The organism is Micromonospora sp. WMMA1923, assembly GCF_049179195.1.
In the GTDB taxonomy this organism is placed as follows: Bacteria; Actinomycetota; Actinomycetes; order Mycobacteriales; family Micromonosporaceae; genus Micromonospora; species Micromonospora yangpuensis.
Map to the genome: position 1 here is coordinate 2,912,303 of NZ_JBMHLZ010000001.1, position 57,671 is coordinate 2,969,973.

Consider the following 57,671-nt stretch of genomic DNA (forward strand, 5'->3'; position numbering starts at 1 on the left):
CTGCCGGCGCAGCAGTGGTTCGGCGGGTTCCACGGCCAGCACCTGGAACTCGGTGACCCGGGGGTACGCGACGCGGCCCTGCACGCCGTCCAGGGCTGCGTACCGGACCGTCGGGTCCTGCCGGTGGCGGTGGCCCGGGTGGAGATCCACGCCCGCGCAGAGGGGCAGCTCACCCTCGACGCCCGGCAACGCGCACAGGACGGCGACGAGTACGTCTTCGACCTGACCGTGACCGATTCCAGCGGGTTCCCCGTCGAACAGTGGTACGGGCTGGTGCTGCGGGCGGTCGGTCCACTGGCCATGCCGGCCTGGCCGCTGCCGCTGCTCGGGCCGCTGCTGGTGCGCGAGTTGCGCCGCCGCCACGACGTGACCGTGGACCTGCTGACCGCACCGGGCGACCGCACCGACCGGCGTCGTAGCCGCGACCTGGCCGCCTGGCTGGCCGACGCCCCGGTCCGGCACGACCCGCAGGGGCGGCTACGGGTCGACGGTCCGCCGGAGAGACGCCGGCTGAGCGCCAGCCACCTGGACGGCCACGTCGTGGTCGCCGCAGCGCGGCACCCGGTCGGTGTCGACTGGGCGCTGCTCGACGACGCCGCGCAGCTGCCGACGGCGGCCGAACCGGTGACGGCGGCGGTCGCCGAGGCCGCCGCCGAGCAGCCGCAGGAGGCGGCGGCGCGCATCTGGACCTGCCGGGAGGCGCTGGCGAAGGTGGGGGAACCCGCCACCGCACCCCTGACGGTACGCGGCCCGGTCGGCGACGGCTGGGTGCTGCTCGGCAGCGGCAGCCACGCCCTGTACAGCCGGATCGTCGACACGGAGGCCGGTCGGGTGGCGTTCGCCCTGTCCCTCGACAGCCGGCCGGCACCCGCGGAGGTGAGCTGACCATGGCGGTCGCGTACGTCCACAGTCACCGGGTCACCTTCGACGAGACGAACCTGGTGGGCAACGTCTACTTCGCCCACTACCTGCACTGGCAGGGGCACTGCCGGGAACACTTCCTGGCCGAACACGCCCCCGGCGTGCTGGCCGCCCTGGACGACGGGTTGGCCCTGGTGACCCTGGAGTGCTCGGCCCGGTTCTACGCCGAGGGCCGGGCGATGGACCAGGTGGAGATTCGGATGGAGTTGGACCACCTGAACGGTCACCGGGTGGCGATGTGCTTCGACTACGTCCGGGTCGCGCCCGGCCCGGCGCAGCTGATCGCCCAGGGCAACCAGTCCATCGCCTGCATGCGCCGGGGCCCGGCGGGGTTGGAGCCGGTGCGGGTGCCGCAGGAGTTGCAGGCGGCGTTGACCCGGTACCAGGCGGTGCCGCGATGACGGTGGACGCCGCCGGGTGGGGGCCGGCCGCATCACCTCGGCGCAGGCAGCGCCCCCGTCAGGCGGCCGGTCAGGTTGATCAACCGCAGGCAGCGCGGCACCGCCGCAGCCGGCCCGACGACCCGTACCGCCTGGCTGACCACCGCCTCCAGCGGGTCGAGCCGCCCCAGGCCGAGGGCGAAGAAGGTGGTGGAGTCGGTGCTCACCCGCAGCGCCGGGTCGACCGCCGCGGTGGGCACCACGCTGACCGACCCGCCGACCACCGCCACATGGAAGAGCTCACCGTCGACATCGAACTCGTAGGTCTCGTCGGGAACGTCGGCGGGCACCTCGTCGATCATCGCCTCGACGGCGAGCACGGCCCAGCTGGGCCGGGTCACCCCACCGGCCGGTGCGGGCCGGTGGGCGCTGTAGGACAGGCCGAAGCGGGCCAGGCTCAGGATCGGCTCCCGCAGCCGTTGCCCCAGCTCGGTGAGCTCGTAGCCGGAGGTACGCCGGTCCGGGTCCAGGGAACGCACCAGCCCCGCGTCGATGAGGAATCCGAGCCGGTCGGCCAGCAGATTCGTGCCGATCCCCGGCAACGCCTCCAACAGTTCTCCGTAACGCCGCTGACGCAGCAGCAGCTCCCGCACGATCAGCAGGGTCCATCGTTCACCGACCACGTCCAGCGCGTAGGCCAGACCGCACTGCTGATCGTAGGTCCGGCGCTCTCTGGTCTGCTTCATCTGCCCGCCCCCGACCGACGCTGCTCTCGTTCTTTACTATCGCATAGCAGTGGTAGCGGGAGCGACGGGTCCGCACCGCGACCGGACGGACACCGTCGGGTCCAGTCAGAGCTGGTGTCCGGTCCCGCCGGACAGGGGCCGCGCGCGCCGGTCTCCGGCGGCGTGCCGCTCGGCGGCCTGCGTCGCCGCCATCCGGTGCACCAGCCGCAGCATCTGGTACCGCACGCCGCGGGGGCCGGTACGCCGGGCCAGCAGCGACTGGCTGGTCAACCGGTCCAGCAGGCCGGGTACGGCGTCGGTGGAGTCGGTGGCGGTGGCAGCCCAGCGGCGGCGGACCTCGTCGAGCGTGAACTCCCGTGGTCCCGTGCCCAGCAGGAGCAGCAGCCGGCGCTCCCTCGGACCGAGACAGTCGACGCTGCGTCGCAGCGCGAGGTACAGGGACCGGTGGTGCACCGGGTAGCCACGCCGGTGCGGGTGCAGTCGGTGCAGCGGGTCGGCGACCCGCCGCAGCAGCTCGGTGAGGCTGTCGGTGTAGAGGCAGGCGGCGGCGAGTTCGAGGGCCAGGGGCAGTCCGTCGAGCTGGTGACAGATCCACGCCACGGCGGCGGCGTTGGTGGCCCGCAGCTGGAAACCCGGACAGACCTGGGCGGCCCGCTGGACGAAGAACCGTACCCCGGCGTTGTCCTCGACGACCGACAGACCGTCGGCGGCGGGCAGTGGCAACGGGCCGATGCGCCGCACCGCCTCGCCCGGCAGGGCGAGCGGTTGTCTGGAGGTCACCAGCACGGAGACGGCCCGGCAGCCTCTCACCACGTCGTGCACCACGGCCGCGACGGTGTCGGCGAGATGCTCGACGTTGTCGAGCACCAGCAACCGGGGCCCGTCGCCGAGCACCTGCACCGGATCGGCCGACGCCGGTCCGCCGACGGTCTCCGCCAGGCAGGCCGAGAGGGCCGCCCGATTTGTCGTCTCGGCGAGTTCCAACACCACCACCCCGGCGGGGAAGGCGCCCTGTACGCGTTCGGCCACCGCGAGCCCGACGGCGGACTTGCCACACCCGGGGGGACCGACGACGGTGAGCAACCGGTTGGTGGCGAGCGAGTCGGCGATGGTGCCCACCTCAAGGCGCCGGCCGACCAGCGGACCCACCGTCGGGCCCGGCCCGAACCAGGGGGATCGGGCCAGGCCCGCGGCACCGGGCACCGGCGGTGCGCTCGTCGCGGGCTGCTCGTGCAGGAACGAGTCGTAGACGGTAGCCAGCTCGGGGCCAGGCTCGACCCCGAGTTCGGTACGCAGCCGGGCGCGCACCTGGTCGTAGTGGTGCAGGGCAGCGGCCCGCTGGCCGGTGTGGACGAGTGCCGAGAAGTACGCGGCCTGGACCGCCTCCTCCAACGGCTCGGCCGCCGCCATCCGTTCGGCGTGCGGCAGGACCACCGCCGCCTGCCCCAGTCGCAGCCCGATGGTGGTGTAGGCCAGGCCGGCGACCAACCAGTCCCGGCGCAGCGACTCAACCTCCCGACTGTCCGGCCACAGGCCGACGCCCAACTCGGTGAGCAGCGGATCTCGCCACAGCTGCATGGCCTGGCCGTAGCACTCGAAGGCCCGGGACTCGTCCTCGGCCTCGGCGAGGACCCGGGCCGTCGCGGCGAGCCGGCCGAAGCGGACGGCGTCCACCCGGTCCGCGTCGGCCTTGAGCCGGTAACCGCCGGAGACGGAGGCGATCACGTTCGTCCGGAACCGGGGCGGGGTGTCCGGCTCCAACGCACACCGCAGTCGGGCGATGTACGTACGGATCAGCTCCTCGACCCGGCGCGGTGGCCGACCGCCCCAGATCGCCGAGGACAACGCCTCCGAGCCGACCGGTTCCCCGGCGTGCAGGGCGAGGTAGGCGAAGACCGCACGTTGCCGGGGTGGGCCGAGGGCGATCTCCTGGTCGCCGTGGTAGGCGCGGACCGAACCGAGAACGGTGATGCGCAGCTTCCGGCTTGCATCTTCCATGCAACACCCCCAGTCCCGAGGCTAGACATCCGAAGAGTGAGCGTCCAGACACGCCCAGCCCACAGGACGGGCCACCGGTCCCGATCCCGCGCGGTACGCCACCGCTCTCCCGACGTCAGGAGGTCAAGCCGTGCGTCCACCACCCCGTGACCAGCCCGCTCCACCCCCCGTGACCAGCCCGGAAGGCACACCGGGGGCAGTGGCCCTGACCGTGCGCGCCGTCACCGTCGGGATCAGTTGCGCGGCGCGACTGCTGCCCGCGGTCGCCGCTGCCGGTGTCCTTCAGGTGGTGCGCGGCCGAGCCGCCGCGCGACGGCACTTCTACCGCCGGCTCGTCGGTCAGGCACAGCGGCTGGGCCCGGCCACCGTGAAGGTCGGTCAGCTGATGGGGACCCGACGGGACATCCTCCCGGCCGTGCTCTGTGACGAACTCGGCCGGCTGCACGACCGGGTCCGGCCGATGACCGACCGACAGTTCCGGACCGCGTTGACCCAGGCGTACGGCGCGCAGACCGACCAGGTCTTCGCCCGGCTGGACTCGACCGCGGTGGCCAGCGGCAGCATCGCCGGGGTGTACCGGGCGACGTTGCCGGACGGGCGGGACGTCGCCGTCAAGCTGCGTCGCCCGGACATCCGCCGACGGATGCTGCTCGACCTGACCCTGGTGCACCGGTTCGCCGTGCTCGCCGGCCGGTTGCCCCGGCTGCGCGGAGTGCCGTTGGCCGAGCTGGTCGGGTTCGTCTGCTCGGCGATCCAGGGTCAGCTCGACCTCGCCGCCGAGCAGGAGAACCTGCTCCGGCTGCGAGCCAACTTCGCGGACAACGAGTACGTCCACGTCCCGGAACCGGTGCCCGAGGCGTCCCGCCCCGGCGCGCTGGTGATGGAGTTCATCCCGGAGCTGGTCACCGGTCAGCTCGCCTCGATCGTCCCGCAGCGGCGCTCGCAGTTGGCCGAACGCACCCTCGGGGCCGTCTACCAGATGCTGTTCCTCGACGGTCTGGTCCACTGCGACCTGCACCCGGGGAACGTCTACTTCCGCGGTCCCAGGGTGGTCGTGCTCGACGCCGGCTTCACCGTCCGCCTTCCCCCGACCGTACGCCGGCAGTTCGGTGAGTTCTTCCTGGGCCTGGCCCTCGGGCGCGGCCGGCGCTGCGGGGAGGTGGTGGTGGAGAGCGCGGTCGAGGTGGCACCCGACGCCGACGTGGACGGATTCGTCGACCGCATCGCCGACCTGGTCGCCCGCAACGCCGGCATGCCGGCACGGGAGTTCGACCTGGCCGCCTTCGGCACCGAACTGTTCACCCTGCAACGGGACTTCGGGCTCTACGCCGCCTCGGAGTTCGTCTTTCCGCTGCTGTCCCTGCTGGTCATCGAAGGGACCATCCGCGAGCTCGACCCGGACGTCGACTTCCAGGCCGTGGCCCGCCCGATGCTGCTGCGCGCCGCCGCGGCGAACGTCCACCCACCCGCAGCTGACCGCCGATCAGCCTGACCGCGACCACCCGTGCACCATCCCCCACACCCCGATGGAGGAGACCGTGACGATCTCGCACCGGAAGCCGACCGGGACCACCCTCACCGACCGGCTCAACGCGCAGTGGCACCGCCCCGCACTCTGGGGATTCACCGCCGTGGTCATCGCCCACTGGGCCGAACACCTGGTGCAGGCGGCTCAGATCTGGCTGCTGGGGTGGCCGGTACCGCAGGCCCGGGGCCTGCTCGGCCAGGCCTATCCCTGGCTCGTCCAACAGGAGTGGCTGCACTACGGGTACGCCCTGGTGATGCTGGTCGGCCTCTGGATGCTGCGGCGGGGGTTCACCGGCCGCGCCCGCACCTGGTGGCTCGTCGCGCTGGGCATCCAGTTCTTCCACCACATCGAACACCTGCTGCTGCTGGTGCAGTACCTCAGCGGTGCGCACCTGCTCGGCCGACCGGTGCAGACCAGCCTGCTCCAGCTGGTGATACCCCGGGTCGAGCTGCACCTTTTCTACAACGCGATCGTCTTCCTCCCGATGGTGGTGGCGATGTACCTGCACGTCCGTCCGACGGCCGCGGAGCAGGCCGCGAGCCGGTGCTACTGCGCGCCCCGGCGCCGCGGCGAACCCGCCGGGGTCGCGGGGTGACGGCCCGCCGCGCCATCGCGCTGACCATGCTGGCGCTCTGCCTCGCCCTGCTGGTCCGACCGCTGTTCCGGGTGCCGCCGGGGGAACTCGCCGCGGCCAGCCCGGCCGACGGTGCGACGCTCACCGCACCGCCCGACGCCGTGGTCCTGACCTTCCGGTCGTCTCCCCGGGCCGGGACCACGCACGTCGCGGTGGTCGACGGGGACGGCCGGCCGGTGTCCGCCGGGCCGCCCCGCACGCAGACGACGCAGGTTCAGCTGCCGGTGTCGATCGATGCCCCGGGTTGGTACCGGGTCGCCTACCACACGGATCTCTCCGACGGTTCCCGTGCCACCGGGTCGGTGACCTTCGCCGTGGGTGCCCCGGAGGGCGATCTGCCGCCCCAGGCCGCGACGCCGGCTGAGGACGGTGGCCACGCTGGACACGGTGGCCCACCCGATCCGCTGACCATGGCGGCGCTGGCGGCGAACGTGGTGGTGCTGCTGGTCATCGCGGTCAAGCTGGTCCGCACCCGGCGGTCGGGGTGGTGAGCGGGCGGAGCCCCCGGGCCCGTTCGGCGGGCCCGGGGGACCCTCGCCTGAAAAGTTCGTCACCGGCTCCAGCCGTGCGGACCGGCATCGACCCGCTGGGCCCCGTTCGGGGCGCCGGCGGGTGCCGGGGCGTCGAGTGGGGGCTGCCCACCGGAGGGACGCGAGCCGAACGCCTCCCCACAGAGTTGGTGGGCGCGGCCCATCGCCCCCACCCAGAAACCGGTCAGGATCCGCCGTTCCGCCAACGGGGGCGTGCCGCTGCCGAAGATCTCCCAACCGGAGTGGAAGACCTGCAACAGGCTGCGTCCCAGACCGGCCGGCTCTATCCAGAGGTGCCCGGCGAGCTCGCCCGGCCAGCCCGCGCGACGCAGGTTGAACTCCAGCCGGGGCAGATACGACGGAAACTGCTGGTACGCCTCAAGATGCCGGTGCACCGCGAGGGTGGCGACCCCGCTGGCGTCACCGAGGATGATGCCCACCGTCTCCCCCTCGGCCAGCGAGCCGCTCGTCCGGCTGAGCCAGTACTGGCTGGCGGAGACGGCGGTCAGCATGCTCCACACCTCGAAGGTGCTGCCGGGCAGCTCGACCTGCACGTAGGGGCCCATCCGCCGCCAGGGCCACCGCCACGCGGTGCCGGTACGCAGGTAGTCGGCGAGCTGGTCGAGGATTCCGGGCCAGCCCATCCCGTTCCAGGACCGCCAGTCCGACGGCGGGTTGAAGGACTCCTCGATCACGGTCACCTCGGTCCCCCGGCCGTCGCCGACCGACGCGATCTCCCAGGTGACCTGGGTCGCCGGGCCGACACCCACCCAGCGCCAGAGGTAGGTGAGTCGGCCGGTGCCGCCGTCGGGCTCCCGTCGGCCGGTGGTGCGGCAGAGAAAGAACTCGCCGTCGCCGAAGTCGAGGATCGCCTCGCCGTCGGAGGTCGCCCAGGTTCCGCGGCACACCGCCAACCAGCGGGCCACCTGCTCCGGGTCGGTCAGGGCGCTCCAGACCCGCTCGACCGGCGCCGGAATCCGGACCTGGCTGACCAGTCGCTCCCACCGGTCCTGTTGGACGGGGAAGGCACCGTTGCGGTGCAACACGGGGAAGTCGTCGGGCCCGACACCGGCGAACCGGGGTCGGTTCTCCTGCCAGCTGGCGGATCCGTTGCTCTCGGGTACGGACATGGCAACCTCCGGGAGTCCATCGAGGACCGGGCCCAGCACCCACGCCGCGGGCCCGGATGGCGGTCGGGACGGAACGAGGTGCCGGACCACCCGGGCCCGGCACCTCGGCTGGATCCGTGCTCAGAGCTCGTCGGGGGCCAGGTAGCCGCCCATGTTGAAGCGCAGGCTGGTCAGGTACGCCACCGGCTGACCGTCCGGGTCGTTGATGTCCAGCAGCGGCATCATCCGGTAGATCTGGCCCTTGCCGGGGGCCCCGGCCGGCGGGATGGAACGGACGTCGTCGATGGTGAGGATGATCGGCTCGCGGTTGATCAGCTTCAGCCCGAGCTTCGGCATGTCGAAGATCGCCCCGACGGCCATCCGGCAGGCCTTGGCGGCCGGCCCCTCACCGGCGTACGGGTCGAACGGGGTGCGGATCTGACCGGCCGAGAGGCAGTCCGGGTTCAGCGTGACGGTGATCTGGCCGAGCTCCTCGCACTCGCCGACCATCTTCATCTCGATCAGGTTGGTGTAGACCTCGGCGTTCGCCCACTCCTGGGAGGTGGAGGGCGAGCGCACCACTCGGACCCAGCCCTTGAAGGCCACCGTGTACTCGCCCACGCCGGGCACGGCGAAGGTGTCGATCGAGTCGATGCCGAGGTTGTCGATGCCCGGCTCCGGCGGGGTCCACGGTACGACCGGGGCACCGGCGTAGACGTTGGGGACGCCGTCGGTGGCGACCGGACGGCCGAAACGGATCGCTTTGGTGGTCATGATTGTTCGTCTCCTCGGCTACGGCAGCAGGGTGGTGTGGTCGCAGCAGGTCATACCGGGCCGGTCAGCCACGCCGTCCTGGTTCATGTCGATCTCACCGTCGACGGTGGAGTAGACATTGCGGGAGTTCAGGTCGATGACACCGTCACCGTCCCAGTCGTTCAGCTTTCCCTTGAAGGTGCCAAGGATGAAGGCGTTGGTCATGTGCCCGATCTCCGGGTCGTGCAGGGTGGAGAGCACTCCGTTGCCCGGCGCGAGGATCTGCTCCATCGACTGGCCGGCGATGCGCGCCAGGTCGACGTAGCCCCAGCCCTGGAACCGGCCCCGGACGTACCGGATCGCCGCCTCCTCGCGGACCTGGAACTTCGGCTCCAGGTGCCAGGTGCCGTACCGGGCGAAGCCGATGTTGGCCTGCCGGGTCCCCTGGCTCGGGTCGTCGGCCCGGCCGGACTTGAAGAACGTCCGGGGCACCAGCGACTCGAAGAAGAAGTTGCCCCGGTCCCGACGCGTACGGTCGGTGAAGCCCCGGAACAGGTAGTTGTCGCAGTGCGGGGAGCCGTCGGCGTGCAGCCCGTCGATGGTCTTGGCGATCACCAGCTGACGCTCACGGGTGGACACGTTGGGGCAGGCGTGCGCCTGGCCGTAGATGCGGGCCAGCCCCTGCGGGGCGAGCGAGATCTTGCCCCAGTGCTGGTTGGAGTTGTCCAACCGCACGTAGAGATCGCAGTGGATGAGCAGGTAGATCGTCTCGTCGAAGGTCCGGCCCGGGGTGTAGAGACCGGGGCGGCCGTCGAACGCCGGGTCACCGGTCTGCAGTTCGCTCTTGAACAGCAGCGCCCACTCGGCGATCTCCGGGTCGGCGTCGGTGGTGAACCGGTGCAGGGTGGCCAGGGCCTGCGGACCGCCGAGCTTCTCGATCGCCCACAGGGCGTCCCAGCGGACCTCCCGGTTGCTGTCGTGCAGAACGGCCTGCTCAAGCAGTTCGATCGCGTCCGGCAGGTCGCGGTCGGCGTACTCGAACAGGGCCTGCTCGCGCAGCGCCGGGTCGGGGTGGTTCAGGGCCTGGTCGCGCAACTCCTGGTTGGAGCGGTTGTCCAGCCGGACGGCCACCCGGTTCAGCGCGTAGCCGAAGTCGCTGGCCCACGCCGCCGGGTCACCCGCGACGAAGCGCGGGTCCACGCTGGACAGGGTGGTGCGGTAGGAGAAGTTGAGCGCGTCTCGTTGGTCGACACTGAGGTCGTCGACCAGGATCGGGGCAGCCTCCGCTCCGACCGCGTCCGCCCACTTGCCGGGGTCGCGATCGGCGAACGATGCCGGGGACTTGTTGCACAGGTCGATTGCCATCTGGTGCCTCCTTCGGCGGGGTCTCGCCTGTATCCCGACGGTATGAGCCCACATGCTTTCTATGCTTCTCTCAAGTTGCGCAGCACAGAACCCGACCAAGACCCCTGTGTGGTATATCTTTTTCAAGTAACTGTTTCGGAGGCGGCATGTCAGTGCCCGTACCGCTCCCGCCCATCCGGCCCCGGATCCGACTCCGCGCGCTGGCCGCCGTCCGGGTTCCGCGCCACCCGCCACCGCGCGCCGCCCGATGGCGGCTGGTCGGCACCCGGACGAACCCGCTGGCCGAACGGCTGCTCACCACCGCCTACCCGGCCGCCGGCCCCACCGTCGACCTCCTGCTGCTCGGCACCGCCTGGACCTCGGACGCGTCGGCCCAGGTACGCGCCACGGCCCGGGCCCGGCACGCCACGCTGGTCCACACCGGAGCCGGCGGGGGCAGCCTGCTCCGAGGACTCACCGCCGAACGACCCGGCACGTCGGCCACCACCATCGAACTGGCGGGGCAGAGTCCGGCCGCACTGCGCAGCGCCGCCGGACTGCTCGCCGCACCCACCTGCGGCGAGGAACTCACCGTGCACCAGGACGGTTCGGTGAGCACCGTCGGATGGCAGGAGTTCGCCCTGCCGTCCGCACCTACGACCACCCTCACCGGCCGGGAGGTGCTGGTCACCGGCGGACTCGGCGGGCTGGGCGTACGCGTCGCCCTCGCCCTCGCCCGGATCGGGGCCCACCCGGTGCTGGTCGACGTCCGCCGACCCGACGACGCCCCGCCCGACGTCGTACGTTGCCTGGACACGCTGCGCCGGGCACAACCCGCCACCCGGACCGTCCACGTCGACCTGACCGACCCGGTGGCCACCACCGGGCAGCTGGCCCGATACCGCCCCCGGGCCGTGGTGCACTGCGCCGGCCGGATCGCCGGCGGCACCGGCCGGGAACTGACCGACCCCGTGATCGACGCACTGGTGGCAGCCAAGGTGACCACGCTGCACACCGCGCTGGCGGCGATCGACCCCACCGGACTGCGGGCCGTCCTCACCTTCGGTTCGGTCACCGCACACGGAAGCCATCCCGGCCTTGCCGGGTACGCCCTCGCCAACGAACTGCTCCGCCGGGAGACCCGCCGACTTTCCGAGACCCACCGCCAGGCCCGCTGGTGCACCGCCGAATGGTCCCTGTGGTCCGGAGCAGGCATGGCCAGGAACGTCGTACGCGCCGCCGCCCGGCAGTTGGGCATGGTGCCGGTGCCGGTCTCCACGGGAAGCGCCACGGCCGTGCGGATCCTGACCGCACTGGCCGCGACCGACCGACCACCGCCGCCGCAGTCGTTGGTGATCGCCGGAACCTGCCCGGGGGCCGAGGGCGACTGGGCGGGACGCCCCGAGGGACTACCAGGGATCGACGCCGAACTGCTGGCCCCGTCCGGCGCCGACCTGGACCACCTGATGGGCACCGTGGCCCGGGCCGCCGCCGCCCGCGACGCCGCCCCGGAACCAGGGGCGGATCCCGCGCCGGCCGCCACCGCGACCGGCCCGTTGTTCGTGCGCGCCACCGTCCGCGGTGACCTGGTGGAGTGCACCGCCGTGCCGGCGGCCGAGCGGGACGCGCCCCCGCAGGCCCGCCGCCGTTACCGAATCGATCCATCAGTCCGGACGACCGAGGAGGGTGAGCACTGATGCCGGAGGACTGTTCGAGACTTCCCGAGGACTGGGTACGGGTGAGCACGACCGTGCACCAACCGCCGGCGACCGTCTGGCGGGCACTGACCGAACCTCAGGGACTCGCCATGTGGCTGGGCCGCGTCGACCCGCCGATGGCCCCCGGGGTCGCCACCCGCATCGACTTCGGCGACGGCGACTTCTTCGACGTGGAGGTCGACCTGGTACGCGCGTACGACCGGCTCTCGTTCCGCTGGCGGTTCCTCGGCGTCGGGCCGGAGGCCCAGATCACCTGGACGGTGACCGGCGACGACCGGAGCAGCACGTTCACCGTCGACGACCGGTGTCCCGGTCGCCCCCCGTCCGAGGTGGCGCAGTTGAAGGAGGGCTGGCGCGACTTCACCGAGCGACTCACGGCGTACCTGACCACCGGCGCACAGTCGCGGTACCGCTGGCGTCAGGTGATCGACGGCAGCGCGCACCTACCCCCCACCCGGTGGCGACCGCTGCGCGAGGACGGGGTGTTCGAGTGGTTGCCGATCGGCACCGACGGTGACCGGCAGGGCTGGTTCTTCGTGGTCGACAACGACGGGCCCCGCCGCTTCGCCATCACCGACTGGTCGATGGTGCCCGACCGGACCCTGACCTTCTCCGTCGCCATACCCCAGGCTCGCGCCCTGACCACCTGTGAGGTGCGGCTCACCCCGCACGACGGCGGCACCCACCTCCGGGTCCAACACGAGGGTTGGGGTCGGCTCGGGCTGACCGACCTGCACTCCCGGGGACTGCGGCACCGGTTCGCCGCGACCTGGGCGGCGGCGCTGTCCCTGGCCGAGCAGACCGCGCACACCCGGCAGGGGTCCCGGTGAGCGCGGCGGGCACGGACCAGCGTCGTCCCGGTACGCCGGCGGGCAGCCCACAGCAACGCGCGGCCGTCCAACGAGTGGTCACCGCACTGCGCGAGCACGTCGAGGAGCCGTGGACCCTGAACGGGATGTCGCGGATCGCCTATCTGAGTCCGTTCCACTTCAATCGGGTCTTCCGCCGGGTGACCGGCACCCCGCCCGGTCGGTTCCTCTCCGCGCTGAGGATGGCGCGGGCCCGCCATCTCCTGCTCTCCACCGGCATGACGATCACCGACATCTGCACCGCCGTGGGCTACAGCAGCCTCGGCACCTTCACCACCCAGTTCACCGAACAGGTGGGGATGACGCCCGGCCGGCTGCGGCTCGTGCACGCGGCCTACGGACAGCAGCAGATCGGCGATCTCCTGGCCGGGTCCGACCGGGCTCCGGTTCCCGCGGTCCCCGTCCCCGGGCCGGCAGGCCGACCTCGGCCGGCCGGCGGCACGGTGACCGGGACGGTGGAGGCCGGCCCCGGGCCGGACCGGCTGATCCTGGTGGGACTCTTCCCCGGTCCGGTCGCCCAGGGGGCACCGGTCGCCTGCACCAGCAGGACCGGGTCGGGGCGGTTCGTCCTGCCCGACGTGCCGGCGGGCACCTTCCACCTCCTGGCCACCGCCCTGCCGGCCCAGGCCACCGTGGGGCAGGTGATGACCGACACCAGCCCCGCCGACTGCTGGGTAGGTGCCGGCCCACGGCCGGTGGACGTCCGCCCGGGCGAGCGTCCCGAGCAGGAACGGCTCGCACTGGCCCCGGCAGCCTCCATCGACCCGCCGATCCTGTCCGGACTCCCCCTGCTCCACCTCACCCGGGCGGCCTGACCGGGCCGACCCCGGCCCGGCCGACCCCGGCCGGGGTCGGCCGGGCCGGGCGTGGACCGTTGCCGGTGCGGACCCGCCAGCCGGTTCAGTCCTGGCGGAAGGAGAACATCCGGGCCAACTGGCGCAGCCTCGGCCCCCGAGGCGACCGGCGGATCATCTGTTCCCGGGCCCAGCAGGCGGCCGGATGCCGCCACTGGCCCACCTGCCCGAGCATCCGGGCCTGCCGGGTCAACGCGTTGGCCCGGGTCCGCCGGGCCGCCTCGTAGTCGCGCAACGCCTCCGGCACCGACCGGCCCTGCCGCAGCCGGAGGCCGAGCACGGCCGCGTCCTCGAACGCCTGACAGGTGCCCTGCCCGAGGTGGGGTGTGCTGGGGTGGGCGGCGTCGCCGACCAGGGTGACCCGCCCCTGCCCCCACCGCCGTACCGGCCGACGCTCGTAGATGTCGGTGACCATGATCTGCCAGTCGGCGGTGGCCGCCAGGACCTGCGGAACCGGCCGGTGCCAGTCGGCGAACCGGTCGGACAGGAACTCCCGGGCCGGCAGGTGCGCGCCGCGACCCGCCGGCAGCGGAAGACTCGCGAACCAGTACGCCCGGCCGTGCGTCATCGGAAAGAGCCCGAACTGCGCCCCCCGCCCCATGCTCAGCAGACCGGGCGCGGACCCGAGGTCGAAGTCGGTGACCCCGCGCCACACCGGATAACCCGCGTAGCTGAGCTCGTCACGGCCACCGCACAGCTGCGCCCGGACCACGGAACGCAACCCGTCCGCGCCGACCAGCAGGTCGCCCGACTCCTCGGTACCGTCGGCGAGCCGTACGGTCACCCGATCGGCAGTGGCCCACCAGCCGACACAGCGGGCCCCCGTGCGGACGACATCCGCGCCGAGCCGCTCCTGCAACGCGCCGACCAGGTCGGCCCGCAGCAGTGCGATCCCGGTGCCGCCGAAGCGGGAGCGCATCGTCGGGGCGGGGACGTCGTCGAGCAGCCGACCGTCGGCCGCCCGGATCTGGTTGCCCTCCGCGGGTTGCCCCAACGCGTGGACCACGGCGGCGATCCCACCGCCCGGGTCACCTCCGGCAGGATCCGATTCGATGGCCGCCAACGCCGCCAGGGCGTTCGGCCACAGGGTCAACGCCGTACCCACCGAGCCGGTGCCGGCCGCCTGCTCCAGGACCACCGGATCGAAGCCGGCCGCGCGCAGACCGATAGCGGTGGCCAGGCCGGCCGGACCCGCCCCGACCACCAGGGCACGAGGCCTGCCGGTGGCCGCGCCCCCGGGACCTGGCCCGCTCACGACGGTGCCACCTCGGCGTCGGCCGACTCCGGGCTGCCCTGCCCCACCCGCTGGAAGTCCATCTCCGGCCACATCCCACGCACGGTGCCCTCCAGTACGAGCAGCGACATCAGCGGGAAGGCGAAGTCCGAGGCGGCGAAGATGCCGTGCCGCTGTTGCAGGGCGAAGACCTCGTTACCGAAGGTCGACATGACGAAGTCCTTGCCCGGGCCGGCCGAGCGGACCACCAGCGCCGCCAGGTCCGCCACGAACGCCTCCCGGTCGGTGTGCGGTGCGACGACCACCGCGCTCTCCAGGACGATCTCGCCGCAGCGGCGGCCGTCACCGACGGCCAACCGGGCGAAGAACTCCCCCATCAGGTCCCGCACCCGGTCCGGCAACCGGACGCAGTACCCGGCGTCGAGAATCACCACCCGTTCGTCGCGGGTCAGGTAGATGTTGCCCGGGTGCAGGTCGCAGTGGACAACGCCGCGTACGAACATCATCCGGTGCGCCGCGGCGAGCACCGCGGCACCGAGCCGGGCCCTCGCCGCGGCGGACAGACCCGCCGGTGTCGCCGGATCCAGACCCTCGACGAACTCGAAGACCAGGCAGTCCGGACCGGACAGGTCGGGGTACAACACCGGAACCCGGATCTCCGGCAGCTCGGCGACGCTACTGCGCAGCAGCTCCAGATTGGTGGCCTCGCGGGCGAAGTCGAGCTGTCCCAGCACGGCCCGGCTGACGTAGCCCACCAGGTCCGCCATGGGCATGCCGCGCATCGAGGGCAACCGCTCACCGAGGCGTACGAAGCCGCGGATCAGGGACAGGTCGGTGCGGATCCGCCGGTCGACGTCCGGACGCTTGAGCTTGAGCGCGACGATGCGGCCGTCGGCGAGTCGGGCCCGATGGACACAGGCGATACTGCCGCTGCCCACCGGGGTCTCGTCGATCTCGGCGACGGCCAACTCGGGCCGGGCCGCGACCGCGCGGTCGAGCGCGGCCCGGGCCTGCGGCCACGTCATCGGCGTGACCCGATCGTGCAACTGAGCCATCCGGTCGCAGAGCTCCGGCGGCATCGTGTCCCGTCGGGTGCTCGCGATCTGACCCACCTTCACGAACGTCGGACCGAGGTGCTGCAGCAGTCGGACCACCGCACGGTAGAGCCGGGCACGCGCCGCCGGACGCCCCCGCGTCAGCCGCAGCACCCCCACCGACGGCCCGGTACGCACGACCTCCCACCCCACCGTGGCGACGATCACCACCAGCCGGAGCATCCTGCTCGGACCGGACACCTCAGCGTCCACGACGTGCGTCTCAGCCGGCACGACAACCTCCTCGATCAGCCGGTGGATGGATCCACCCGCGTACCTGGTCTGCACGGATGGTTTCCCACGTCCCGGACCGCACCCTTCTCCTGGCTTGCCGTCCCCGGTGCCGGCGGATCAAGACCGCAACCGGGAGGAATTTCCGGCCGATCCCGCCACCTAGCGTGGTACGGGCAGTGGCCGGACCCGCTGTCAGCTGTCCCGGCACCAGAGGAAGGCAGGCCGACATGACCGCACAGGAACCGGCGAGCCGTTCGGAGTCGACCGCCACCCTGGGCCGTCCGTCGGCGCCCGGGACGCCCCCGACAGCCGACTTCGCGGCCCTGCGCCGGTACGCGGACCGCATCACCGGTGACCTCGCCGCGGCGATGGTGAGTGTGGCGTGTGCGCTCGGTGACCGGCTCGGGCTGTTCGGCGCCCTCGTCCGGCACGGCCCGTGCGACAGCGCCGAACTGGCGGCCGCGACCGGTGTGGACGAACGCTACCTACGCGAGTGGCTGCTCTGTCTGGCCGGCGCCGACTACCTGGAGGTCGACCGGGAGACCGGTCGGTACGCCCTACCCGCGCCGATGGCGCCGCTGCTGACCGGCGGTTCCCCGATGGACCTCAGTGGCGGCCACGCGCTGCTGCTGGCGCTCGCGGCGGCGGTGGACCCGGTCGCCACGGCGTTCACCACCGGCTCCGGGGTTGCCCCGCAGGACTACCCGAAGGCCCTCTACGACGCCATGGAGCGGATGAGTGCGGGCTGGCTCGACGCCGCGCTCGTCGACCAGTGGATACCGGCCGTAGCCGGACTGCCCGAACGACTGCGACGCGGTGGCACAGTGGTCGACCTGGGTTCCGGGGGCGGGCACGCACTGATCAGGATCGCCACGGCCTTCCCCGCCAGCCGCCTGGTCGGGTTGGACCTGCACCCGGCCAACGTCGACCGGGCCACGGAGTCCGCCCGGCGAGCCGGGGTGGCCGACCGGGTACGGTTCGCCGCCCAGGACGCAGCCGACGGTCTGCCGGCCGACGGCGTCGACCTGGTCACCGCGTTCGACGTACTCCACGACACCGTCGACCCTCTGGCGGTGCTGACCGCGGCCCGGCGGGCACTGGCCGCCGACGGTGCCGTCCTGGTGCTGGAGAGCCGAAGCGCACCGGTCCCACTGGACAACCGGGGGCCGGTGGCCACCATCCTCTACGCGACCAGCGCGCTGTACTGCCTACCCGCCTCCCGGTCCGCACGTGGGGACGGCGCCGGCACCCTCGGGCTGCCGGCCGGCCGGATCCGGGAACTGGCCGAGGCGGCCGGTCTCCACCGGCTGCGCGAGATACCGGTGGCGAGCCCGTTCAACGCCCTGTACGAGCTACGGCCCTGACCGAAGGGAGACGCATGTCCACCACGGAGGAGAAGAACAAGGCCGTCGTCGCCAGACTCATCGACGCGTGGAACCGGGACGACCTGGCCGCGCTGATGACCCACTGGGCACCGGAGATGGTGCACCACGCCCGGGACGGGGTCCTCGACGCCGCGACCGTCGGCGCGGAGATGGGCCGTTTCATGCGGGCGTTCCGGAAGATCCGGATGGAGGTGCACAGCGTCGTCGCCGAGGGCGACCTGGTCGCGACGCGGTTCACCGTGCACGCCCGGCACGACGGCGACTACCTCGGCGTCCCCGCGACACACCGGCAGATCCGCTGCGCCCTGATGGGTCAGCTGCGCATCGTCGACGGCCTGGTGGTCGAGCACTGGGGCGTCGCCGACGGCCTGCACCTGTTGGAGCAGCTCGGGCTGCTGCCGGAGCAGTACCTGAGCGCCACCGCCTGAGGGGAGCACCGTGATCAGCGCAGCGAGCAGCAGCCGGGTGTCGGATCGGGACCGTCGGGACCAGGAGGTCCGATGGCACCCGTCGGAGGATCCCCGGCTGCCCGACCTGGAGGTGGCGACCGTCGCGGTGCCCCTCGACCACGACGACGTCGACGGCCGACAGATCGACATCGGCCTGGCCCGGCACCGGGCGACCGACCCCGCTGCCCGCCTCGGCGTGCTGCTGGTCTGCCCGGACGACCCCGGCAACCGGGGGACGGTACTGCTCCCCCGGCTGCGTCAGTCCCTTCCGGACGACGTTCTCACGCACTTCGACCTCGTCGGATTCGACCACCGGTTCAGCGGATCGAGCACCCCGTTGACCGCCGGGCTGAGCCAGGAGGACTGCTACTGGGCGTTCCACCATCCGGTCTCCTTCGAGCAGGAGGTGGAGTTCCAGCGGGACCTGGTCGCCAGGTGCTTCCGTGCGGTCGGCCCGATGCTGCCGTACATCACCACCCGCAACATCGCCCGCGACATCGACGTGCTCCGGTCGGCCCTCGGGGAGGAGCGGATCTCCCTGCTCGGTCACTCGTACGGCAGCTACATCGCCGCGGTCTACAGCCAGCTGTTCGGCCGGCACGCCGACCGGCTCGTACTGGACAGCGTGATCGATCCGGCCTGGGTGTGGCAGGGCCTGTTCACCAACGTCGCCGAGGGTGCTCAGCACGGGCTGGGCCGCTGGGCACGGTGGGTGGCCACCGAGGGCGCGGCCCTCGGCCTGGGCGGCACGAGCGCCGAGGTGATCGGCTACGTCGAACGGCTCCTGACCGAGGCTCGGGCCCGTCCCCCGCGCCTCGGGCCGATCACCCTCGACGAGGGCATGCTGCGGATGACCATCGTGATCATGCTCAGCGACGACGCGACGTACGGCCCGCTCGCCGTCCTGCTGCGGGCCGCTGCCGGTGACGCCCCGCTGGACGACGGCACCCAGGCGATGTTCGGGGCGATGTTCGGCCAGCCCAGGGAGGAGAGCGGCGCGATCGCCCAGTTGGCCATCCTCGGTGGTGAGGCGCGGTGGTCACGTGACCTGAACTCCTACCGGGCCGCGGTGAAGGCCGACGCCGAACGGTTGCCGCTGGTGGGAGCGACGATGGCGATGCCGAAGGCCGGCACCTTCTGGCCGGTCGACCCGACGGAGCCACCCACGGAGATCGGGCCGGGCAACGTCGCACCGGGACTGCTGCTGGTGCAGTCCGAACACGATCCGTTCACCCCCGCCTCGGGGGCCCGGCACCTGCGCGAACTGCTGCCGGACAACAGCCGGCTGGTGGTCGCCGCCGGGGTGGCAGCGCACCGGCTGTTCCCGTTCCACGGGCACCCCGCTGTCGACGGGGTGGTGCGCGACTACCTGCTCACCGGTGACCTGCCCCCCGCCGACAGCACCGTGGGCGCAGACCACACCGCACCGACCGAGGAGGACTCGTGACCCGATCCCCGGCCGAACTCGCCGGCTACCACGGGCAGCAGCTGCGCTGGCAGCCGTTCACCGAGCCACCGCTGACCGGGCTGGAGGGGGCGGAGCTGTCCGTACCGCTCGACCACGCCGAACCCGACGGCAGAACCATCACGCTGACCGTCGGCCGCCGCCGGGCGAACCGGCCGGACGCACGGCGCGGGGTGTTGCTCATCGGCCCCGGCGACGACCTCGGCAACCGTGGTCTCGTGCTGCTCGGCCAGCTTGCCACGATGCTGCCCGAACCGGTCCTCGACCACTTCGACCTGGTCGGCTTCGACCACCGGTTCATGGGGTTGAGCAGTCCCCGGCAGGCCGACCTGGAGGCCGAGGAACGGCTGTGGGTCTTCCACCACCCCCGCGACTTCGACCACGAGGTCCGCTTCCAGGCCAGGGTGGCGGCCAAGGTGGCGGAACACGCGCTGGACATCCTGCCCCACGCCACCTCACGCAACATCGCCCGGGACATGGACATCATCCGGGGTGCGCTCGGCGAGGAACGAATCTCCTACCTGGGCTACTCCTACGGGACGTACCTGGGCGCGGTCTACACCCAGATGTTCGGCGAGCATGCCGACCGGGTGGTGCTCGACTCGATGTGCAGCCCGGACTGGGTGTGGCGCGGCCTGTTCACCGACTTCAGCCCCAACGGCGAGCGGGCCCTGAACCGCTGGGCGTCCTGGGCGGCCGATCAGCACGATCGGTACGGACTGGGTGCCACCGGACCGCAGGTCCGCGCCACCTACGACGTGCTGCTCGACCGGGCCCAGGTGGAGCCGGTCGGGTTGGGCGGCTTCCCGCTGGACCGCACGTTGATCCGGCTGATCGCGGTCGGGATGCTCAACAGCGAGCTGGCGTACGAGCATCTGGGGGACATCGTGCGGGCCGCCGCGCACGGCGGGCCGCTGAGCCCGGAGACGATGGCCTACCTGGCACCGATGTTCGGCCAGCCCAAGGAGGAGACCGGCACCATCGCCCAGCTGGCGATCCTGGCCGGTGACTGGGCCTGGCCCCGGGACCCGGAGTACTACGAGCGGGACATGCGACTGCACGCGGAGAAGTGGCCGTTCGCCGGTGCCGCGATGGCCGGCGTCAAGGCACCCGCGTTCTGGCCGGTCCTGCCCCGGGAACCGGTCACGGCACTGGGTGCGGGCAACCGGGCGGAGAGCATGCTGCTGGTCGCCGCCGACCAGGACATGTCCACTCCCCTCGCGGCCGGCCGGCGGATGCGGGAGGTCTTCGCGCACAACTCCCGGCTGGTGACGGTCGCCGACACCGCGCACCACCGGGTCTTTCCCTTCTACGGCAACACGGAGCTGAACGAACTCGTCACCGCCTACCTGGTGGACGGCCACTACCCGGACACCGACCCGACAGTTGCGAACCCGAGGAGGCGGCTGTGACCGCGTCAGGACCGTTGACCGGACGGATCGCCCTGGTGACCGGGGCGTCCAGCGGAATCGGCGCCGCCACCGCGCGGGCGCTTGCCGCCCAGGGTGCCGTCGTGGTGGTGACCGCCCGGCGCGCCGACCGGCTGGAGGCACTGGCCAAGGAGATCGGCGCCACCGGTGGCGAGGCGTGGGCGTACGAGGCCGACGTGACCGACCAACACCGTTGCGAGACGATGGTGGCCGAGGTCGTCGACCGGTACGGCCACCTGGACGTGCTGGTCAACAACGCCGGGTTGCTGCTGCTCGGCCCGATCGAGCACGCCCCGATCTACGAGTGGCGGCAGATGGTGGAGGTGAACCTGTTCGCCGGCTGGCGGCTCACGCACCTGGCCCTGCCCCATCTGCTCGCCGCAGCCGAGCACGGGTCGCGTCAGGTGGCGGACGTGGTGTTCGTCGGCTCCGTCGGCCGCTACCTGGCCGGCCCCGTCTCCGGTGTCTACGACGCCACGAAGTCGGCGGTGGCGTCGTTCGCCGAGTCCCTGCGTAAGCAGGTCGCCCGCCGGCACGTGCGGGTCGCGGTGGTGGAACCGGGATTCGTCGCCCCGACGGAACTACCCACGCAGAGTCGGCCGGAGATCCTCTCGGCGCTGAGCGGGAACTTCGACCCCGGCACTCCGATCACCCCCGAGGACGCCGCGTCGGCGGTCGTGTTCGCCGTGGGGCAGCCCCGGCACGCCGCGGTCAGCAACCTCGTCCTACGCCCCACCGAGCAGCTGGACTGAAGCGGAGCCTGCCGTGACCACTGAACCGGACCTCCCCCGGGCCGCACCCAAGGCCCGCTACGAGGAGATCGTGCGCCGATTCCGCGGGGCGGTGATGTTCCACCGCGACTTCCACGTGATCCGGGAGACCCTCACCGAGGGCTTCGTCGACCACTTCGCGCCCCCCTGGGACCCGCCGGGAAGGGCCGGCGTCGAACACCGTTTCGGCCAGGCCGCCGACGCCCTGACTACCGAACGGGTCGAGGTTCTCACCTCGGTGTGTGAGGGCACCATCCTGGCCCAGGCCATCGCCCTGCACCTGAGGCACACGGGCTCGTTCATGGGCCTACCGCCGACCGGACGGCAGCTCGTGATCGGAGGGTCGAACACCTTCCGCTTCGAGGGCTGGCGCATCGCCGAGCACTGGGGTGTCTTCGACGTCGCCAAGATTCCCGATCTGCTCGCCGGCGAGCCCGGCAGTACGGGCGGCTGGTCGTCGATGTGGGATCGCAGCCCGGCCGAGTGAGCGTGCCGCCGGCGGCTTCCGGGTTCACCCGGTGCCGCCGGCGGTGCCCCCGGTCACCAGGTGACGGGCAGCCGAACCGGTCCCCGGACGAAGCCGTCGGTGCGCCACTGGACCTCGGCCGGGTCGACCGCCAGTCGCAACCGCGGCAGCCGGTCGAGCAGCCGGTCGAGGCTCACCTGAAGCTCGGTCCGGCCCAGGTACGAGCCGAGGCAGAGGTGGATGCCGTGGCCGAAGGCCAGATGGGGATTCCTGGCCCGGGTCAGGTCCAGTCGGTCGGGTTCGGCGAAGGTCCGGGGGTCCCGGTTGGCCACGGACAACCTGACGAACACGACGTCGCCGGCTTCGAGCCGAACCCCACCCAGCTCCAGCTCCTCGGTGACCACCCGGGAGAACGCACCGCCGGCTGTCTCCAGGGGCAGGTACCGCAGCAGCTCCTCGACGGCGGTGGGAAGCAGCCCAGGATCGGCGCGCAGGCGCTCGACCTGCTGCGGTCGCTGGAGCAGGACGAACATCGCGTCGGCGATCGCCTTCTCCGACGTCTCGTGTCCGGCGACCAGCAGCGTCACCCCGAGGAAGACCAGTTCCTCCTCGCTGAGCTGCTCGCCGTCGTCCCGGGCCGCCACGAGCTGGCCGAGCACGTCATCGGTGGGGTGCCGGCGGCGCGCGGCCACCAGCTCGGTGAGGTAGCCACTCAGGTTCGCCAACGCGGCCTCGAGCTCCGCCGGGGCGACCGTCTGCGCCGTCACGGCGGTGGTCGACCAGCCGCGGAAGCGCTCCTGGTCCCCCGGCGGTACGCCGAGCACGTCGCAGATCACCGCCATCGCGAGTGGCTTGCCGAACCCGGCGACAAGGTCCGCCGGAGGGCCGGCGGCGAGCATCCGATCGATGAGATCGTCGGCGTGCGCCTCGATCATCGGCCGCAGTGCCGCCACCTGCCGGGCACTGAACGCTCCGGCGACCAGCCGACGGATCCGGGTGTGGGCCGGGGGGTCCATGGTGAGGATCGCCGGGGCGTAGTCGGGGTCGGGCAACATCCGGGGAATGTCGGCACCGAGCGTGGCCGCCCTACTGAACCGCGGGTCGGCGAGCACGATCCGGGCGTCCGAATACCGGGTGACCAGCCAGGCGTCACCACCGTACGGCAGCCGCACCCGACTGACTGGTTCGTGTTCCCGCAGTTCACTGTATATCGGCTCAATGTCGAGCCCGTGGTCCGGGCTGAATGGATATCTCCGCGGTTCACCCATGGTCGACCCACCGACCTTTCTCTGTTCAGATCCGGGGGACGGCCGGACGCAAGCTGGACGGTAATGGAGCGACCACCGTCGGATCTTCTCACCGGTTGCTCCGAACTTTCTCATCCATTGCCCTCTTGAGCAGGGCGGACAGTTTTCATTGACCGACCCCGGTGAATGCTGCACGATTTCGGGGACGATCCCGTATTACCCGCGCCCACCAGTCGAAATGGAGACTCGATGAGCCGCACTGAGAATCCAACCGAGCCGCGCCGCAGTCTGCTCCCGCCACCGCCGGCTGAGGGCGCCGACGGGCTCTACAGCCAGACCTGGTTTCCGGTCTGCCTCTCCGCCGATCTCGCCGCCGGCCGGCCGCTCGGGTCTGATCTGCTCGGCGGCCGGGTCGTGGCGTTCCGCGGCGCGGGAGGCACGGCACGGGTGGTCAGCGCGTACTGCGTGCACGTCGGGGCCGACCTGTCGGTGGGTAGCGTCGTCGACGGCCAACTCCGCTGTCGGTTCCACCAGTGGACCTACGACGAGCAGGGTGTCTGCACCGCCACCGGGATCGGTGACCCGGTGCCCGCCGGCGCCCGGCTGTTCTCCTTCCCCACCGTCGAACGGTACGGCGTCGTGTGGGCCTTCAACGGAGTCGAGCCGCTCTTCGAACTCCCGGAGTTGCGCTGCGCCCAGGAGGATCTGGTGCTGCGCACGATGGCCTTCCCGCACGCGCTGGACTCGGACCCGTGGGTGATCACCGCGCAGACGATGGACCTGCAGCACTTCTCGCAGCAGCACGACTTCGAGTTGTTGCAGGAACCCGGGTCGACGTTGTCCGCGACGCCGTACTCGATCGGCTGGCAGTTGAAGGGCCGGACCCGCGACGGAGAGATCTACGACGCGCGGACCGAGATCGTGGGGAACAACATCTACTGGCAGAACGGCGAGATCGACGGCCGCTGGTTCTTCTGGGTGACCGGCATCAGCGTGGTACGACCGCAGCGGTGCACCTCGGTCTTCGCCTACGGCACCGATCGGCAGCCGGGGGAGGACGACCAGGCGGCTCAGCAGTTCCTGGACCGCGCGGCGGGAATGATGATGGCCCTGCTGGAGGACGACGCCCCGGTCCTGCAGAGCATCCATTTCCGCCCGGGCCTGCTCACCGAGAGCGACGGCGCCCTCGACCAGTTCATCGACTATCTGCGGAAGTTCCCACGCGCGAACCCTTCGGCGGACTTCATCGTCTGACGGGTGTCGGCAGGGGTACCCGGGCCCGACGCGGCTATACTGCGGTGGCGAATCTTGTCACGCACATGGCGCCGGGCGGAGAGGGATGCAGGACGAGCAGCTGACGACCATTCTCCTCGACCAGTTCATCGCCCACCCGCCCCGGCGGGTGTGGCAGGTGCTGACGGATTCGGAGAAGCTCGCCCGGTGGCTCATGCCCAACGACTTCGAGCTCGCGGTCGGCAGGAAGTTCACCTTTCGGGGGCTCTCCGTGCCGGTCGTACACTTCGGCGGGGTCGTGCACTGCGAGGTCCTCGACTTCCAGACCGAGCGCATGCTCAGGATCAGCTGGGACGACCACGGCCAGAACGGGCTCCGTTCCACCGTCACCTGGCGGCTGGAGCCCGAGGGCACCGGCACCCGGGTCTTTCTCGAACACGAGGGATTCGACGACGACGACGCCGTTCAGCAACTGTCCCGGAAGCTGCTGGGCGGCGGCTGGTTGGGGGTCCTGCGTCGACTCGGGGAAGTGGTCGCGACCACTGCTCCGCTGAAGGAACATCGGAGCAATATCCGATAAGCATTTCCCCGCCCGGTCGATAAAGAATGTTCCTGGCTATCGTCGACACCAGGGGGTTCCCGTGGCCAGGACCGAAACCACAATCGCCGCCCCGATCGATCCCGCACAGGCCGGTGCGTTCCTGCAGAGGTTCATGGGTGACATCAGCGGTTCGGCGGTCACCACGATGTGCGCGGTAGGCGACCGGCTGGGCCTCTTCGGCGCGCTCGCCGCGGCTGGACGGAGCAGTAGCGAGGAACTCGCCGCCCGACTCGGTCTCACCGAACGGTACGTCCGCGAGTGGCTGCTCACCCTGCACAGTGCCGGCTACCTGGACTCGGAGGTGGACCCGTCGACCGGCGCCACCACCTACACCCTGCCACCCGCACACGCGGCGGTGCTGGTCGACGGCTCTCCGCTCTACATGGGCGGCGTGGCGCGGCTGCTTCCCACCCTCGGCGTGCTGTTGGGCGAGGTCGTCGAAGGCTTCCGCTCCGGCAGCGGCATCGACGTCGACCGCTACCCACCGGAGTTCTTCCACACCATGTGGCGGATGAGCGAGCTCTGGCTGGACGCGATGCTGGTGGACCAGTGGATCCCGGCGGTGGACGGTCTTGCCGAACAGCTCCGTACGGGTGTCGACGTGGCGCACCTCAGCTCCGGCAGCGGTCGGGCTCTCATCCTCCTGGCGGAGGCGTTCCCGGAGTCGAGGTTCGTGGGTTTCGACCGAGTCCCGGCCAACGTGGCCCACGCCCGGGAGATGGCCCACCGGGCCGGGGTCGCCGACCGGGTCCGCTTCGAGGTCGGCGACGGCGTCGACGCTCTCACCACGGGGCGGTTCCCGTTGGTGCTGGCGCTGGATGTGCTGCACGACGCGCTGGACATCACCGCCACCCTGACCGCGGTCGCCGGGACGCTCGGCCCGGACGGGGTGTTCCTGCTCCTCGAGACCGACTGCGCCGAGCGTCCGGAGGAGAACCGGGGTGCCGCGGCCTCGCTCTTCTACAGCACGAGCACGCTCTACTCGGTGCCTATCGCGCTGGCCGCCGGCGGGGAGGCCCTCGGGATGATGGGCCTCCCGCCGGGTCGGCTCCGGTCGCTGTGCGCGGACGCCGGCCTGTCGACCATGCGTACGCTCATGCATCCGATTCCGACTTTCAACACGCTCTATGCGATCGGCGCGTGACCGGGCTACCGGCGTCAGCGACGGCTGATCCGAACCAACGCCATGGTGCCGAACACGAGGATGATCGCGGCGCTCCAGAGCAGCGCCGACCACACGTAGAAGGCGGCGCTTTCGTCGAGCAGAGCCTCGGCCGGCTGCCCCTGGGTCAGCACCCGCGCGGCATTGACCACCATGGTCACCGGTTGGTACTCGGCGACGGCCTGCAACCAGCCCGGCATGGTCTGCACCGGCACGAACGCGCTCGACGCGAAACTCAGCGGCAGAACGAGGAAGCCGAGCGCCTGAGCCGCCTGGGGATTGCCCACCGCGAACATCCCCAGGCCGGTGAAGACGCAGACGAAGGCTGCCCCGAACAGGACCACCAGGCCGAAGGCGAGGACACCGGACCACACATCGGTGTGCACTCGGAAGCCGACCGCGAAGGCGACCGCCACCATTGCCGTGGTCGCCCAGGCGACCAGGGCGGTGTCGGCGAGCACCCGACCGATCAGGATGCTGCTGTGCGGCATCGGCATCGACCGGAAGCGGTCGAAGAAGCCGCCACCGGCGTCCTCGGCCACGCCCACGGCAGAGAGCCCACCGCTGAACAGCACCCCGGCGGTGACCACCCCGGGCACCAGGTAGTCGATGTACTTGAGGCCACCGCTGTCGATCGCACCACCGAAGGCGTAGCGGAAGATCAGCATGAAGGCCACCCCCTGCACGGCACTCACGAAGAGCGTCTGCGGGTTGCGGAGGTAACGCAGCATGCTGCGTCGGGCGATGACCCGGGTGGCGGGGAGGAATCGCGACCCGGTCGCGGCGGTCAGGGCTGGCGCGGTCATACGGCCCCCTTCGGTGCGGATGCGGCGTCGACCCGCTCGTCGTCGGCGGAACTTCCGGTCAGGGCCAGAAAGACCTCGTCCAGGGTGGCGGGACGCAGTCCGATGTCCTCCACCGCGACACCGTGCCGGTTGAGGAGACCGACCGCGTCCACGAGCCCTTCCGAGCCGTTCTCCACAGGTACGGTGACCAGCCGGGTGGCCGGCTCCACGTACGGGTTGCCGGAGCCGACCCGGCGGAGCAGTTCGGTCGCGGTGGAGAGAGCGTCGTCGTCGGCGGTGTGCACCGCGACGATGTCCTGGCCGAACTTCCGCTTGAGCTCCCGCGGGCTGCCCTGGGCCGCCACCCGACCCCGGTCGATCACGACGATCTGGTCGGCCAACTCGTCGGCCTCGTTGAGGTACTGGGTGGTGAGCAGGATGTCGGTACCCTGGCGCACCAGCTCTCGGATCGCCGTCCACAGCTCGATGCGGCTGCGGGGGTCCAGACCCGTCGTCGGCTCGTCCAGCAGCAGCAGTCGGGGCGACGCGACCAGGCTCGCGCCGAGGTCAAGCCGACGCCGCATGCCGCCCGAGTAGCCGCCGACCCGGCGGTCGGCGTGCTCGGTGAGCCCCAGTCGGTCGAGCACGGCGGCGCTGTTGGACTTCGCCACCCCACGGCGCTGACCGAACAGCTGAGCCACCATCTCCAGGTTCTCCCGCCCGGTCATCACCTCCTCGACCGCGGCGTACTGACCGGCCAGGCCGATCACCTGGCGGACCTTGCGGGGTTGCCGGGCCACGTCGAACCCGGCGACCCGCAGCGTCCCCTCCTCCATCCGCAGGAGGGTCGCCACCAGCTTGACGAAGGTGGTCTTTCCTGCGCCGTTGGGCCCGAGCAGGGCCGTCACCTTTCCGGGCTCGGAGATCAGGTCCAGGCCATCCAACGCGGCGGCGTCGCCGTACCGCTTCCGTACGCCGGTGGCTTCAATCGTTGGTGTCATCGTCGTCCTCACACGACTCGGGACCGTCCTCGGTCTCGGCGTCCAGCAGCTCGGACATGCTCCGGAGCCGGTCCCGCCAGAACCGCTCGTAGGGTCTGAGCCACTCCTGTACGGGATAGAGAGCGTCGTGGTCGAGGCGGTAGAACCGCTGTCGGCCGACCTGCTCACAGGTGACCAGCCCTGCGTGTCGGAGCACCCGCAGGTGCTCCGACACGCTGGGACGGGTCATGCTGAAATGCGCCGCCAGCTGCTGCACCGGCTGGCCGTTCGTGGTCAGGAGCCGGCCGAGTAGTTCGCGACGGGTGGGATTCGCCAGGGCGGCGAAGACCACGTCGACCTGGTCCGGCGCCACGTCGTCAGCCCTGGCCGTCAGCCCGCTGAGCGAGGACGAAGCCGTTGCCGTCGGGGTCGCTGAACGTCGCCTGCCGGCCGAACGGCAGGTCGACAGGGCCCTCGACGGCGACCCCGGCGGCGCGGAGCGCCTCGACGTCGGTGTCGATGTCGGTGGACTCCAACATGAGGCCGACGACGCTGCCGGGCGTCATCTCCAGCCAGTTGGCGAGGATCAGGGTGGTGTCGGCGCCCTCGGGAGCGACCTCGATCCAGCGGGAGTTCTCCCCCATGGGCACCGGCATCTCGAGGAGCGTCCGGAACCCGAGGGCCTCGGTGTAGAAGGCCTTGGCCTTGTCCTGGTCGGTGACAGGCACTGAGACACGCTTCACGTGGGTGATGTTCATGCCACGATGATACGTAGGAAATTCCCTACGCGACAGCATCGACAGCGACACCGGCAGGCGTGTCGCCGAAAGACCAGCCGCTGACGCGTTGTCAGGCAGGCGCATCACCCGAGGAGACAACCCATGATCACGAGTGTCGGCAGTGTCATCATCTTCGTCACCGACCAGCAGAAGGCGCTCGACTTCTACACCGACACGCTGGGCTTCGAGGTTCGGCTCGACGTGACCGTACCGGCCGACCAGGCACCGGAGGTGGACTCCGCGGTCCGCTGGATCGAGGTCGCGGCGCCGAGCACACCGACCACCCTGTCGCTGATCTCCAGACAGTTCGCACAGCTGCGGCCGGGGAAGGGCTGCGGAGAGTTCACCGACGTGAACCTCCTGGTCGACGACATGAAGGCGACCTACGAAGAGCTCAACCGAAAGGGGGTACGGTTTCGGGTCGAGCCCCAGCACGACCCGTTCGGCTGGCGAGCGGAGTTCGTCGACCCCGACGGCAACGGCTTCAACCTGATCGAGACCGCCGCCGGCTATCGGGCGATGTGAGGCCGAGCCCACCGTCGGGTGCCTGCGGTCCGCGAGGTGGCGTCCTCACCCCCGCCCCGACCGGCGGGCGGGGGGTGAGGACTCACTGCCACCTCGTGGACGGTCGGATCAGAGGGTGCGGGCCAGCCGGTCGGCCAGTAGCCGGGTGAAGCGGGCCGGGTCGGTCAGCTCGCCGCCCTCGGCCAGCAGCGCCATGCCGTAGAGCAGCTCGGCGGTCTCGGTGAGCGCGGGCTCGTCGCCGCCCTGCTCGTGGGCCTTACGCAGCCCGGTGACCAGCGGGTGCGTCGGGTTGAGCTCCAGGATCCGCTTGACCGTCGGCACCTCCTGCCCCATCGCCCGGTACATCTTCTCCAGGGTGGGGGTCATGTCGAAGGCGTCGCCGACCACGCACGCCGGCGAGGTGGTCAGCCGCGACGACAGCCGGACCTCCTTGACCTGCTCCTTGAGGTGCTCGGTCAGCCAGGTCAGCAGGGCGGCGTACTCCTTGCCCCGCTGCTCCCGCTCGGCCTCGGCCTCCTTCTTCTCCTCCTCGGAGTCCAGGTCGACCTGGCCCTTGGCGATCGAACGCAGCGCCTTGCCGTCGACCTGGCCGACCTGCTCGACCCAGACCTCGTCGACCGGGTCGGTGAGGATCAGCACCTCGTAGCCCTTGGCCCGGAAGGCCTCCATGTGCGGCGAGTTCTCGATCATCGTGCGGGACTCGCCGGTGGCGTAGTAGATGTCGCTCTGGCCGTCCTTCATCCGCTCGACGTACCCGGCCAGGGTGGTCAGCTCGGCCGGGTCGTGGGTGGAGGCGAGCGAGACCACCTCCAGCAGGGTCTCCCGGTTGTCGGTGTCGGAGATCAGGCCCTCCTTGAGGGCCCGGCCGAACTCGGTCCAGAAGGTGCGGTACTTCTCGGCGTTGTTGGCCTGCAGGTCCTTGATCGTGGCGAGCACCTTGCGGACCAGCCGGCGGCGGACCACCTGGATCTGGCGGTCCTGCTGCAGGATCTCCCGGGAGATGTTCAGCGACAGGTCGTGGGCGTCGACCACACCCTTGACGAAGCGCAGGTACTCCGGCATCAGCGCCTCGCAGTCCTCCATGATGAAGACGCGCTTGACGTAGAGCTGGACGCCGCGCCGGCCCTCCCGCTGGAACAGGTCGAAGGGGGCGTGCGAGGGGATGAAGAGCAGGGCCTCGTACTCGAAGGTCCCCTCCCCGCGCATGTGGATGGTCTCCAGCGGGTCGGACCAGTCGTGGCTGACGTGCCGGTAGAAGTCCCGGTACTCCTCCTCCGCGACCTCGTCGCGGGGCCGGGCCCAGAGCGCCTTCATCGAGTTGATGGTCTGCACCTCGGTGGTGCTGGAGCCCTCCTCCCCACCCGGGCGCTGCACGGCCATCCGGATCGGCCAGGAGATGAAGTCGGAGTACCGCTTGACGATCTCCCGGATCTTGGCCTCGGCGGTGTAGTCGAAGAGGTTGTCCTCGCTGTCCTCCGGCTTGAGGTGCACGGTGACCGAGGTGCCCTGCGGCGCGTCGTCGACGGTGCCGATCTCGTACGTGCCGGCGCCGGTGGACTCCCACCGGGTGCCCTCGGTCTGCCCGGCCCGCCGGGTCAGCAGGGTGACCTTCTCGGCGACCATGAAGGTGGCGTAGAAACCCACCCCGAACTGGCCGATCAGCTCCTGGGAGGCCGCCGCGTCGCGGGACTCCCGCATCTTCTGCAACAGCTCGGCGGTGCCGGAGCGGGCGATCGTGCCGATCAGGGCGACCACGTCGTCCCGGGACATCCCGATGCCGTTGTCACGCACCGTCAACGTCCGGGCCTCGGGATCGGCCACCAACTCGATGTGCAGGTCGCCGGTGTCGACCTGCAGATCCTTGTCGATCATCGACTCCAGACGCAGCTTGTCCAGCGCGTCGGAGGCGTTCGAGATGAGTTCCCGCAGGAAGACGTCCTTGTTCGAATAGATCGAATGGACCATCAGCTGCAGCAACTGGCGGGTCTCGGCCTGGAACTCCAACGTCTCGGTCTGGTTGCTCACGTCATCCCTCCCACGACACACACTGTTCCGCAGAAAGGATACGAGGCGTCCCCGACCGGTCGCGCTCCGGTCAGCCGCCCGGTTCGCCTGGTTGCCTGGTTGCCTGGTTGCCGCAGCGAACTCTTCGCGCGTCGTACCCGTACTACTGTGCGCAGCCCAACCGCGGGCCGGTGCCGAGCGCCCGGCCCGACGGTGGTGAAACGGAGGCGTCAGGTGAAGGTGTTACTGGTCGAGGACGACGACTCGATCGCCGAGCCACTGGTCGACGGCCTGGCCCGGTACGGGATGACGGTCCGACGGGTGGCCACCGGTGCCGCCGCGCTCGCCGCCGGGCCGACCGAGATGATCCTGCTCGACCTGGGGCTACCCGACATGGACGGGATCGAGGTGTGCCGGGCGGTACGCCGTACCTCCGCCGTACCGCTGATCATGTTGACCGCGCGCGGCGACGAGGCGGACCGGGTGCTGGGGCTGGGCCTCGGCGCGGACGACTACATGGCCAAGCCGTTCAGCGTCCGCGAGCTGGTGGCCCGGATGCACGCGGTGGGCCGCCGGACCCGGCCGCCGGCCGACGGGCCACCGCCGGCGCGCGACGACCGAGTGCGCACCCTCGGCCCGCTCCAGCTCGACCTGCGGGCCCGTGAGGTCCGGGTACGCGGCGAACTGGTCGCCCTCGCCCCCAAGGAGTACGACCTGCTGGTGCACCTGGCCGCCGACCCGGGAGCCATCGTGGCCCGGCGGGACATCCTGGAGACGGTGTGGGAGCCGAACTTCTTCGGCCGCGGTAAGACGCTGGACTTCCACGTGGCCAGCCTGCGGCGCAAGCTGGGCGACCCGGCCTGGATCGAGACCCGGCGCGGCGTCGGATTCCGGCTGGTGGTGCCGGCGTGACCCGCCGGCTGCTGCTGACGTACCTGACCCTGGCGTTGTTGATCCTGGTGGCCCTGGAGGTCCCGCTCGGCTACGTCTACCACCGCAGCGAGCAGCAGCACGCGTTCGGGCAGCTGGAACACGACGCCGAGGTCCTGGCGGCGTTCATCGACACCGCGTTGCGCGACGGTGACCTGCCCCGGGCCGACCTGCTCGCCCGGGAGTCGGCCCAGCGCCTGGGCGGTCACGTCGACATCGTCGACGCCCGGGGCGAGCTGCTCACCAGCACCCACTCCTGGAAGCATCCGCCGGGCAGCCTGGCGGCGGCACCGGACCTGCGTACCGTGCTCGACGGCAGTGGCCTGATCAGCACCCGCACCGCCGAGTACGGCGGTGAGCGGATCATGTCGGTGGCCGTACCGGTGCACCCGGGGGACGCCGGACAGGGCGCGATCCGGGTGAGCGTGCCGATCGCCCCGATGGAGAACCGGATCCACCAGTTCTGGATCATCCTGGCCGCGGCCGGGGTCGCGGTGCTCGCCATGGTCGCCCTGGTGGCGTTCGCGCTGGCCCGGTGGATCAGCCGCCCGGTACGGGAGCTGGAACGGGCGACCCGGCGGCTGGCCGACGGGACGCTGCCGCTGGTCTCCACCGACACCGGTCCACCGGAGCTGCGCCGGCTGGCCGCGACGTTCCACACCACCGCGAGCCGGCTGCAGAACCTCATCGCCACCCAACGCTCGTTCGTCGGCGACGCCTCGCACCAGCTCAAGACGCCGCTGGCCGCATTAAGGCTGCGGCTGGAGAACCTGGAACCCGACGTCGCGCCCTCGGGCACCCGCAACCTGCGGGCCGCGCTTGCCGAGACCGACCGGTTGGCCCGGTTGGTGGGCACGCTGCTGGCCATCGCCCGCTCCGAACAGACCTGCCCGGTACGGGAGACCGTCGACCTGCCCACCGCGGTCGCCGACCGGATCTTCCTCTGGACGCCGCTCGCCGCCGAACAGGACGTGCAACTGGTGGCCACCGGCCCCGACCGGACACCGGTACGGGCGGTCGCCGGCGCGGTGGACCAGATCCTCGACAACCTGCTCTCCAACGCCCTGCGGGTGGCCCCGCCGGGCAGCGCGGTACGGATCAGCTGGCTGGTGCCCCCGGCCGACCGACCGGGACCGGGGCTGGTCGAACTGCACGTGGTCGACGCCGGTCCGGGGCTGACCGCTGAACAACGCAGCCGGGCGCTGGACCCGTTCTGGCGCGCGCCGGACGCCGCCAAGGGCGGCACCGGACTGGGACTGTCGCTGGTACGCCGGCTGGCCGAGGCCAGCGACGGTACCGCCCGGCTGGCGCAGGCCCCGGGGCGGGGCATCGACGCCGTGATCACCCTCCCGGTCGCGCGGCCGGCCCCCGCCGACGACCCGGCCCCCGCCCGGGGCCTGCCGGTGGCCTCCGGCACCCGCTGACAGCAGCCGGCGGGTCAGGGGCGACCGGCGGGTCAGGGGCGGCCGGCGCCGCCGGTCAGGGGTGGGCGGTGAGCAGGTAGTCGTCCGCGTCGGCGCTCCACTCAAGGTCGACCGCGCCACTGGTGGCGGCGGCCTTGCAGAACTGGAGGAAACTGCGGTAGCCGAGCTTCTTCTCGCTGAAGTCCGGTCGGGCCCGGCGCAGCTGGTTCTTCAACCCCGACAGGGCCACCGCACCGTCGCCGCCGGCCACCTCGACCACCACCGTACGCAGCAGCCCGAAGGCGACCTCCCGGTCACCGGTCTCCGGCAGCGACACCGACGGGTCACCCTTGGCCGGGCCCTCCCCCAGCTCCACGACCCGCTGCCCGGCGAGGTGGCTCAGCAGCTCGCCGAAGGTACGGAAACCGTGGTCGGACTCGCTGAACGTGGGGTCCTTGCGCAGCAGGGTGCGCTTGAGCCGGGAGGCGGTCACCTCGTCGCTCAGGCTGCCCTGCAACCCCGCCACCGTCTGGGCGACCAGCACCGCCAGGCTGTCCGCGTCGCGTACCGGCCCGGCGTCCTGCAACTGCTCGGCGTCGTTCAGCTGCTCGGTCTCGGTCAGCTGCTCGGCGGTGGACCCCGGCCCGGTCCGGGGCGGCTGCTCCGGCTCGGCGGGCCGCTCGGCCGGGGGAAGCTGCTCGGCCCCGGCGGCCGGTCGGGCCGCCGGTCGACCCGCCCGGCTCCGGCCCCGCGCCGACGCCGGCACCTCGACACCCTCCAGCCGGTCGTAGTAGAGGAACTCGTCGCAGGCCGGGGGCAGCAGCGCGGAGGTGGACTTCTCCACCCCGACACCGATCACCCGCTTGTTGAGCTCGCGCAGCTTGTGCACCAGCGGCGTGAAGTCACTGTCGCCGGTGCAGATCACGAAGGTGGAGATGTAGTCCCGCTCGAAGGCCAACTCCACGGCGTCGACCGCCATCTTGATGTCGGCGGCGTTCTTGCGGGAGGCCCCCATCCGCTGCGGAATCTCGATCAGCTCGACGTGGTTGCGGGTGAGCATCCGGCGGTCCTCGTCGAAGTACGACCAGTCCGCGTACGCCCGGCGCACCACGACCCGTCCCCGCTCGGCCAGCGCCTCGGCGACCGGACGGAAGTCGAAACTCATCCCACCATGGTGGTCGCGCGCACCGAGGGCAAGGTTCTCGTAGTCGAGCAGCAACGCGATCCGCTCTTCGTGATCCACACCCGCCACCCTACGCCCCGAAGGAAGGGCCCCCTGTTAACGCTTACGGTAGAGCGGGGTACCCCTCTCACCTGCTCGGACACGCCGGGACGCGCCGGACGGCGGCACGCGCCGAGAATCGGCGGACGGCGGGACGCGGCGGGACACACCGGGACGCGGCGGGACGCGCCGATACACTGCCCATCCCAGCAGAGCCGGAGGGCGCCGCATGGCCGATCGCGCGTACCGGACCCCGCGGTGGAGGCTGGCCGGCTACCTGCTCTCGGTCACCGCGCTGCTGGCCGCCTGCTCGGCGAACGACCCCACCGGCCAGGCAGCCCCGACCGGCCAGCCCGGCCCGACCGGCCAGCCAGCGCCGACCGGCCAGGCAGCCCCGACCGGGCCGGCAGCCCCGGACCGGCCGGCCGGCGTCACCCAGCTGCGGGTCCTGCAGGCGAACCTGTGCAACAGCGGCCAGGCCGGCTGCTACACCGGCCGGTCCGTGGCCCGTACCGCCGAGGTGATCCGGGCCGAGACCCCCGACGTGGTCACCCTCAACGAGGCCTGCCGGGATGACCTGGACGCGCTGCGGCCGGCGATGGAGCAGGCACCCGGCACCGTCATCCCGGCCTTCCGGGCCGCCCGCAACGCCCGCACCGGCGACGCCTACCGCTGCGTCAACGGCCAGCAGTACGGCGTCGGACTGCTGGTACGCCTGCCAACCGCGAACCCAGAACACACCGCGAACCCAGGAGACACCGCGGACCCAGAACACACCGCGAACCCCGGACACACCGCGGACCCAGGAGCCACCGCGGACCCAGGACACACCGTGCACAGCGGCATCTACCCGGCGCAGGACCCCGCCGACCCGGAGCAACGCGCCTGGCTCTGCCTCGACGCCCCCACCGTCGTGTACGCCTGCACGACGCACCTGGCGTACACCAGTTCCAGCCTGGCGCTCGCGCAGTGCGGCCACCTGCTCGGGGTGGAGATCCCGCAGCGTCGGGCGGACGCCCGCGAGCAACCCACCGTGGTCAGCGGCGACCTGAACCTCCGACACGGTGGCACCCCCGACGTCCGGTCCTGCGTGCCCACGGACTACCTGCACGTACACGACGGTGCCGTGCAGCAGCTGATGGCGAGCGGTCGGGTGACCATCGACTCCAGCCGGTCGGTCGACATGGCCGGTACCACCGATCACGCGGGCTTCCTGGTCACCCTCACGGTCACCCGGTGACGGTGGCGATTACCATGGCCGCCGATGCAGTTGACCCGGATGTCCGGGTCGGACAGAGGGCGGCGACGTTGCGTTATGCCGACGGACCTTCGGTGACCTGCGAGATTCACGTCGAGACGGATCCGTCGAAGGTCTGGGAGCTGGTGACCGACATCCACCTGCAGCCCCGGCTCAGTGCCGAGCTGCAACACGTGGAGTGGCTCGACGGGGCGGACCGGCCGGTGGTGGGGGCGGCCTTCCTCGGCCACAACACCCACCCGCTGCTCGGCCGGTGGCGGACCGCCTCCCACGTCACCGAGTGTCAGCCGCCCCGCGTCTTCGGCTGGGTGGTGACCGACGTGGACGGCAGGTTCGCCGGTTCCGACGACGCGGCAGACCGGTCGTCCCCGGCGGCCACCTGGCGGTTCGAGCTGGCGCCCGAGGCGGCCGGCACCCGGGTACGACAGTCGGTGCGGATCGGTCCCGGCCGCTCCGGGCTCAGCCTCGTCATCGATCGGAGCCCGGAGCGTGAGGAGGAGATCGTGGCGGCCCGCCTCGACCAGCTCCGCGCCGGCATGGAACGCACCCTTCAGGGCATCAGGGCCCTCGCCGAGTATCCCGCCTGACCGTCCCGCATGCCCCACCGCCCACCGGGGCCTGGCTCTGGCGGTAGTTCGGCGAGCATGCGCAGGAAGGCGCGGACCCGGACCAGGTCGGCGGGGTCCAGGTCGCAGCGCAGCAGCGCCGCACCGGTGCCGGGGACGGCGGCGACCCGGCGGCCGTCCGGTGCCCAGAGGGCGGTGCCGCCCCGGCAGGGCCGGTCGGGTGGTCCGCCGACCGGGTTGACGAACGCGGTGTAGCAGGTGTTCTCCAGGGCCCGGGCGGCCAGGTAGATGGCGGCCCGGTGCTCGGCACCGGCGGCGAAGGCACTGGCACAGAGGTACGCGTGGGCACCCGCGAGCGCGGCGGCGCGGGCGTGCTCCGGGAAGGACATGTCGTAGCAGATCGCCGGGGCGACCTGCCAGCCGTCGACAGCCACCAGCGCGCCGCCGGCCCGCCCGGGGGCAGGCCCACCGGCCCGCCCCGGAACGGGACCACCCGTCCGCCCGGGGGTGAACAGGGCCCGCTCGTCGTGCCAGAGGTGCTGCTTGTCGTAGCCGACCCGCACCCCGGTGGCGTCCACGACCAGCAGTGAGTTGGTGAGCCGCCCGTCGGGGTGCCGTACCGCCGCGCCGACCAGCACGGTCACGTCCCGGTCGACGGCGACCTCGACCACGGGGGCCAGCCGGTCGTCGACGACCCACCCGCTCTCGTCGGCCGCGACGGCGGCGGCGGTCACCCCGGGCAGGTCGTACCCGCACAGGTGCAGCTCGGGCAGGACGACCAGCCGAGCGTCCCGCCGGGCGGCGCGGAGGGCACCGGCCGCCGCCCGGCGGGAGTTCTCGGCGACCTGCCCCGGCACCGCCCGGGCCTGCACGACCGCCAGCCGCAACGGCTCCACCGGCAACCGCGACAGCTCCACCGGCAACCGCGACGGCCCTGCCGGCAGGGGCACGGGCGAGGGCACCGGCGGGGACGAGGGCAGGTCGGTCACGGCCCGACCGTCGCTTCCCCGGCCTGCGCGCCGTCGCGTTCCACCCGGACCCGCAGGCCGACCGGGCCGGTTGCGGGCAGCGCCGTGTCCGGCAGGGCGACCTCGACGAGCAGGTCACCGTGGCGGTCCGCCGGATACCGGCCGAGTCGGGTCAGCGCGCCGTCCGGGGCGAGCAACGAGATCCGCCACTGCGGCGTCGACCCGGCCGGGACGGCGGGACCGGTGGCGGCGACGCGCAGGGTGCCGTCGGGCAGCAGTCGGGTCGCGGTGAGGATCCGGGTACGCCGTACCGGGTCGCCGAGGGCGTACATGGCACCGTGTTTGACCAACGGACGTACCGGCTGCTCCGGCAGGTGGGCGGCGACCACCTCGCCGACGTACATGGTGTGCACCGGCATGGGCACCACCTGGCGCAGTTCGCACTCCACGGCGAGGACTCCGCCGCGTACCCAGGGGGTGTGGGTGCCGGGGGCGAGATCGACCGCGACGCTGGTGGTCTTGTCGACGTCGGTGACCGAGCAGCTGCCCGCGAAGTCGGCCAGGGCGGCCTGGTCCTCGGCGCAGAAGGTCACCGCCCAGCGGCCGGCCGCGTCGATCAGGTCCCGGCTGGCGGTCCGCGGCCCGAGCACCACGGCGACGTAGAGCGGGTCCTTGTTGACGAAGTACGACCACTCGGCGCTCATCACGTTGGTGCCCCGGGGTCCGGGCACCGCGACCAGCCCGACCGTGCTGGTCAGCTTCTTCCACAACGTCGGCGGCAGCAACGTCGGCGGCAGCGGTGCCGGAGACACCGGCGTGGGCTGCGGGTCGGGGCTCATCGGGGCGGCTCGCCGGTGGCGAGGCGGAACCCGACCGGGTACAGCGGGCCGGGGTGGGCGCCGTGGCGGCGGCGGGTACGGGCCAGGTCGCCGTAGCGGGCGAAGCTGCCGCCCCGGGCCACCCGGTACCGCCCGACCCGGGTGACCAGGTCGTCGTGGACCGCCCGGCCGCCCGGGTACGGACGGTAGTCGTCGGCGACGTACTCCTCGACGTTGCCGGCCAGGTCCAGCGCGCCGCACCAGCTCCGGCCGGCCGGGAACGCCCCGACCGGGCTGGTGGTGTGCAGGCCGGTCTCCCGGGTGTTGGCCGCCGTCGGGTCGAACCCGTCGCCCCAGGGAAAGTCGGTCCGCCGTGGTCCGGCCGCGGCGTGCTCCCACTCGGCCTCGGTGGGCAGCCGCCACGGATGCCCGGTACGCCGGGACAACCAGGCGGCGTACCGGTCGGCGTCGTCGGCGTCCACGCCGGCCACCGGGTGGTTGGCCCGCTCCCACGGGTACGCCCCGAGGTACCAGGTACGGGGTCGGCCGGCGGTGGGCGTGTCGGCGAGGTAGCGGCGGTACTCGGCGTTGGTGACCGGGTACCGGGCGATCCAGTAGTCGGCCAGCTCCACCCGGTGCACCGGGGTCTCCTTGTCGATCCACTCGGCGGTCACCCCGACGTGGGCCCAGGCGGCGGCGACCGGGGCGACCCGCCGCGGGTCGAGTCCGATCTCGACCTCGCCGCCGGGCACCGGGCAGACCGCCGGCCGGTCGCCGATCCGGGGGTCGCCGAGCAGGGCCAGGAGCCCACCGGCGGTGAGCCGGTCGGCCAGCGGCGCGGTCACCTCCTCGACCAGGGCCGCCAGGCCGGCCGGCCCGTGCGTCGACAGCCGGGTGACCACCGCCGCCGACGCGACGGGCCCCTCGGCCAGGTCGGCCTCCTCGGTGAAGTGGGCGGCCCCGGCCGGTTGCGGGGCCCGCAGGTCGGTCATGGTCTCTCCTCCGGATGCTCGACCGACGGGTACGCCGGGGTGGTGCGCGACGGATCGTCGCGCTGGTGGGCGGAGGACTGTCGCAGCAGGCCCGCCACGGTGAACGCCCGCTGGACGTACGGTTCACCGCTGCCGTCGAGGGCCACCACGAGGATCGTCCCGTCCCAGCCGGCGACGGCCACCCGGTGGGAGTCCAGCGCCGCGATGCAGGACAGCCCCTGCCGGAACTCGGCCAACAGCCGACCGGACCGCAGGCTCGTCGAGGTGTCGGCCCAGTCGACCGTCCAGGCGTACAGGCCGAAGTCGTAGGAACCGGCGAGGACGGTGGGCCGGTCGGGGTCGCCGAGCAGGCCGACGCACTTGACCGACTCGTCCGGCCCGAGCAGGGTCTGCCGCTCGACCACCCGCCAGCCGGACCCGTCGCGTACCAGCCGGCCGACCTTCACCGTGTGGTCCCGCGAGGCGCTGGCCACCACCGTCGGGCCGAGGGCGGCCACGGCGTTCACCAGGTTGCCGTGTTCCCACAGCACCCGCCGGTCGGTGCGGGTGCCCACCGCCACCGTCCGGTCGGTCGAGGCGGAGAGGAACCCGCCGGGCAGGGCCACCAGGGACTTCACCGATCCGCCGTGCGGCAAGCCCACGCCCGCACCGACCGGGTCGCCCCCACCGCCGACACGCCTCCCGTCGCCGTCACCGGCGACCGAACCGTCATCGCCGTCGGTGACGGCGACCAGGTCCCCCTGGTAGGTGCCGGCGACCACGCCGTCGGCCGTGGCGCAGAGCGCGGGCACCGGGGCCCGCAGGTCGACCCGGCCGACCGGTCCGCCGTCCGGGGTGTCGCGCCAGCTCAGCACCGTACCGGCGTACGTGCCGGCGTAGGTGACGCCCCGGTGGGTGGCCAGGGACAGGATCGGGCCGTCGGTGACCTGCCGGCCACGGGTCGCCGAGGTCTGCGGGTCGACCGCCAGGACCAGCCCCGAGTCGCAACCGACCAGCAACTCGCTGCCGGTCCAGGCCAACGCGTTGGGCCCGTGGGTCACCCCGACCGGGCCGGCCAGTTCGGCCCCGGTGCTCAGGTCGAACAGGTGCGGTCCGGTGGCGAAGCTGCCCGCCGCGATCAGGCCCCGGCCGACCGCGACCGACCGTGGCCACACCCGGGCGTCGTCGATGCGCCGCAGCCGTTGCCCGCAGACGTCGAAGACGTGCACCGACCCGTCGTAGGCGCCGACGACGAGACACGAGTCGTCGTCGGACCAGTCGACAGTCCGGGCCGCCGAGGTGGAGACCGCCATACTGAGCAACAGGTCCAGCTGGGGGGTCAGCAGGTCGACCCGCCCGTCGTCGCGGGCCACCGCGAGGATCTTGCCGGACCGCGACCAGGCGCAGCCCTCCACCGAGACGTCGTACGTGCGTCGCGCCGGCGCATCGGAGCCGACCAGGTCGTACACGCTCACCAGGCCGTCCTCACCGACGGTGGCGACCAGGCCGTGCCGGCTGGCCGCCACCGCCATGCAGTGTGCGGCGTGCGCGCCGACCTCACCGAGGAACGTTCCGTCGACGGCGTGCCACAGGGTGGCCCGGCCGTCCTCGGAGACGCAGACCAGCCGCTCGCCGTCGGGCAGCCAGGCCACCGAGTTGACGTCGTCGGTGTGCCGGGCCAGCGTGTTGAGCAGCGACGGCGGCTCGTCGTCGGCAAGCCGCCACACCGCGACCGTCTTGTCCGCCGAGGCGGTGGCGAGCACACCGGCGTCGGTGGGGTGCCAGGCGGCGGCGTTGACCAGCCGGCGGTGCCGCAGTCGGTGCCGGGCCACCGGAGCCGTCGGGTCGGCGGTGTCCCAGACCAGCACGGTCCCGTCGTACGAGCAGGTGGCGAGCCGGTCCCCGGCGGGCCGCAACGCCACGTGGGTGACGGGCGCGGCGTGTCCGCCGGGGTGTTCGTCGAGGTCGATCACGCGCACGCGGTCACCTCCGGCCGGTCGTGGGTGGTCAGCGTGTAGCGGGCCGGGTGGCGGGGCAGCCACCGGTCGCGCAGTTTGGCCAGCGGCGCGCCGCTTGCGGTCTTGTCCAGCTGGTACGTGGAGAGCAGCCCGCCCCGCGCCCCCACCACCAGGTACGGGGTGCCGGTGGCGTCCCGGGCCACGGCGAGCGCCTTCGGGTAGTCCGGCAGATCCTCCAACAGCCCGACGAAGGTCGCCGTGGCATGCTCGTAGGCGGCCACCTGCATGCCGTACGAGCTGGCGTAGACCATGCCGTCGGCGATGACCGCGTTCTCCACCGTGTTCGAGAGCAGCTTGGACCAACGGCAGGTCACCCCCAGCCCGACCACGATCTCCTTGAGCCCGCCGTCGCCGACGACGTACACCCGGCCGTCCTGCACCCACATCCGCTTGGGGTACTCCCCCTGGTCGAAACGCCAGGTGACGCTCCGGTCGTCAGCGGAGAGCACGACGATCACCCCGTTGCGGGTGACCAGCATCAGCTCCCCGTCGGGCAGGTGGACCCCGGCCCAGACCGGCAACCCGTCGACGCCGTGCCAGGCCAGCGTGGCCCCGTCGGCGGCGTTCAGCTCGACCGCGCCGGCGTTGGTGGTGACCAGCACCCGCTCGCCGCGTTCGTCGACGGCGATGGTGTGCGGCAGCGCCGGCAGCGGCGTACTCCATCGTCGGTGGCCCTCGCGGTCGAGCCGGAACGCCCGGTGGTCCCGGGTGATGCCGACGACGCCACCGGGCAACGCGGCGACCCGGCGGGTGAAGCCGAAGCCGGTGACGTGCTCGGCGGTCACGGTCAGGGTCGGTCCGGCCCGGTCCTCGCCGACGGCGACCAGGGCGACCCCGGTGTCGGTGGCACACCACACCACCGCCGGGTCCTCCACCGCGGGCTGCAGGTCCCAGACCGCCTGCCGGCGGAAACCCATCCCGGCGACCAGGTCACCGGCGGCGTCGAGGTGGACCACCTCGCCGTCCTGACAGAGCAGGTACACGTCCCCAGCCGGGGCCACGGTGCAGTCGACGAGCTGGTGGGGGAAACCCGTGACGGTACGTTCGACGCGCAGCTGCCGCTCGGTGTTGTCGAAGATGTGCAGCTCGCCGTCGAACCCGCCGCTGTAGGCGCGGCGGTGGTCCGGGGAGAAGACCACGAACTCCACGTCGTCGCGGGCGAAAAGCAGCTCGGCCTCCTGCTGGCCGGTCGGCGAGACCACCACCACGCCGTTGGCCACGTCGGCGGTGACCCCGGCGCCGAAGTCCTGGGTGGCCCAGAACCGGTCGTGCCGCCGGTCGTAGCGGACCCGGTGGATGTTGCCGTCGTCGAGCTTCACCACCTCGTCGAAGGTCAGCGTGTCGAAGGACCCGAACCGCAGGTTGCCCTTCTTGTCGCTGATCGCGTGCCGGGTGGGATGCTCGGTGCAGGCCCACTCCATCGGGCTGGGTCCACACAGGTTGGGCCGGATGTCGAGCACCTCGAAGGTGGCCAGGTCGATCACCAGCAGCTGATGGTGGTAGCCGCTGGTGACGTGGACCCGACCGGCCCAGATGCCGATGCCCCGCGAGCTGACCGGGGAGGGCTCCTCCCCGGTCAGCAGCGCCGAACGGTCACAGACCGTCGCCGGGTCCAGCCGGTCGACCAGCTCCAACGTGGCCAACCGCCAGCGCAACACCGCGCCCATCCGGTCCTTGCCGACGACCCAGCCGTCGGCCACGGCCAGCCCGTAGACGGGCCGGCCGTGGCGGACGAACGGCGACGAGCGCACCAGCCGCAGGTCGTCGTCGAACAGGTGGATCCGGCCGTGGATGTCGGAGGCGAGCAGGCCGTGCCCCTCGACGTACAGGATCCGGATGAGCCGGTCGGTGACCGTCACTTGTTGGCCTCGACGCCCTGCCGGACCGGGCCGTCGTCGTCATCGTCATCGTCATCGTCATCGTCGTCGTCATCGTCGCGGTCGCGCTCGCTGCCGTTGGCGCTACCGGTCGAGCCGCCGCCGGTGGAGCCGCCGTTGCTGACCGAGATGACCTGCCCGGTGAAGGCGTCGATCACGGCCGTCCGCAGTTGGTTGCCCCGGACGAACTGCACCCGGTAGAGGGCCTGCCCCTCCTGCTCGGCCAACTGGACCCCGGCCAGCCGGCCGCCGCCCACCCCACGCAGGGCCGCGTCGCCGGCCTGGGCCGAGGTGAGCATCCGGGGTGCGGCGGGGGTGGCGCAGGACGCGGCCTCCCCGGTGGCGGAACCCTGCTCGGTGGCGACCGCGATTCCCGTGCCGCCGATCAACAGACCCGCCGTTACCGTCGCCAGTACTGCCTTGCGCATCGAAGCCTCCAGTTCGTTTGGGCCTTACGAACCGGACTTACGAAGGCCGCGGCGCGGCGGTCGAACGGTTGGCCGAAGCTTGCCCGAGTCCTCGCCATCTCCTGGTTTTCCTGGCTATCTCCTGGTTTTCCTGGCCGTCCCCTGGCATTGGCCGTCACCCGGCACGACGGAGCCGACGGGGAGGCCGGTGGTGGCGTCCCCGTCGGCTCGGCGGCGGTCGGTGGCTCAGGCGGCGGGCAGGCCACCCACCTGGGTGTTGATCCAGGCGCGGATCGACGGCAGGTCACCGTAGATGGACGGGGCGGTGGCGCAGGTCGAGTCGTTGTTGCCGGACCGGCTGGTGGCACCGATCAGGTTCCACACCCCGTTGACCCGGCGCACCTGCGGCCCACCCGAGTCGCCGTAGCAGGCACCGGAGTTGCCGTTGGTGTTGTTGGTACAGATCTCGTACGTCGCGTTGATGCCGCCGCACCGGTTGTCGGCCACGATCGAGGTGTCCAGCTCGTTGGCGACGCTCGGTGCCGAGCCACAGCCACGCGGGGCGCAGGTCTGCCCCCAACCGATGATCCGGGTGGCCGTGCCGACCGCACCCGAGGTGGTCGGGATCGGCGCCGGTGCGTAGCTGACCGAGCTGGCCAGCTGCAGCAGCTTGACGTCGATGCTCGGGTGGTTGACCGCCCGGGTCACCCTGACCACGGTGCCGCCGCTGGTGCGGTTGACGCTGCCCACCCGAACCGAGGCCGGGGTGCCGCAGTGCTTGGCGGTGACCGCCCAGTTGGCCTTGATCAGCGTGCCGGTGCAGCCGGAGACGTACACCATGAAGGGGTAGTTCTCGGTGGCCGGCCGGCCACCGACCACCAGCGGGGTGACCTCGCCGTCGGCGGTACCCGCGCCGGTCCAGGTGAAGCTGCCCGTGGCGGCGACGGCGCTGCCGGCGAAGTTCCGCTGCACCTGGGCCGCCTCGGCGGCGCTGGGGTTGGCGTTGCGGCAGGACACCGGGGCACTGCTGCCGGACATCAGGTCGGAACAGAGCCCGGTACGCCGGTCGGGCAGCCCGAGGATGTGCCCGATCTCGTGGGTGGCGATCCGGGTCCGGTCGTACCCCTGGTTGACAGCCTCCCAGCCCATCCAGACCCGGCCGTTGCCGAGCGAGGTGGTCTGGGCCCGGGGCCAGCCGTTGTCCACGTAGATGGTGATGTTGCCCGGGGTACGGGGAGCGAGCTGGACGTTGCTCACCGAGCTGTTCCAGATCCGGGCCGCCGCGTCGAAGTTGGTCCGGAACTCGCCGGTACGGCTGGCGTCGTAGTAGACGGTCCGTACCGCGGCAGCGGCCGGCGCCGCGGCCACGGCCGTCAGCCCGGTCGCCGCCAGCGCGGCCGCGACCAGGGCTGTCGCCGCCCGCAGCAGGTGTCGTCGCACCATCGCACACTCCCTCGGTCCCGCGACGGCACAGCACCGCCGCGTATCGATGCGTGCTGATGCTAGGTGTGTCAGTGTCCGGCTGTCGTATACCGTTTGCGTCATACCTGGACGCCCCGACGCGACGCGTGGGGGTCGGCGTACGGTCAGCCCTTTACACAGACCACCTGCTTGAGGTGCGCCACCACCTCGACCAGGTCCTGCTGCTGCGCCATCACCTCGGTGATGTCCTTGTACGCGCCGGGGATCTCGTCGACCACCCCGGCGTCCTTGCGGCACTCCACCCCGGCGGTCTGCGCGGCCAGGTCGGCGGTGCTGAACGTCCGCTTGGCCTGCCCCCGCGACATCCGCCGACCCGCGCCGTGCGACGCCGAGCAGTACGCGTCCGGGTTGCCCTTACCCCGCACGACGTACGACCCGGTGCCCATCGAGCCGGGGATGATGCCCAGGTCCCCCTTGCCGGCCCGGATCGCACCCTTCCGCGTCACCAGCACCTGCTCGCCACCGTAGGTCTCCTCGGCCACGTAGTTGTGGTGGGCCGAGATCGGCTCGTCGAAGCCGACCGTCGGGAAGCGCTCCCGCACCACGCCACAGAGCAGCGCCACCATCATCGCCCGGTTACGCCGCGCGTACTCCTGCGCCCACCACAGGTCCCGCCGGTAGGCGTCCATCTCCGGCGTACCGGTCAGGAACACGGCCAGGTCCCGGTCGGGCAGGTCGGCGTTGTGCGGCAGCCGCCGGGCGACCGCCATGTGCCGCTCGGCCAGCTCCTTGCCGATGTTGCGGGAGCCGGAGTGCAGCATCAGCCAGACCCGGCCGTCGTCGGCACCCCCGGACTCCAGGCAGACCTCGATGAAGTGGTTGCCGCCGCCGAGGGTCCCCAGCTGCTGCCGGGCCCGGGTCTCCAGCTTCGCCACCCGGGAGTCCAGGGTGGCGAACCGCTGCCAGAAGTCGCCCCAGCCGCCCTGCTCCAGCCCACGTACCCGCCGGGGATCGACCGCGTCGGCGTGCTTGGCGAACCCGACCGGGATCGCCGCCTCGATCGCGCCACGCAGCGCGGCCAGGTCGTCCGGCAGGTCGGCGGCGGTCAGCGAGGTACGCACCGCCGACATGCCACAGCCGATGTCCACGCCGACCGCGGCCGGCGAGACCGCCTGCCGCATGGCGATCACCGAACCGACCGTGGCCCCCTTGCCGAAGTGCACGTCGGGCATCACCGCGACACCCTGCACCCACGGCAGTGCACCGATGTTACGCAGCTGCCGGGCCGCCTGCGCCTCGATCGTGTACGGGTCGGTCCAGACCCGGACCGGCGCCCGGGTACCCGGCAGCGGGGTGAAACTCACGATTGCTCCTCACGTCGTGCCGTCGACGTCGACGGCGGTGGACCAGCTGGTGCCGGCGGAATCGGCAAAGGCTGGACGGATCAGCCGACGACCGGCCCGATCAGGACCGGTCGTACGGGTCGGACGATGGCGAATGGGCGACCCGACCCGCGTACCGGAGTCGTTCCGGCTACCCAGGACGGACCGGATCGGGTCAGGCTGACCTCGCCCGGTCACCGGGCGGCCCGGCCGCTAACCGCGTCGGGGCGCGGCTGGCCGCTAACCGCGTCACGGTGCGGACCGGCCGCTATCCGCGTCAGGGTGCGGCCCGGCCGTTATCCGCGTCAGGGTGCGGCCCGGCCGCTATCCGCCTCAGGGTGCCGAACCGGCGGGCCCGGGGCGCGGATGTTGCCGCTCCGGGCCGCGCCCAGGTCGCAGCGGGGCACCGGGGCACGGCGTGACACGCCTGATGCGGGTGCTGAGCAGCTGCGGCACGGTGGGACTCCCCGGTCGGCTCGATCGGACGGTACCCGTCGACGGTAGGCAGATCCGGGGAACCCCGCAACGGGATTCCCGGCAGGATGGGTCTGCTGAGCCCGCCGACCATGCCGGCTCGGCGGCCGGTGCCCCGTCCACCCATTCGTTAGCCTCGACGGTCATGGCGCGGATCCGTTGTGACTTCTTCTCCGAGACGCTCGGCCTCAGCACGTCGATGACGGTGCTGCTGCCGGAGCGGGCCGCGACGCAGATCGGCATGTCCGGCAGCACCCGTACCGGTGATCCGCCGGTGCTCTACCTGCTGCACGGCCTCAGCGACGACGACACGACCTGGCTGCGCCGTACCTCGGTCGAGCGGTACGTCGCGCCCCTGGGTCTGGCGGTGGTGATGCCGCAGGTCGCGCGGAGCCTCTACGCCGACCAGGAGTACGGCAGCCAGTACTGGACGTTCCTCAGCCAGGAGCTACCGAAGGTCTGCCACTCGTTCTTCCGGCTCTCCCGCCGCCGCGCCGACACCTTCGTGGCCGGGCTCTCCATGGGCGGGTACGGCGCCCTCAAGTGGGCGTTGCAGCAACCGGGACGGTTCGCCGCGGCGGCCAGCCTCTCCGGCGCCCTGGACCTGGCCTCCCGTCACCGGCACCCGCAACGCCCTCTCGATCCGGCCACCTGGCACGCCGCCTTCGGCGACCGGACCGTCCGGGGCACCGACGACGACCTGCTGACCCTGCTCGACCGGGCCACCTCCGTGCCCACCCGTAGCCGTCCCGACACCGGCAACACTGACGGAGCCGGCCACGGTGCCGGTGCCGCCAGTGGTGCCGGAGCCGAAGCCGGCCACGGTGCCGGTGCCGGTGCCGGCAGTGTTGCCGGTGCCGGCAGCGATGGTGACCGCGACGGCGGTCACGGTGACCGCGCTGATGGAGACGGCGGGCTGCCGGCGCTCTGGATCGGCTGCGGTACCGGCGACTTCCTCTACGACGACAACGTCCGCTTCGCCGACGCGCTCCAGCGGGCCGGCGTACCGGCCACGGTGGACTTCTCCCCCGGCGGGCACGACTGGGAGTACTGGGACCGCGCGATCCGCGACGTGCTCGCCTGGCTGCCGCTGGCCCCCGCCACCGACTGACCCGACCGACGCCTGTCCCCACCACCGACGGCCGTCCCCACCGCGCCGAAGCCCATCGCGTCACGCCCGAATCCAGCTGTGAGAGGGGTACCCCGCTCTACCGAATGCGTTAACAGGGGGCCCTTCCTTACCTGCGGAGGGAGGTGCGGGTGATCGGGAAGTCGAAGTACGTCCCGGGGTACGGCTCGTCGGTGAAGCGGTAGTGCCACCACTCACGGGGGTAGTTGACGAATCCGCCCTCGGTCATCAGCCGCCGCAGCAGTAGCCGGTTCTCCCGGGCGGCACGCGGGACACCGGTCGCGGCGGTGGCCGCGAGCGGGTCGAAGCAGTCGAAACCGGTGCCCATGTCCACACTGTCGTCGGGGTACCGCAGTGCCTGCGCGGCGGTGCAGGCCACCGGGGGCGTACCCGGCGCGGCTGGTGGTGAGGTGACGGCTGGCAGGGCGACCAGGGTCAGGTCCACGGTGCTGCCCCGGCTGTGCGCGGTCGGCGCACCCAGGTACCCGGCGTCGAACAGTTCGGACTTCGCCACCCGGGGATGGAACTCCGGACCGGTGTCCGGCCCACCCGGTTGGCGGGCCCAGGCCACGATGTCGTCCACGGCGCGTTGCGGGCGGTAGCAGTCGTACACCTTGAGGGTGTGACCCTGCTCGACGGCGGTGGCCTGCACCCGGCGGAGCGCGTCGGCGGCCGCCCTGGTGAGCAGGCAGAGCGGCTCGCGGTAGCCGTCCAGCGGCCGGCCGACGAAGTTGTGCGCGGTGGCGTACCGCAGGTCGGTGCGGATGGTCGGGTCGACGTCGGCGAGGGCCACCACGTCCGCCGGCGCGCGCGGCTCGGCGGAGGCGGTGGGTGTCGGCGGTGGCTGTGGCGGGTGCCGCTGGCAGGCGGCCAGCAGCACCGCGGCGACCAGGCCCAGGACAACGACCAGGCCCAGGACAACGCCCCGGCGCATGGCCGGACCACCCACGCACGCTGTCGCCAAGGTCAGCCGGGGTCGGCGTCGCCACCGGTGGCGCGCAGGGGTCGACGGCGGCGGCTGAACAGGGAGGTCAGCAGGCCGGTGCCGACCAGGCCGACCGCGACCACCAGCAGGGTCCACCAGCGGCCGACGCGGGCCAGCCCGTCACTGTGGGTGGCCGCCCGGCCGGTGTCGACCACCGGCAGGGTCGCCCCGGTGGTGGGGCTCGGAGTGAGCGTCTCGCCGGGAGCGACCAGCCGCCCCACCGAGGCGTCGCGGGGCAGCGCGAACCCCCAGTCGAGCAGGGTCGCACCCTGCTGCCAGCCGCGTTGCCGGTCGACCTCCGCGCCGAGCAGGGTGACCACCAGCCGACGGCCGCCCCGCTCGGCCGCGCCGACGTAGGTGTGCCGGGCCAGGTCGGTGAAGCCGGTCTTGCCACCCAACGCTCCCGGGTACCGCTGGATGAGCTGGTTGTCGTTCTGGATCTCGTAGCCCTTGCGGCGCAGCGCCGGCTGGGCCGGCACCCGGGCCCGCTCGGTCAGCTCGTACCGGCGGAACCGCGCGTCGGCGAAGCAGGCCCGGGCGATCAGCGCCAGGTCGTAGGCGCTGGTGAACTGCCCCGGGCCGTCCAGCCCGGACGGGGTGACCGCGTGGGTCTGCAACGCGCCCAACCGTCGGGCCTGCTCGTTCATCGCCCGTACCCCGCCGGGCAGCCCGTCGGGGCCACCGCCGAGGCGGGCCAGCAGGTTGGCCGCGTCGTTGCCGGAGGTGAGCAGCAGCCCGAGCCAGACGCTCTCCAGCGGGTAGTGGCCGCCCTCGACCAGCCCCATCGCGGAACTGCCCGGCTCGATGTCCACATCACCGTGGGTCGCCGTCACCAGTTGGCCCGGGTCCAGTCGCGGCAGCATCGTGGCGGCCAGCAGGAGCTTCTGCACGCTCGCCGGGGTGGCGTACTCGTGCGGGCCGCAGCCGCCCAGCACCGCACCGGTGTCCAGGTCGGCGACCAGCCACGAGGTCGCGCTGACCGCCGGTGGCCGGGTCGCCCCCGCCGGGGCCACCAACCCGGGCGTGGCCAGGCCGGTCCCGCCGACGGTGCGCGACACCGGGTCGACCCGGGGCGGGGTCGGTCGCGGTGGTCGCGTGGCGGGCACGCTCGGACAGGGTACGGTCGCCGACCCCGGGTCCGGGGCCGCGACGCCGGTGGCGGGTACGCCGAACGACGCCAGGAGCAGCGCGACGGTCAGCACGGCGGCCCGACGGCAACCTCTCACGCCCTCACGCTAACCGCGCGGCGGTGCTCCGGTGGCCGGTCGGCGGATTCGGCCGTTGCCGCTGGTTCCGACGAATCGGTGGACCACCCCCAGAAGGATCTTGGAAGAAGACGGCCCCTCCAGGAGGCACTTCCCTTCCAAGATCTTTCCCGCCGCCGCACAACGACGGGAAGTCACCGCTCCGGCAACACCGCGCCACCGGCCACCACGGGTCGTCGTACGCCACCGGCCACCACGGGTCACCGTGTCCGGGGCCGGTCGGTGCGGCGTCGGCGGCGTACCAGGGCCAGCCCCAGCACCAGTGCGGCCAGGGTGACCGTGCCGGCGGCGTACCCGATGGTCAGCGGGCGTCGGTCGGCGGCGCTGTCGTCACGGGCCGGACGGGCGGCGGCCGGGCGGACCGTGCCCGCCGGCAACGGCTCCGGCTCGGCCGTTACCCCGGTCGGGGCCGGAGCCGCACCGTCCAGCTCCCCCGGCTCGACGAGGTGCCCGACGGTGGCCTCCCGTGGCAGCGAGAAACCCCAGTCGAGCAGGGCGGCACCCTGCTCCCAGCCGCGCATCGGCCGGGGTTCCGCGCCGAGCAGGGTGGCCACCAGCCGGCGGCCGTCGCGTTCGGCCGCGCCGACGTAGGTGTGCCGGGCGTAGTCGGTGAAGCCGGTCTTGCCGCCCAACGCACCCGGGTACCGGTAGATGAGCGGGTTCTCGTTCTGGATCTGGAAGCCCTTCTGCTTCAACGCGGGCTGGGCGGGGATCCGGGTGCGCTCGGCTCGGGCGTACCGGCGGAAGGTGGGATCGGCGAAGCAGGCCCGGGCGATCAGCGCCAGGTCGTAGGCGCTGGTGAACTGACCGGGACCGTCCAGCCCGGACGGGGTGACCGCGTGGGTCTGCAACGCACCGAGCCGCCGGGCCTGCTCGTTCATCGCCCGCACCCCGCCAGCGGCACCGTCGGCCCCACCGCCGAGGCGGGCCAGCAGGTTGGCTGCCTCGTTGCCGGAGTTGAACAGCAGTCCCAGCCAGACCGTCTCCACGCTGTAGCGGCCTCCCGCCACCAGGCCGACGGCCGAGGAGTTCGGGGCGATGTCCAGGTCGGCGGGGGTCGCGGTGACGATCTGTTTCGGGTCCAGCCTCGGCATCATGGTGGCGGCCAGCAGGAGCTTCTGCACACTCGCCGGGGTGGCGTACTCGTGCGGGCCGCAGCCACCCAGCACCGCACCGGTGTCCAGGTCGGCGACCAGCCACGAGGTGGCGGTGATGGCCGGTGGCGCCGGCGTGCCGGGCGGGACCACCAGCCCGGCGGTGTCGAGTGCGGCCCCACCGACGACCCGGTCCGGCGGTACCGCCGGCGGCGGGGTCGGTCGGGGCGACCGGGTGACCTTGGGTGCGGCCACCCGTGGGCAGGGCACCGCCCCTCCGGCGGCGGCCGCCGTACCGTCCGGGGTGACCGCCCCGGACGGCGGCGACACCGGAGCCGGCGTCCCGGGACCCGGCGCGGCAGCGAACGGCACGGCAGCGAACGGCCCAGCAGCGACTGGAGTCGCGGCTGTCGGCGCGGCAACGGCCGGAACGGGAGCCGTCAGCAGGACGGCGGCCAGCATGGCGGCCGGGAGCCGAACTCTCATGGGGTGACCCTAACGCCCGGTGATGTCGTGGCTGACTCAGCTCGACAGGCGCTGCCGAAGGTCACCTGGGGCTCCTCTGTGCACAGCCGAGGGCGGCCGACAAAAACAATCCGCGCGTCGTTGAACTCCTCCCGCGCCGGTTCCGTATCCATCGCCGGAAGGACGGAACAGCGGGGTCCGCCATTGCCGGAGCGGACCCGGGGCAATTCCGGGCAACGGATCGCAGGCGTCGTACGCCTCGATCCACTGCCATGGTGGTCACCATAGCCAGTGGTGCCCGAATACCGTTCCCGCGCCACATCGCATCGCCGTTTCCGCAGGCAGTCACGCCCATGTTGACTGCATCGGCGGGTCAGTCAGAGGAGAGGTACATGGCCAGGCGTACGCAGAAGAACGCCGTCCTGAAAATCGCCGGTGTCGGTGCCTTCGCGGCGCTGCTGCTCGGCGCGGGACTGCAACTGGCATCTGCCGACGACAATTCGGCGACCGCCGTGTCGGTGACCTGCCCGACCGTCGCCGACAAGCTCGGAGCGGTGCCGGCGGCCGCGCAGGCCGGTGTGGACCAGGAGCTGCGGAACCTGGAGAACCAGATCGCCAACGTCAACGCCCGCCTCGCCCGGGAGCCCGGGGCCGCCCAGCAGCAGCTCGGTGACATCGCCGGCAAGCGCAACGCGGTGCTCGAACGGATCACCCTGAACATCACCCGGGTCGGCGGCACCGCTCCGGCCGGCCTGCAGGGCCTGGCCGCCTGTGCGCTGTCCAACGGTGCCGCCAGCGGCAACCCGAACGCGGGCAGCAACAACGCGGGCAACGGGAACAACAACGCGGGCAACAACAACGCTGCGGCACCGGCCGGCGCACAGACGGTGAACTGCCCCGACGTGTCCGGTCGCATCGGCGCGGTGCCGGCGGCGGCGCAGGCCAACATCGACCGGGAGCTGGCCGCCCTGCAGCAGCAGATCAACGAGGCCAATGCCCGGCTGGCCCAGCTCGCCGTCCGCCCCGAAGGCGGCCCCAACTTCGTGCAGCTGGCCATCCTCGGCCCGCTGGAGGACAAGCGGATCGCCGTACTGGACCGGATCCGGCAGAGCTTCACCCGGCTCGGTGCCGCCGCCCCGGCCGGCCTGGACGCCCTCGCGACCTGTGGGGTGAACGCACCGGCCAACGCCGGCAACGCGGGCAACGCGGGCAACAACGCCGGAAACGGCAACGCCGGAAACAACAACGCCGGCAACGCGGGCAACAACGCCGGTAACGGCAACGCGGGCAACGGCAACGCGGGTAACGGCAACGCGGGCAACGGGAACGGCAACGCGGGTAACGGCAACGCCGCACCGGCCGGCGCCCAGACGGTGAACTGCCCCGACGTGACCGGCCGCATCGGCGCGGTCCCCGCCGCCGCGCAGGCCGGCGTCAACCAGGAGCTGGCCAACCTGCAGCAGCAGATCAACGAGGCCAACACCCGGCTGGCCCAGCTCGCCGTCCGCCCCGAAGGCGGCCCCAACTTCGTCCAGCTGGCCATCCTCGGCCCGCTGGAGGACAAGCGGATCGCGGTGATCAACCGGATCGCCACCAACATCGGCCGGGTCACCGGCGAGCGCCCCGTCCCGCCGCTGGAGCTTGCCACCTGCGGCCTGAACTGATCACAGACGTCCCGGGCGGGGACGGTGACGGGCGGTACCCGATCCGGGTGCCGCCCGTCGCGCCGTCCCGGCCCTCAGTCGGTCAGGCCGAGTTCCACCAGGTAGTCGTGCAGAGCGGACGACCCGCGCAGTCGCCGTAGGCTGCGCCGGTTCAGCTCCTGCTCCCGCCGGGCGAGTTCGGCCCGGACCCGCTGCGGGCTGCCGGTGGAGCGGATCTCGTCCAGCACCGCGTGCACGATGTCGAACGGGTAGTCACCCCGGCGCAGCAGCGTGACTACCTGCGCGGCCCGCAGCTCGGCCTCGTCGTACACCCGGTAGCCGGTGCCCGGTTGGCGGGTCGGGCGCAGCAGGCCACGGGCCTCCCAGACCCGCAGCTGGGAGGTGCGCACGCCGACCAGCGCGGCCACCTCGCCGATGCGGCTCCCCCGACGGCGTACCGGTGCGGGAGCCGGGCCGGCCACCACGGTCTCGAAGGCGGCCAGCACCCGACGGATGTCGGCCCGTTCCCGGTCCAGCTCCGCGTGGCCGCCGTCGAGCGACGCCAGCGCCGCCGCCGGGTCACCCCGGTGGACCGCCGCCATGATCTCCCGGGTACGCGTCCAGCCGTGCCCCTCGGCCACCTGCCGGGCCACGGTCAGCGCCCGGGCGTGCGCGGTGGTGAAGACGCGGTAACCACTCGGGGTACGCGACACCGGTGGCAGCACCCCGAGGTCGACGTAGTTGCGCACCTGCTGCACGGAGATCCCGACCGTCGCCGCGAGGTCCACGCCCCGGATCCGACCCCGCTCGTCCACCCGACCCGTCACCGGCCAAGCCTAGCGACTCCACGTGCGGTTGAGACTTTCACCGTCATATCGGCGGCGGACGAGCGTTGACGATCTTCCAAACCCTCTATATGAAGTTGAATGAGACAATTGAATGCGGCCAGGCCGGTACCGGATACCGGCGGGATCCTCCCTGCCCAGAATCTCGCGAAGGGTTCGCATGCAGCAGCCAGCACGGTCCGCCGCCGACAGTCACGACGTGATCGAGGTACGCGGCGCGCGCGGGAACAACCTCGCCGACGTCTCGGTCGACATCCCCAAGCGTCGCCTCACCGTCTTCACCGGGGTCTCCGGCTCCGGCAAGTCGTCCCTGGTCTTCGGCACCATCGCCGCCGAGTCCCAGCGCCTGATCAACGAGACGTACAGTGCGTTCCTCCAGTCGTTCATGCCCAACCTGAGCCGACCCGACGTGGATTCGTTGCGTAACCTCAGCGCCGCGATCGTTGTCGACCAGGAGCGCCGTACGCCGGATCGGCCGGCGCCTTCAGCTTCAACCTGGCCGAGGGGATGTGCCTGACCTGTGAGGGCCTCGGCCGGGTGTCGGACCTCGACGTGGACGAGCTGGTCGACCGGGAACGCTCCCTCAACGACGGGGCGATCACGGTGCCGAACTTCGCCGTCGACTCCTGGTACTGGCAGCAGTTCGCCCACTCCGGGCTCTTCGACCCGGACGTCAAGCTGCAGGACTACACCCCGCAGCAGTGGCAGGACCTGCTGCACAAGCCGGCCACGAAGCTCAAGGTCGGCAGCAGCACCATCACGTACGAGGGCCTGGTGGTCAAGGTCCGCCGGTTGTACCTGGTCAAGGACCGGGACTCGATGCAGGCCCACATCCGCGCCTTCGTCGACCGGGCGGTCACCTTCGCCACCTGCGCCGACTGCGGCGGCACCCGCCTCAACCAGGCTGCGCTGGCCAGCCGGATCGCCGGACGCAACATCGCCGAGTGCGCGGCGATGCAGATCAGCGACCTGGCCGAGTTCCTGCGGGAGGTAGCCGATCCCGAGGTGGCACCGCTGGTCGGCACCCTGCGGGAGACCCTGGACTCGCTTGTGGAGATCGGCCTGGGTTACCTCAGCCTGGACCGCGAGTCGGCCACCCTCTCCGGCGGTGAGGCGCAGCGGGTCAAGATGGTCCGCCACCTCGGGTCCAGCCTCAGCGACGTCACGTACGTCTTCGACGAACCCACCGTCGGGCTGCACCCGCACGACATCGCCCGGATGAACGACCTGCTGCTGCGGTTGCGGGACAAGGGCAACACCGTGCTGGTCGTGGAGCACAAACCGGAGACGATCGCGATCGCCGACCACGTGGTCGACCTCGGGCCGGGCGCCGGGCCGGACGGCGGGCGGATCTGCTACACCGGTGACGTCGCCGGGTTGCGGCGCTCCGGCACCCGTACCGGCCGACACCTGGACCATCGGGTCACCCTGCGGGAGACGGTTCGCCGGCCCACCGGTCAGCTGCCGATCCGCGGCGCGGACCTGCACAACCTGCGGGGCGTGGACGTCGACATTCCGCTCGGGGTGCTGACCGTGGTCACCGGCGTGGCCGGCTCCGGCAAGAGTTCCCTGATCCACGGCTCGTTGCCGCGCCGCCGCGGGGTGGTGGTGGTAGACCAGTCCGCGATCCGCGGCTCCCGGCGCAGCAACCCGGCCACCTACACCGGTCTGCTGGACCCGATCCGGACCGCCTTCGCCAGGGCCAACGGCGTCAAGGCGGCGTTGTTCAGCGCCAACTCCGAAGGGGCCTGCCCGACGTGCAAGGGCATCGGGCTGGTCTACACCGACCTGGCCATGATGGCGGCGGTGGCCTCGGTCTGTGAGCAGTGTGAGGGGCGACGGTTCACCGCCAAGGTGCTCACCTACCGGCTGCGGGGCAAAAACATCAGCGAGGTGCTCGCCATGTCGGTCGTCGAGGCCCGCGACTTCTTCCCCAGCGGTCCGCCGGGTCATCCTCGACCGGCTCACCGACGTCGGTCTGGGCTACCTCAGCCTGGGCCAGCCGCTCACCACCCTCTCCGGTGGCGAACGGCAGCGGCTGAAGCTCGCCATCCACATGGCCGAGCGGGGCAGCACGTACGTGTTGGACGAGCCGACCACCGGGCTGCACCTGGCCGACGTGGACCAGCTCCTCGCCCTGCTGGACCGGCTGGTCGACGCCGGCAACACCGTCGTGGTCATCGAGCACCACCAGGCGGTGATGGCGCACGCCGACTGGATCATCGACCTCGGGCCGGGCGCCGGGCACGACGGGGGCCGGGTGGTCTTCACCGGTACGCCGGCCGGACTGGTCGCCGACAGCGACACCCTGACCGCCCGTCACCTGCGCGAGTACGTCGGCCACAGCCGGCAGTGAGGCGGAGCGCCACGGCTGGTCCGGTCCGCCGGTCCCGGGCCGCTGCCGGGTGTGGGGACGCCGCTGGCCGGTACCCCCGGGTGGGGGGTACCGGCCAGTCGGCCTTGAGCCTGTATCGCGGGGGTCAGCTGTTCCAGTGCTCGGCGACCAGGTCAGCGGCCTGCTTCTCCCACTGCGCGTAGTGGTCCGGGAACGCCGACACCTGCACCGTCTGCGCGGCCCTGGTCAACGACATGTCCTCCCAGCCATCGACCTGCTTCAGACCCTTCAGGAACGCCGTGGTCGCATACTGCGGATCGGTGATCTGCTCCACCGTCCCCCAACCACTGGACGGACGCTGCTGGAACAAGCCCTGCGAGTCATGATCGTTACGGTCACCCAGATGACCCAGGTTCTCCAACTTCGACTCCTGCAGACTGGTAGCGATCGCCACCACCGCGGCCCGCTCGTCCATCCCGGCCTTCTTCGTCGCCGCGATGATCTCCTTCGTGTTGGTCACCTGCTCGTCGTTCAACTCGATACGCGACTGACCCGACGGCTCACCATGCGGCAACAGAGCCGCCGTGTCCGGCTTCGACTCCTGCACCGCGGCCACCGGAGCCAGACCCGAGGTCACCGGGGTGGCGTCCTGATGGTTCAGCGGACCCGCCGCCAGACCACCGGCAACCGCCAGACCCGCGATACCCAACACACTCCTACGAATGATCGTGGTCATGAGAAAGCTCCAACCTGGGGGTCGACACCCACACCACAAGGGGGAAAAAACACCGGTGCGGATGCGAGCACCACGAGGCGCCCACCAACAAGAAAACAAGGGGAAATTCGCCGGCCGGGAGCAGAGAAGAACACCGCTCACCGCGCCGGGTCCAGATGTAACGACCGACCACCCACCGTCATTCCCCGGCGGGCCCACCCGGCCCGGCCCGCAGGCCGAACCGCCGAGCTA

At 71.9% G+C, this 57,671-nt stretch carries 51 protein-coding genes and 1 pseudogene (1 of these 52 cut by a window edge); 25 read left to right on the forward strand and 27 right to left on the reverse strand.

The genetic code is table 11. The features are described from left to right. Window positions 1-885 carry the end of an SDR family NAD(P)-dependent oxidoreductase gene (locus ACN28G_RS13120; protein WP_421479223.1) on the forward strand. Its footprint begins 4,818 nt before the window's first position, so 885 of the gene's 5,703 nt are visible here — the last part of the coding sequence; its start codon lies beyond the left edge, outside the window; its stop codon occupies window positions 883-885. A gap of 2 nt (window positions 886-887) precedes the next feature. Further along, entirely contained in the window at window positions 888-1,322 is a 435-nt protein-coding gene (locus ACN28G_RS13125; RefSeq protein WP_091439301.1) for an acyl-CoA thioesterase, read from the forward strand. A gap of 32 nt (window positions 1,323-1,354) precedes the next feature. Here ACN28G_RS13125 and ACN28G_RS13130 read toward each other — a convergent pair whose 3' ends face one another. Further along, window positions 1,355-2,047, reverse strand: a complete 693-nt coding sequence (locus tag ACN28G_RS13130) for a winged helix-turn-helix transcriptional regulator (RefSeq protein WP_091439304.1) — start codon at window positions 2,045-2,047, stop codon at window positions 1,355-1,357. Between the two features lie 105 nt (window positions 2,048-2,152). After that, on the reverse strand, window positions 2,153-4,045 hold the full coding sequence (locus tag ACN28G_RS13135) for an AfsR/SARP family transcriptional regulator (RefSeq protein WP_421479224.1): 1,893 nt from the start codon (window positions 4,043-4,045) through the stop codon (window positions 2,153-2,155). 199 nt (window positions 4,046-4,244) lie between these two features. Between ACN28G_RS13135 and ACN28G_RS13140 the strand changes: the two genes are divergently transcribed. From ACN28G_RS13140 to ACN28G_RS13150, 3 genes are read left to right on the forward strand one after another with little or no spacing between them, the layout of a single operon-like run. After that, the gene (locus ACN28G_RS13140) at window positions 4,245-5,537 is read left to right on the forward strand and encodes an ABC1 kinase family protein (protein WP_421479225.1); all 1,293 of its coding nucleotides are present in this window, start codon (window positions 4,245-4,247) and stop codon (window positions 5,535-5,537) included. 46 nt (window positions 5,538-5,583) lie between these two features. Continuing rightward, window positions 5,584-6,168 (forward strand): hypothetical protein, encoded by a 585-nt coding sequence (locus ACN28G_RS13145; RefSeq protein ID WP_421479226.1) that lies wholly within the window; start codon window positions 5,584-5,586, stop codon window positions 6,166-6,168. Then, entirely contained in the window at window positions 6,165-6,698 is a 534-nt protein-coding gene (locus ACN28G_RS13150) for a copper resistance CopC family protein (RefSeq protein ID WP_139135696.1), read from the forward strand. The genes ACN28G_RS13145 and ACN28G_RS13150 overlap by 4 nt, the downstream gene beginning before the upstream one ends. Before the next feature lie 59 nt (window positions 6,699-6,757). Here ACN28G_RS13150 and ACN28G_RS13155 read toward each other — a convergent pair whose 3' ends face one another. The 3 genes from ACN28G_RS13155 to ACN28G_RS13165 all read right to left on the reverse strand — a co-directional run bounded on the left by ACN28G_RS13155 (window position 6,758) and on the right by ACN28G_RS13165 (window position 9,964). Next, a complete protein-coding gene (locus ACN28G_RS13155) occupies window positions 6,758-7,867 on the reverse strand; it encodes an SRPBCC family protein (RefSeq protein WP_421479227.1) in 1,110 nt (369 codons plus the stop codon). Window positions 7,868-7,987: 120 nt separating this feature from the next. Then, window positions 7,988-8,620 (reverse strand): DUF6073 family protein, encoded by a 633-nt coding sequence (locus tag ACN28G_RS13160; RefSeq protein ID WP_091439328.1) that lies wholly within the window; start codon window positions 8,618-8,620, stop codon window positions 7,988-7,990. An 18-nt stretch (window positions 8,621-8,638) separates the two neighbouring features. Next, window positions 8,639-9,964 carry a HEAT repeat domain-containing protein gene (locus tag ACN28G_RS13165; protein WP_091439331.1) on the reverse strand — a complete coding sequence of 442 codons (1,326 nt, stop codon included), beginning with the start codon at window positions 9,962-9,964 and terminating at the stop codon, window positions 8,639-8,641. 146 nt (window positions 9,965-10,110) lie between these two features. Between ACN28G_RS13165 and ACN28G_RS13170 the strand changes: the two genes are divergently transcribed. Genes ACN28G_RS13170 through ACN28G_RS13180 form a run of 3 tightly spaced genes read left to right on the forward strand, consistent with a single transcriptional unit; the run spans window position 10,111 to window position 13,345 of the window. After that, window positions 10,111-11,640, forward strand: a complete 1,530-nt coding sequence (locus ACN28G_RS13170) for a KR domain-containing protein (RefSeq protein ID WP_139135697.1) — start codon at window positions 10,111-10,113, stop codon at window positions 11,638-11,640. A 41-nt stretch (window positions 11,641-11,681) separates the two neighbouring features. Beyond that, window positions 11,682-12,491 (forward strand): SRPBCC family protein, encoded by an 810-nt coding sequence (locus tag ACN28G_RS13175; RefSeq protein WP_421479228.1) that lies wholly within the window; start codon window positions 11,682-11,684, stop codon window positions 12,489-12,491. Next, window positions 12,488-13,345, forward strand: coding sequence for a helix-turn-helix transcriptional regulator (locus ACN28G_RS13180; RefSeq protein ID WP_421479229.1), 858 nt, complete (start codon window positions 12,488-12,490; stop codon window positions 13,343-13,345). Before ACN28G_RS13175 ends, ACN28G_RS13180 begins: the two co-directional genes overlap by 4 nt. An 85-nt stretch (window positions 13,346-13,430) precedes the next feature. On the opposite strand, the gene ACN28G_RS13185 is transcribed toward ACN28G_RS13180, so the two are convergent. Then, complete coding sequence (locus tag ACN28G_RS13185; RefSeq protein WP_421479230.1) at window positions 13,431-14,639, reverse strand: FAD-dependent monooxygenase; 1,209 nt, start codon at window positions 14,637-14,639, stop codon at window positions 13,431-13,433. Further along, window positions 14,636-15,946 (reverse strand): ABC1 kinase family protein, encoded by a 1,311-nt coding sequence (locus ACN28G_RS13190; protein WP_139135699.1) that lies wholly within the window; start codon window positions 15,944-15,946, stop codon window positions 14,636-14,638. Before ACN28G_RS13190 ends, ACN28G_RS13185 begins: the two co-directional genes overlap by 4 nt. Before the next feature lie 227 nt (window positions 15,947-16,173). On the opposite strand from ACN28G_RS13190, the gene ACN28G_RS13195 reads away from it, so the two are divergent. From ACN28G_RS13195 to ACN28G_RS13220, 6 genes are read left to right on the forward strand one after another with little or no spacing between them, the layout of a single operon-like run. Beyond that, window positions 16,174-17,310 (forward strand): class I SAM-dependent methyltransferase, encoded by a 1,137-nt coding sequence (locus ACN28G_RS13195; protein WP_421479231.1) that lies wholly within the window; start codon window positions 16,174-16,176, stop codon window positions 17,308-17,310. A 14-nt stretch (window positions 17,311-17,324) separates the two neighbouring features. Next, window positions 17,325-17,759, forward strand: a complete 435-nt coding sequence (locus tag ACN28G_RS13200) for an ester cyclase (protein WP_091439346.1) — start codon at window positions 17,325-17,327, stop codon at window positions 17,757-17,759. A 10-nt stretch (window positions 17,760-17,769) separates the two neighbouring features. Continuing rightward, window positions 17,770-19,227: an alpha/beta fold hydrolase gene (locus tag ACN28G_RS13205; protein WP_139135701.1), complete on the forward strand. Its 1,458-nt coding sequence runs from the start codon at window positions 17,770-17,772 to the stop codon at window positions 19,225-19,227. After that, window positions 19,224-20,657 carry an alpha/beta fold hydrolase gene (locus ACN28G_RS13210; protein ID WP_091439352.1) on the forward strand — a complete coding sequence of 478 codons (1,434 nt, stop codon included), beginning with the start codon at window positions 19,224-19,226 and terminating at the stop codon, window positions 20,655-20,657. Before ACN28G_RS13205 ends, ACN28G_RS13210 begins: the two co-directional genes overlap by 4 nt. Next, window positions 20,654-21,427 carry an SDR family oxidoreductase gene (locus ACN28G_RS13215; protein ID WP_217628827.1) on the forward strand — a complete coding sequence of 258 codons (774 nt, stop codon included), beginning with the start codon at window positions 20,654-20,656 and terminating at the stop codon, window positions 21,425-21,427. Before ACN28G_RS13210 ends, ACN28G_RS13215 begins: the two co-directional genes overlap by 4 nt. 13 nt (window positions 21,428-21,440) lie before the next feature. Next, on the forward strand, window positions 21,441-21,932 hold the full coding sequence (locus ACN28G_RS13220; protein WP_091439356.1) for an ester cyclase: 492 nt from the start codon (window positions 21,441-21,443) through the stop codon (window positions 21,930-21,932). A gap of 53 nt (window positions 21,933-21,985) precedes the next feature. Here ACN28G_RS13220 and ACN28G_RS13225 read toward each other — a convergent pair whose 3' ends face one another. Beyond that, window positions 21,986-23,083, reverse strand: a complete 1,098-nt coding sequence (locus ACN28G_RS13225; protein WP_421479232.1) for a cytochrome P450 — start codon at window positions 23,081-23,083, stop codon at window positions 21,986-21,988. A 324-nt stretch (window positions 23,084-23,407) separates the two neighbouring features. On the opposite strand from ACN28G_RS13225, the gene ACN28G_RS13230 reads away from it, so the two are divergent. From ACN28G_RS13230 to ACN28G_RS13240, 3 genes are all read left to right on the forward strand, one after another. Continuing rightward, on the forward strand, window positions 23,408-24,412 hold the full coding sequence (locus tag ACN28G_RS13230; RefSeq protein WP_175440573.1) for a Rieske 2Fe-2S domain-containing protein: 1,005 nt from the start codon (window positions 23,408-23,410) through the stop codon (window positions 24,410-24,412). A gap of 85 nt (window positions 24,413-24,497) precedes the next feature. Continuing rightward, on the forward strand, window positions 24,498-24,971 hold the full coding sequence (locus tag ACN28G_RS13235) for an SRPBCC family protein (RefSeq protein WP_091439372.1): 474 nt from the start codon (window positions 24,498-24,500) through the stop codon (window positions 24,969-24,971). A 61-nt stretch (window positions 24,972-25,032) separates the two neighbouring features. Beyond that, window positions 25,033-26,136 (forward strand): class I SAM-dependent methyltransferase, encoded by a 1,104-nt coding sequence (locus ACN28G_RS13240; protein ID WP_091439375.1) that lies wholly within the window; start codon window positions 25,033-25,035, stop codon window positions 26,134-26,136. Between the two features lie 14 nt (window positions 26,137-26,150). On the opposite strand, the gene ACN28G_RS13245 is transcribed toward ACN28G_RS13240, so the two are convergent. Genes ACN28G_RS13245 through ACN28G_RS13260 form a run of 4 tightly spaced genes read right to left on the reverse strand, consistent with a single transcriptional unit; the run spans window position 26,151 to window position 28,647 of the window. Next, entirely contained in the window at window positions 26,151-26,960 is an 810-nt protein-coding gene (locus ACN28G_RS13245) for an ABC transporter permease (RefSeq protein ID WP_091439379.1), read from the reverse strand. Further along, complete coding sequence (locus ACN28G_RS13250; protein WP_091439382.1) at window positions 26,957-27,940, reverse strand: ATP-binding cassette domain-containing protein; 984 nt, start codon at window positions 27,938-27,940, stop codon at window positions 26,957-26,959. Before ACN28G_RS13250 ends, ACN28G_RS13245 begins: the two co-directional genes overlap by 4 nt. Then, complete coding sequence (locus ACN28G_RS13255; protein ID WP_091439384.1) at window positions 27,924-28,292, reverse strand: ArsR/SmtB family transcription factor; 369 nt, start codon at window positions 28,290-28,292, stop codon at window positions 27,924-27,926. Before ACN28G_RS13255 ends, ACN28G_RS13250 begins: the two co-directional genes overlap by 17 nt. Before the next feature lie 4 nt (window positions 28,293-28,296). Next, entirely contained in the window at window positions 28,297-28,647 is a 351-nt protein-coding gene (locus tag ACN28G_RS13260) for a VOC family protein (RefSeq protein WP_217628828.1), read from the reverse strand. 153 nt (window positions 28,648-28,800) lie between these two features. Here ACN28G_RS13260 and ACN28G_RS13265 point away from each other — a divergent pair, with 153 nt between their 5' ends. Then, window positions 28,801-29,223: a VOC family protein gene (locus ACN28G_RS13265; protein ID WP_091439392.1), complete on the forward strand. Its 423-nt coding sequence runs from the start codon at window positions 28,801-28,803 to the stop codon at window positions 29,221-29,223. A gap of 108 nt (window positions 29,224-29,331) precedes the next feature. Here ACN28G_RS13265 and htpG read toward each other — a convergent pair whose 3' ends face one another. Then, window positions 29,332-31,248, reverse strand: coding sequence for a molecular chaperone HtpG (gene htpG / locus ACN28G_RS13270; protein ID WP_421479233.1), 1,917 nt, complete (start codon window positions 31,246-31,248; stop codon window positions 29,332-29,334). Between the two features lie 213 nt (window positions 31,249-31,461). On the opposite strand from htpG, the gene ACN28G_RS13275 reads away from it, so the two are divergent. Both ACN28G_RS13275 and ACN28G_RS13280 read left to right on the forward strand, forming a co-directional pair. Then, window positions 31,462-32,139 (forward strand): response regulator transcription factor, encoded by a 678-nt coding sequence (locus tag ACN28G_RS13275; protein ID WP_091439399.1) that lies wholly within the window; start codon window positions 31,462-31,464, stop codon window positions 32,137-32,139. After that, complete coding sequence (locus tag ACN28G_RS13280; RefSeq protein ID WP_091439402.1) at window positions 32,136-33,581, forward strand: sensor histidine kinase; 1,446 nt, start codon at window positions 32,136-32,138, stop codon at window positions 33,579-33,581. The genes ACN28G_RS13275 and ACN28G_RS13280 overlap by 4 nt, the downstream gene beginning before the upstream one ends. A gap of 55 nt (window positions 33,582-33,636) precedes the next feature. Here the strand turns inward: ACN28G_RS13280 and ACN28G_RS13285 are convergent, their stop codons facing one another. Then, a complete protein-coding gene (locus ACN28G_RS13285; protein WP_421479234.1) occupies window positions 33,637-34,803 on the reverse strand; it encodes an NYN domain-containing protein in 1,167 nt (388 codons plus the stop codon). Between the two features lie 208 nt (window positions 34,804-35,011). On the opposite strand from ACN28G_RS13285, the gene ACN28G_RS13290 reads away from it, so the two are divergent. Then, window positions 35,012-36,022 (forward strand): endonuclease/exonuclease/phosphatase family protein, encoded by a 1,011-nt coding sequence (locus tag ACN28G_RS13290; protein WP_421479235.1) that lies wholly within the window; start codon window positions 35,012-35,014, stop codon window positions 36,020-36,022. Window positions 36,023-36,114: 92 nt separating this feature from the next. Continuing rightward, the gene (locus ACN28G_RS13295; RefSeq protein ID WP_421479236.1) at window positions 36,115-36,627 is read left to right on the forward strand and encodes an SRPBCC family protein; all 513 of its coding nucleotides are present in this window, start codon (window positions 36,115-36,117) and stop codon (window positions 36,625-36,627) included. Here the strand turns inward: ACN28G_RS13295 and ACN28G_RS13300 are convergent. From ACN28G_RS13300 to ACN28G_RS13335, 8 genes are all read right to left on the reverse strand, one after another. Beyond that, a complete protein-coding gene (locus tag ACN28G_RS13300) occupies window positions 36,591-37,595 on the reverse strand; it encodes a carbon-nitrogen hydrolase family protein (protein ID WP_421479237.1) in 1,005 nt (334 codons plus the stop codon). The genes ACN28G_RS13295 and ACN28G_RS13300 overlap by 37 nt on opposite strands. Continuing rightward, complete coding sequence (locus tag ACN28G_RS13305; RefSeq protein ID WP_091439416.1) at window positions 37,592-38,413, reverse strand: flavin reductase family protein; 822 nt, start codon at window positions 38,411-38,413, stop codon at window positions 37,592-37,594. The genes ACN28G_RS13300 and ACN28G_RS13305 overlap by 4 nt, the downstream gene beginning before the upstream one ends. After that, the gene (locus ACN28G_RS13310) at window positions 38,410-39,384 is read right to left on the reverse strand and encodes a formylglycine-generating enzyme family protein (protein WP_421479238.1); all 975 of its coding nucleotides are present in this window, start codon (window positions 39,382-39,384) and stop codon (window positions 38,410-38,412) included. The genes ACN28G_RS13305 and ACN28G_RS13310 overlap by 4 nt, the downstream gene beginning before the upstream one ends. After that, entirely contained in the window at window positions 39,381-41,342 is a 1,962-nt protein-coding gene (locus ACN28G_RS13315; RefSeq protein ID WP_421479239.1) for a WD40 repeat domain-containing protein, read from the reverse strand. The genes ACN28G_RS13310 and ACN28G_RS13315 overlap by 4 nt, the downstream gene beginning before the upstream one ends. Next, the gene (locus ACN28G_RS13320) at window positions 41,333-43,240 is read right to left on the reverse strand and encodes a YncE family protein (protein ID WP_421479240.1); all 1,908 of its coding nucleotides are present in this window, start codon (window positions 43,238-43,240) and stop codon (window positions 41,333-41,335) included. Before ACN28G_RS13320 ends, ACN28G_RS13315 begins: the two co-directional genes overlap by 10 nt. Beyond that, complete coding sequence (locus ACN28G_RS13325; protein ID WP_421479241.1) at window positions 43,237-43,686, reverse strand: PepSY domain-containing protein; 450 nt, start codon at window positions 43,684-43,686, stop codon at window positions 43,237-43,239. Before ACN28G_RS13325 ends, ACN28G_RS13320 begins: the two co-directional genes overlap by 4 nt. Before the next feature lie 225 nt (window positions 43,687-43,911). Further along, on the reverse strand, window positions 43,912-45,210 hold the full coding sequence (locus ACN28G_RS13330) for a snapalysin family zinc-dependent metalloprotease (protein WP_421479242.1): 1,299 nt from the start codon (window positions 45,208-45,210) through the stop codon (window positions 43,912-43,914). A gap of 41 nt (window positions 45,211-45,251) precedes the next feature. After that, a complete protein-coding gene (locus tag ACN28G_RS13335) occupies window positions 45,252-46,451 on the reverse strand; it encodes an RtcB family protein (RefSeq protein WP_091439436.1) in 1,200 nt (399 codons plus the stop codon). Between the two features lie 637 nt (window positions 46,452-47,088). On the opposite strand from ACN28G_RS13335, the gene ACN28G_RS13340 reads away from it, so the two are divergent. Further along, window positions 47,089-48,054 (forward strand): alpha/beta hydrolase, encoded by a 966-nt coding sequence (locus ACN28G_RS13340; RefSeq protein WP_421479244.1) that lies wholly within the window; start codon window positions 47,089-47,091, stop codon window positions 48,052-48,054. A 127-nt stretch (window positions 48,055-48,181) separates the two neighbouring features. Here the strand turns inward: ACN28G_RS13340 and ACN28G_RS13345 are convergent, their stop codons facing one another. The 3 genes from ACN28G_RS13345 to ACN28G_RS13355 all read right to left on the reverse strand — a co-directional run bounded on the left by ACN28G_RS13345 (window position 48,182) and on the right by ACN28G_RS13355 (window position 51,902). Continuing rightward, a complete protein-coding gene (locus ACN28G_RS13345) occupies window positions 48,182-49,006 on the reverse strand; it encodes a M15 family metallopeptidase (RefSeq protein WP_091446601.1) in 825 nt (274 codons plus the stop codon). A gap of 32 nt (window positions 49,007-49,038) precedes the next feature. Continuing rightward, complete coding sequence (locus tag ACN28G_RS13350; RefSeq protein ID WP_373868409.1) at window positions 49,039-50,283, reverse strand: D-alanyl-D-alanine carboxypeptidase family protein; 1,245 nt, start codon at window positions 50,281-50,283, stop codon at window positions 49,039-49,041. Between the two features lie 239 nt (window positions 50,284-50,522). After that, window positions 50,523-51,902: a D-alanyl-D-alanine carboxypeptidase family protein gene (locus ACN28G_RS13355; protein WP_421479246.1), complete on the reverse strand. Its 1,380-nt coding sequence runs from the start codon at window positions 51,900-51,902 to the stop codon at window positions 50,523-50,525. 371 nt (window positions 51,903-52,273) lie between these two features. Between ACN28G_RS13355 and ACN28G_RS13360 the strand changes: the two genes are divergently transcribed. After that, window positions 52,274-53,545, forward strand: a complete 1,272-nt coding sequence (locus ACN28G_RS13360; RefSeq protein ID WP_421479248.1) for a hypothetical protein — start codon at window positions 52,274-52,276, stop codon at window positions 53,543-53,545. 74 nt (window positions 53,546-53,619) lie between these two features. Here ACN28G_RS13360 and ACN28G_RS13365 read toward each other — a convergent pair whose 3' ends face one another. After that, window positions 53,620-54,351 (reverse strand): MerR family transcriptional regulator, encoded by a 732-nt coding sequence (locus tag ACN28G_RS13365; protein WP_421479249.1) that lies wholly within the window; start codon window positions 54,349-54,351, stop codon window positions 53,620-53,622. A 178-nt stretch (window positions 54,352-54,529) separates the two neighbouring features. Here ACN28G_RS13365 and ACN28G_RS13370 point away from each other — a divergent pair. Then, window positions 54,530-56,725: pseudogene (locus ACN28G_RS13370) on the forward strand (ATP-binding cassette domain-containing protein). A 124-nt stretch (window positions 56,726-56,849) separates the two neighbouring features. Here ACN28G_RS13370 and ACN28G_RS13375 read toward each other — a convergent pair. Further along, window positions 56,850-57,440: a hypothetical protein gene (locus ACN28G_RS13375; protein WP_091439060.1), complete on the reverse strand. Its 591-nt coding sequence runs from the start codon at window positions 57,438-57,440 to the stop codon at window positions 56,850-56,852. Window positions 57,441-57,671: the final 231 nt, after the last annotated feature.

Bases quoted from the DNA above. Each gene is read 5' to 3' on its own strand.
- ACN28G_RS13125 (WP_091439301.1), top strand. From the start codon at position 888: ATGGCGGTCGCGTACGTCCACAGTCACCGGGTCACCTTCGACGAGACG.
- ACN28G_RS13130 (WP_091439304.1), bottom strand. From the start codon at position 2,047: ATGAAGCAGACCAGAGAGCGCCGGACCTACGATCAGCAGTGCGGTCTG.
- ACN28G_RS13135 (WP_421479224.1), bottom strand. From the start codon at position 4,045: ATGGAAGATGCAAGCCGGAAGCTGCGCATCACCGTTCTCGGTTCGGTC.
- ACN28G_RS13155 (WP_421479227.1), bottom strand. From the start codon at position 7,867: ATGTCCGTACCCGAGAGCAACGGATCCGCCAGCTGGCAGGAGAACCGA.
- ACN28G_RS13160 (WP_091439328.1), bottom strand. From the start codon at position 8,620: ATGACCACCAAAGCGATCCGTTTCGGCCGTCCGGTCGCCACCGACGGC.
- ACN28G_RS13165 (WP_091439331.1), bottom strand. From the start codon at position 9,964: ATGGCAATCGACCTGTGCAACAAGTCCCCGGCATCGTTCGCCGATCGC.
- ACN28G_RS13170 (WP_139135697.1), top strand. From the start codon at position 10,111: ATGTCAGTGCCCGTACCGCTCCCGCCCATCCGGCCCCGGATCCGACTC.
- ACN28G_RS13195 (WP_421479231.1), top strand. From the start codon at position 16,174: ATGACCGCACAGGAACCGGCGAGCCGTTCGGAGTCGACCGCCACCCTG.
- ACN28G_RS13200 (WP_091439346.1), top strand. From the start codon at position 17,325: ATGTCCACCACGGAGGAGAAGAACAAGGCCGTCGTCGCCAGACTCATC.
- ACN28G_RS13230 (WP_175440573.1), top strand. From the start codon at position 23,408: ATGAGCCGCACTGAGAATCCAACCGAGCCGCGCCGCAGTCTGCTCCCG.
- ACN28G_RS13235 (WP_091439372.1), top strand. From the start codon at position 24,498: ATGCAGGACGAGCAGCTGACGACCATTCTCCTCGACCAGTTCATCGCC.
- ACN28G_RS13245 (WP_091439379.1), bottom strand. From the start codon at position 26,960: ATGACCGCGCCAGCCCTGACCGCCGCGACCGGGTCGCGATTCCTCCCC.
- ACN28G_RS13250 (WP_091439382.1), bottom strand. From the start codon at position 27,940: ATGACACCAACGATTGAAGCCACCGGCGTACGGAAGCGGTACGGCGAC.
- ACN28G_RS13265 (WP_091439392.1), top strand. From the start codon at position 28,801: ATGATCACGAGTGTCGGCAGTGTCATCATCTTCGTCACCGACCAGCAG.
- ACN28G_RS13290 (WP_421479235.1), top strand. From the start codon at position 35,012: ATGGCCGATCGCGCGTACCGGACCCCGCGGTGGAGGCTGGCCGGCTAC.
- ACN28G_RS13305 (WP_091439416.1), bottom strand. From the start codon at position 38,413: ATGAGCCCCGACCCGCAGCCCACGCCGGTGTCTCCGGCACCGCTGCCG.
- ACN28G_RS13310 (WP_421479238.1), bottom strand. From the start codon at position 39,384: ATGACCGACCTGCGGGCCCCGCAACCGGCCGGGGCCGCCCACTTCACC.
- ACN28G_RS13325 (WP_421479241.1), bottom strand. From the start codon at position 43,686: ATGCGCAAGGCAGTACTGGCGACGGTAACGGCGGGTCTGTTGATCGGC.
- ACN28G_RS13330 (WP_421479242.1), bottom strand. From the start codon at position 45,210: ATGACGCAAACGGTATACGACAGCCGGACACTGACACACCTAGCATCA.
- ACN28G_RS13340 (WP_421479244.1), top strand. From the start codon at position 47,089: ATGGCGCGGATCCGTTGTGACTTCTTCTCCGAGACGCTCGGCCTCAGC.
- ACN28G_RS13345 (WP_091446601.1), bottom strand. From the start codon at position 49,006: ATGCGCCGGGGCGTTGTCCTGGGCCTGGTCGTTGTCCTGGGCCTGGTC.
- ACN28G_RS13355 (WP_421479246.1), bottom strand. From the start codon at position 51,902: ATGAGAGTTCGGCTCCCGGCCGCCATGCTGGCCGCCGTCCTGCTGACG.
- ACN28G_RS13360 (WP_421479248.1), top strand. From the start codon at position 52,274: ATGGCCAGGCGTACGCAGAAGAACGCCGTCCTGAAAATCGCCGGTGTC.
- ACN28G_RS13375 (WP_091439060.1), bottom strand. From the start codon at position 57,440: ATGACCACGATCATTCGTAGGAGTGTGTTGGGTATCGCGGGTCTGGCG.